Source organism: Bordetella petrii (assembly GCF_000067205.1).
In the GTDB taxonomy this organism is placed as follows: Bacteria; Pseudomonadota; Gammaproteobacteria; order Burkholderiales; family Burkholderiaceae_B; genus Bordetella_A; species Bordetella_A petrii.
Window position 1 is genome coordinate 3,203,430 of the sequence record NC_010170.1, and the last position, 56,885, is coordinate 3,260,314.

50 protein-coding genes, 2 tRNA genes, 3 rRNA genes and 1 pseudogene (2 of these 56 cut by a window edge) are annotated in these 56,885 nt (G+C 65.4%); 29 read left to right on the forward strand and 27 right to left on the reverse strand.

The window, feature by feature from the left end:
* From priB to BPET_RS15510, 8 genes and pseudogenes are all read right to left on the reverse strand, one after another.
* A protein-coding gene (gene priB, locus BPET_RS15475; protein WP_012249961.1) for a primosomal replication protein N crosses the window boundary here: on the reverse strand, positions 1 to 322 show its 5' portion. The gene continues 2 nt to the left of window position 1, outside the view; the window shows 322 of its 324 coding nt (coding positions 1–322); the start codon lies at positions 320 to 322; the stop codon is cut by the window's left edge — 1 of its three bases falls inside, at position 1.
* A gap of 38 nt (positions 323 to 360) precedes the next feature.
* Entirely contained in the window at positions 361 to 738 is a 378-nt protein-coding gene (gene rpsF / locus BPET_RS15480) for a 30S ribosomal protein S6 (protein WP_012249962.1), read from the reverse strand.
* Between the two features lie 365 nt (positions 739 to 1,103).
* A pseudogene (locus BPET_RS15485) lies at positions 1,104 to 1,724 on the reverse strand (DUF817 family protein); the annotation flags it as partial.
* Between the two features lie 8 nt (positions 1,725 to 1,732).
* Entirely contained in the window at positions 1,733 to 2,530 is a 798-nt protein-coding gene (folE2, locus tag BPET_RS15490; protein ID WP_012249964.1) for a GTP cyclohydrolase FolE2, read from the reverse strand.
* Positions 2,531 to 2,666: 136 nt separating this feature from the next.
* The gene (dxs, locus tag BPET_RS15495; protein ID WP_012249965.1) at positions 2,667 to 4,550 is read right to left on the reverse strand and encodes a 1-deoxy-D-xylulose-5-phosphate synthase; all 1,884 of its coding nucleotides are present in this window, start codon (positions 4,548 to 4,550) and stop codon (positions 2,667 to 2,669) included.
* A gap of 8 nt (positions 4,551 to 4,558) precedes the next feature.
* Positions 4,559 to 5,470, reverse strand: a complete 912-nt coding sequence (locus tag BPET_RS15500; RefSeq protein ID WP_012249966.1) for a polyprenyl synthetase family protein — start codon at positions 5,468 to 5,470, stop codon at positions 4,559 to 4,561.
* Between the two features lie 4 nt (positions 5,471 to 5,474).
* The gene (locus BPET_RS15505) at positions 5,475 to 5,741 is read right to left on the reverse strand and encodes an exodeoxyribonuclease VII small subunit (protein ID WP_012249967.1); all 267 of its coding nucleotides are present in this window, start codon (positions 5,739 to 5,741) and stop codon (positions 5,475 to 5,477) included.
* Between the two features lie 95 nt (positions 5,742 to 5,836).
* Positions 5,837 to 6,664, reverse strand: coding sequence for an IclR family transcriptional regulator (locus BPET_RS15510; protein ID WP_012249968.1), 828 nt, complete (start codon positions 6,662 to 6,664; stop codon positions 5,837 to 5,839).
* A 108-nt stretch (positions 6,665 to 6,772) separates the two neighbouring features.
* Between BPET_RS15510 and BPET_RS15515 the strand changes: the two genes are divergently transcribed.
* From BPET_RS15515 to BPET_RS15525, 3 genes are all read left to right on the forward strand, one after another.
* Complete coding sequence (locus tag BPET_RS15515) at positions 6,773 to 7,738, forward strand: Bug family tripartite tricarboxylate transporter substrate binding protein (protein ID WP_012249969.1); 966 nt, start codon at positions 6,773 to 6,775, stop codon at positions 7,736 to 7,738.
* Between the two features lie 122 nt (positions 7,739 to 7,860).
* Positions 7,861 to 8,868 carry an acyltransferase gene (locus BPET_RS15520; RefSeq protein WP_012249970.1) on the forward strand — a complete coding sequence of 336 codons (1,008 nt, stop codon included), beginning with the start codon at positions 7,861 to 7,863 and terminating at the stop codon, positions 8,866 to 8,868.
* 149 nt (positions 8,869 to 9,017) lie between these two features.
* Positions 9,018 to 10,154, forward strand: coding sequence for an aromatic ring-hydroxylating oxygenase subunit alpha (locus tag BPET_RS15525; protein WP_012249971.1), 1,137 nt, complete (start codon positions 9,018 to 9,020; stop codon positions 10,152 to 10,154).
* Positions 10,155 to 10,374: 220 nt separating this feature from the next.
* Here BPET_RS15525 and BPET_RS15530 read toward each other — a convergent pair whose 3' ends face one another.
* Positions 10,375 to 11,229: a sulfurtransferase gene (locus BPET_RS15530; protein WP_012249972.1), complete on the reverse strand. Its 855-nt coding sequence runs from the start codon at positions 11,227 to 11,229 to the stop codon at positions 10,375 to 10,377.
* Positions 11,230 to 11,253: 24 nt separating this feature from the next.
* The gene (locus BPET_RS15535) at positions 11,254 to 12,108 is read right to left on the reverse strand and encodes a DMT family transporter (protein WP_041862968.1); all 855 of its coding nucleotides are present in this window, start codon (positions 12,106 to 12,108) and stop codon (positions 11,254 to 11,256) included.
* Positions 12,109 to 12,258: 150 nt separating this feature from the next.
* Between BPET_RS15535 and htpX the strand changes: the two genes are divergently transcribed.
* Positions 12,259 to 13,140 (forward strand): protease HtpX, encoded by an 882-nt coding sequence (htpX, locus tag BPET_RS15540; protein ID WP_012249974.1) that lies wholly within the window; start codon positions 12,259 to 12,261, stop codon positions 13,138 to 13,140.
* A gap of 75 nt (positions 13,141 to 13,215) precedes the next feature.
* Here htpX and BPET_RS15545 read toward each other — a convergent pair whose 3' ends face one another.
* Both BPET_RS15545 and BPET_RS15550 read right to left on the reverse strand, forming a co-directional pair.
* Positions 13,216 to 14,205, reverse strand: a complete 990-nt coding sequence (locus tag BPET_RS15545) for a quinone oxidoreductase family protein (RefSeq protein WP_012249975.1) — start codon at positions 14,203 to 14,205, stop codon at positions 13,216 to 13,218.
* 72 nt (positions 14,206 to 14,277) lie between these two features.
* Positions 14,278 to 15,231, reverse strand: a complete 954-nt coding sequence (locus tag BPET_RS15550; protein ID WP_012249976.1) for a DMT family transporter — start codon at positions 15,229 to 15,231, stop codon at positions 14,278 to 14,280.
* A gap of 44 nt (positions 15,232 to 15,275) precedes the next feature.
* On the opposite strand from BPET_RS15550, the gene BPET_RS15555 reads away from it, so the two are divergent.
* From BPET_RS15555 to BPET_RS15575, 5 genes are all read left to right on the forward strand, one after another.
* A complete protein-coding gene (locus BPET_RS15555) occupies positions 15,276 to 16,133 on the forward strand; it encodes a DMT family transporter (RefSeq protein ID WP_012249977.1) in 858 nt (285 codons plus the stop codon).
* Positions 16,134 to 16,194: 61 nt separating this feature from the next.
* Positions 16,195 to 16,695: a MarR family winged helix-turn-helix transcriptional regulator gene (locus tag BPET_RS15560; protein WP_012249978.1), complete on the forward strand. Its 501-nt coding sequence runs from the start codon at positions 16,195 to 16,197 to the stop codon at positions 16,693 to 16,695.
* A gap of 117 nt (positions 16,696 to 16,812) precedes the next feature.
* Positions 16,813 to 18,237: an efflux transporter outer membrane subunit gene (locus BPET_RS15565; RefSeq protein ID WP_041864027.1), complete on the forward strand. Its 1,425-nt coding sequence runs from the start codon at positions 16,813 to 16,815 to the stop codon at positions 18,235 to 18,237.
* Positions 18,238 to 18,257: 20 nt separating this feature from the next.
* A complete protein-coding gene (locus BPET_RS15570) occupies positions 18,258 to 19,448 on the forward strand; it encodes an HlyD family secretion protein (RefSeq protein WP_012249980.1) in 1,191 nt (396 codons plus the stop codon).
* Positions 19,445 to 21,034, forward strand: a complete 1,590-nt coding sequence (locus BPET_RS15575) for a DHA2 family efflux MFS transporter permease subunit (RefSeq protein ID WP_012249981.1) — start codon at positions 19,445 to 19,447, stop codon at positions 21,032 to 21,034. Before BPET_RS15570 ends, BPET_RS15575 begins: the two co-directional genes overlap by 4 nt.
* A 155-nt stretch (positions 21,035 to 21,189) precedes the next feature.
* Here BPET_RS15575 and BPET_RS15580 read toward each other — a convergent pair whose 3' ends face one another.
* Both BPET_RS15580 and pdxR read right to left on the reverse strand, forming a co-directional pair.
* Positions 21,190 to 22,260 (reverse strand): tartrate dehydrogenase, encoded by a 1,071-nt coding sequence (locus BPET_RS15580; RefSeq protein ID WP_012249982.1) that lies wholly within the window; start codon positions 22,258 to 22,260, stop codon positions 21,190 to 21,192.
* A gap of 62 nt (positions 22,261 to 22,322) precedes the next feature.
* A complete protein-coding gene (gene pdxR / locus BPET_RS15585) occupies positions 22,323 to 23,873 on the reverse strand; it encodes a MocR-like pyridoxine biosynthesis transcription factor PdxR (RefSeq protein ID WP_012249983.1) in 1,551 nt (516 codons plus the stop codon).
* Between the two features lie 286 nt (positions 23,874 to 24,159).
* Between pdxR and BPET_RS15590 the strand changes: the two genes are divergently transcribed.
* From BPET_RS15590 to BPET_RS15625, 8 genes are all read left to right on the forward strand, one after another.
* Complete coding sequence (locus BPET_RS15590; RefSeq protein WP_012249984.1) at positions 24,160 to 25,734, forward strand: ABC transporter substrate-binding protein; 1,575 nt, start codon at positions 24,160 to 24,162, stop codon at positions 25,732 to 25,734.
* A gap of 96 nt (positions 25,735 to 25,830) precedes the next feature.
* Entirely contained in the window at positions 25,831 to 26,844 is a 1,014-nt protein-coding gene (locus BPET_RS15595; protein WP_041862970.1) for an ABC transporter permease, read from the forward strand.
* A complete protein-coding gene (locus tag BPET_RS15600; protein WP_012249986.1) occupies positions 26,841 to 27,680 on the forward strand; it encodes an ABC transporter permease in 840 nt (279 codons plus the stop codon). The genes BPET_RS15595 and BPET_RS15600 overlap by 4 nt, the downstream gene beginning before the upstream one ends.
* Positions 27,681 to 27,689: 9 nt before the next feature.
* Positions 27,690 to 29,333: an ABC transporter ATP-binding protein gene (locus BPET_RS15605; protein WP_012249987.1), complete on the forward strand. Its 1,644-nt coding sequence runs from the start codon at positions 27,690 to 27,692 to the stop codon at positions 29,331 to 29,333.
* On the forward strand, positions 29,330 to 30,595 hold the full coding sequence (gene gabT, locus BPET_RS15610; protein ID WP_012249988.1) for a 4-aminobutyrate--2-oxoglutarate transaminase: 1,266 nt from the start codon (positions 29,330 to 29,332) through the stop codon (positions 30,593 to 30,595). Before BPET_RS15605 ends, gabT begins: the two co-directional genes overlap by 4 nt.
* A 28-nt stretch (positions 30,596 to 30,623) precedes the next feature.
* Entirely contained in the window at positions 30,624 to 30,914 is a 291-nt protein-coding gene (locus BPET_RS15615; protein WP_012249989.1) for a cupin domain-containing protein, read from the forward strand.
* Between the two features lie 13 nt (positions 30,915 to 30,927).
* Entirely contained in the window at positions 30,928 to 31,995 is a 1,068-nt protein-coding gene (locus tag BPET_RS15620; protein ID WP_012249990.1) for a histone deacetylase family protein, read from the forward strand.
* An 81-nt stretch (positions 31,996 to 32,076) separates the two neighbouring features.
* Positions 32,077 to 33,000: a DMT family transporter gene (locus BPET_RS15625; RefSeq protein ID WP_012249991.1), complete on the forward strand. Its 924-nt coding sequence runs from the start codon at positions 32,077 to 32,079 to the stop codon at positions 32,998 to 33,000.
* Here the strand turns inward: BPET_RS15625 and hemN are convergent.
* Positions 32,997 to 34,385 (reverse strand): oxygen-independent coproporphyrinogen III oxidase, encoded by a 1,389-nt coding sequence (hemN, locus tag BPET_RS15630; RefSeq protein ID WP_050978337.1) that lies wholly within the window; start codon positions 34,383 to 34,385, stop codon positions 32,997 to 32,999. The two genes, BPET_RS15625 and hemN, sit on opposite strands and share 4 nt — an antisense overlap.
* A 175-nt stretch (positions 34,386 to 34,560) precedes the next feature.
* On the opposite strand from hemN, the gene BPET_RS15635 reads away from it, so the two are divergent.
* The 4 genes from BPET_RS15635 to BPET_RS15650 all read left to right on the forward strand — a co-directional run bounded on the left by BPET_RS15635 (position 34,561) and on the right by BPET_RS15650 (position 38,799).
* Positions 34,561 to 36,552, forward strand: a complete 1,992-nt coding sequence (locus tag BPET_RS15635; protein WP_041862972.1) for a ribonucleoside triphosphate reductase — start codon at positions 34,561 to 34,563, stop codon at positions 36,550 to 36,552.
* A 66-nt stretch (positions 36,553 to 36,618) separates the two neighbouring features.
* The gene (gene nrdD, locus BPET_RS15640) at positions 36,619 to 36,801 is read left to right on the forward strand and encodes an anaerobic ribonucleoside-triphosphate reductase (RefSeq protein ID WP_012249994.1); all 183 of its coding nucleotides are present in this window, start codon (positions 36,619 to 36,621) and stop codon (positions 36,799 to 36,801) included.
* Positions 36,764 to 37,525, forward strand: coding sequence for an anaerobic ribonucleoside-triphosphate reductase activating protein (locus BPET_RS15645; protein ID WP_012249995.1), 762 nt, complete (start codon positions 36,764 to 36,766; stop codon positions 37,523 to 37,525). The genes nrdD and BPET_RS15645 overlap by 38 nt, the downstream gene beginning before the upstream one ends.
* Before the next feature lie 80 nt (positions 37,526 to 37,605).
* A complete protein-coding gene (locus tag BPET_RS15650) occupies positions 37,606 to 38,799 on the forward strand; it encodes an NAD(P)H-dependent flavin oxidoreductase (protein ID WP_012249996.1) in 1,194 nt (397 codons plus the stop codon).
* Between the two features lie 58 nt (positions 38,800 to 38,857).
* Here BPET_RS15650 and BPET_RS15655 read toward each other — a convergent pair whose 3' ends face one another.
* The 5 genes from BPET_RS15655 to BPET_RS15675 form a co-directional block, all read right to left on the reverse strand.
* Positions 38,858 to 39,256, reverse strand: coding sequence for a putative zinc-binding protein (locus tag BPET_RS15655; RefSeq protein ID WP_012249997.1), 399 nt, complete (start codon positions 39,254 to 39,256; stop codon positions 38,858 to 38,860).
* Between the two features lie 4 nt (positions 39,257 to 39,260).
* Complete coding sequence (ubiT, locus tag BPET_RS15660) at positions 39,261 to 39,677, reverse strand: ubiquinone anaerobic biosynthesis accessory factor UbiT (protein ID WP_012249998.1); 417 nt, start codon at positions 39,675 to 39,677, stop codon at positions 39,261 to 39,263.
* On the reverse strand, positions 39,674 to 40,558 hold the full coding sequence (locus BPET_RS15665) for a U32 family peptidase (RefSeq protein ID WP_012249999.1): 885 nt from the start codon (positions 40,556 to 40,558) through the stop codon (positions 39,674 to 39,676). The genes ubiT and BPET_RS15665 overlap by 4 nt, the downstream gene beginning before the upstream one ends.
* A 5-nt stretch (positions 40,559 to 40,563) precedes the next feature.
* A complete protein-coding gene (gene ubiU, locus BPET_RS15670; protein ID WP_012250000.1) occupies positions 40,564 to 41,580 on the reverse strand; it encodes a ubiquinone anaerobic biosynthesis protein UbiU in 1,017 nt (338 codons plus the stop codon).
* Positions 41,581 to 41,680: 100 nt separating this feature from the next.
* The gene (locus BPET_RS15675; protein WP_041862973.1) at positions 41,681 to 42,613 is read right to left on the reverse strand and encodes a 2-hydroxyacid dehydrogenase; all 933 of its coding nucleotides are present in this window, start codon (positions 42,611 to 42,613) and stop codon (positions 41,681 to 41,683) included.
* 136 nt (positions 42,614 to 42,749) lie between these two features.
* On the opposite strand from BPET_RS15675, the gene BPET_RS15680 reads away from it, so the two are divergent.
* Entirely contained in the window at positions 42,750 to 44,114 is a 1,365-nt protein-coding gene (locus BPET_RS15680; protein ID WP_041862975.1) for an aspartate aminotransferase family protein, read from the forward strand.
* Positions 44,115 to 44,130: 16 nt separating this feature from the next.
* On the opposite strand, the gene BPET_RS15685 is transcribed toward BPET_RS15680, so the two are convergent.
* On the reverse strand, positions 44,131 to 45,660 hold the full coding sequence (locus BPET_RS15685) for a helicase HerA-like domain-containing protein (RefSeq protein ID WP_012250003.1): 1,530 nt from the start codon (positions 45,658 to 45,660) through the stop codon (positions 44,131 to 44,133).
* Between the two features lie 144 nt (positions 45,661 to 45,804).
* Between BPET_RS15685 and BPET_RS15690 the strand changes: the two genes are divergently transcribed.
* The 7 genes from BPET_RS15690 (at position 45,805) to BPET_RS15720 (ending at position 51,015) form a co-directional block, all read left to right on the forward strand.
* Positions 45,805 to 46,536: a YebC/PmpR family DNA-binding transcriptional regulator gene (locus tag BPET_RS15690; protein ID WP_012250004.1), complete on the forward strand. Its 732-nt coding sequence runs from the start codon at positions 45,805 to 45,807 to the stop codon at positions 46,534 to 46,536.
* A 95-nt stretch (positions 46,537 to 46,631) separates the two neighbouring features.
* Positions 46,632 to 47,933, forward strand: a complete 1,302-nt coding sequence (purD, locus tag BPET_RS15695) for a phosphoribosylamine--glycine ligase (protein ID WP_012250005.1) — start codon at positions 46,632 to 46,634, stop codon at positions 47,931 to 47,933.
* A gap of 16 nt (positions 47,934 to 47,949) precedes the next feature.
* Entirely contained in the window at positions 47,950 to 48,861 is a 912-nt protein-coding gene (gene hemF, locus BPET_RS15700; RefSeq protein ID WP_012250006.1) for an oxygen-dependent coproporphyrinogen oxidase, read from the forward strand.
* Complete coding sequence (gene nadD / locus BPET_RS15705; protein WP_012250007.1) at positions 48,858 to 49,445, forward strand: nicotinate (nicotinamide) nucleotide adenylyltransferase; 588 nt, start codon at positions 48,858 to 48,860, stop codon at positions 49,443 to 49,445. Before hemF ends, nadD begins: the two co-directional genes overlap by 4 nt.
* 55 nt (positions 49,446 to 49,500) lie before the next feature.
* Complete coding sequence (rsfS, locus tag BPET_RS15710; RefSeq protein ID WP_012250008.1) at positions 49,501 to 49,905, forward strand: ribosome silencing factor; 405 nt, start codon at positions 49,501 to 49,503, stop codon at positions 49,903 to 49,905.
* Positions 49,906 to 49,913: 8 nt separating this feature from the next.
* Positions 49,914 to 50,384: a 23S rRNA (pseudouridine(1915)-N(3))-methyltransferase RlmH gene (gene rlmH, locus BPET_RS15715; RefSeq protein WP_012250009.1), complete on the forward strand. Its 471-nt coding sequence runs from the start codon at positions 49,914 to 49,916 to the stop codon at positions 50,382 to 50,384.
* Positions 50,385 to 50,388: 4 nt separating this feature from the next.
* Complete coding sequence (locus BPET_RS15720; protein ID WP_012250010.1) at positions 50,389 to 51,015, forward strand: Maf family protein; 627 nt, start codon at positions 50,389 to 50,391, stop codon at positions 51,013 to 51,015.
* Here the strand turns inward: BPET_RS15720 and BPET_RS15725 are convergent.
* The 6 genes from BPET_RS15725 to BPET_RS15750 all read right to left on the reverse strand — a co-directional run.
* Positions 51,012 to 51,959 (reverse strand): glycosyltransferase family 9 protein, encoded by a 948-nt coding sequence (locus BPET_RS15725; RefSeq protein WP_012250011.1) that lies wholly within the window; start codon positions 51,957 to 51,959, stop codon positions 51,012 to 51,014. The genes BPET_RS15720 and BPET_RS15725 overlap by 4 nt on opposite strands.
* Before the next feature lie 224 nt (positions 51,960 to 52,183).
* Positions 52,184 to 52,297 (reverse strand): 5S ribosomal RNA (gene rrf / locus BPET_RS15730).
* Positions 52,298 to 52,462: 165 nt separating this feature from the next.
* A 23S ribosomal RNA gene (locus BPET_RS15735) occupies positions 52,463 to 55,345 on the reverse strand.
* 291 nt (positions 55,346 to 55,636) lie between these two features.
* Positions 55,637 to 55,712: transfer RNA gene (locus BPET_RS15740), tRNA-Ala, on the reverse strand.
* Positions 55,713 to 55,771: 59 nt separating this feature from the next.
* Positions 55,772 to 55,848 (reverse strand) — tRNA-Ile (locus tag BPET_RS15745).
* Positions 55,849 to 55,988: 140 nt separating this feature from the next.
* Positions 55,989 to 56,885 (reverse strand): 16S ribosomal RNA (locus tag BPET_RS15750) (it continues 634 nt past the right edge of the window).
* Together the 16S, 23S and 5S rRNA genes with 2 tRNA genes alongside form the textbook arrangement of a ribosomal RNA operon.

The following is a 56,885-nucleotide window of genomic DNA, read 5'->3' on the forward strand; positions in this document are numbered from 1 at the left end:
ATCCCACCAGCGGATCGCGCCCTGCGCTGCCGCCGACTCTGCGGGCCAGCTGCATGTGCAGCTTGACCTTCACCGAATCTTTGCGGGCCGCGGCCAGGAAGCCTTGCACCTGCAGTTCGGTCCCCAGAGGGGTGCCGGCCAGCAGTTGAGCCAGATCGCCGAGGGCCACGGCGGTAATCGTGAGTTCGACGCGGCGCGGGTGGCCTGCTTCGACGATTTCCGATTCGTGGGCCAGCAGCATTTCCAGCGCTGGCACGCCGGCGGGAGTGTGGCGCAAAGGCTCGCATTCGAGAACGCGGGCGCTGAGTTCCAAGGTGTTCATCCTGCCGGAGCGTGGTGGTGAAACGTGGCGCTGCCGGGTTACTGGGCCTGGGCCGGCGCCGAAGCTTCCGTGCTGGCCTTGCGGGCCTCTTCGCGTTCGACCGACTTCATCATGATCGAGGGCGAGGTCTGGGCCTTCTTGGTCTTGATGACCAGGTGGCGCAGCACGGCGTCGTTGTAGCGGAACGAATGCTCGAGTTCGTCGAGGGTGGCCTGGCCGCACTCGATGTTCATGCAGACGTAATGCGCCTTGACGAGCTTCTGGATGGGATAGGCCAGCTGGCGGCGACCCCAGTCTTCCAGGCGGTGCACGGCACCGCCCTGACCCGTAACGAGCGTCTGGTAACGCTCGACCATGGCGGGCACCTGCTCGCTTTGGTCCGGGTGGACAATGAACACTACTTCGTAGTGACGCATGGGTAAAACTCCTTGAGGATGTCTCGCTGGCCGGGGCCTAGCCGCCGGTAAGCAAGGGGCAGCCCGCCACCCCAAAAGGGCGATCGAGCAAAGAAAGCCCACGATTATCGCCGATTAGGCGTCATTACGCAAATAGCGGCTTAGTGGGCGGCTGGGACGGCGCGATCTATCCGGGTCTGTCCCGTCTGGCGCGGTGCGGGCCGGCGGGGCGTTGGGCGGCGGGGCAGTCTGCGCAGCAGACCGAGGGCGCGTGGGTGCGCCCGAGCCCGGCGCACGGGCCCCGCCAGCCCGCGCCGCGCCAGACGGGACTGCATCAAACAATATTGCCCTGGGGGCCCTGGCGGGTCACCGACTTCCCGCCACCATGGCTGCGGGGGGGGCACCGCGGCCGGGGGTTGGGGCCGGTTGACTGCGCTGACCATCACGTAGCCTGATGATCATGAGCAGGAACCACGATCCCAGCTTGGCGGGCGACACCCAGTCCCAGCCGTTCTGCTGGTTGGGGTAGCGCCAGGCATGGGCGAAAGTACCGAGCTGCCCACGGCGGCATACATGAAGCCGGTAGACAGCGGCACGCCGCCCAGGCGCAGCACGCTGGCTTCGGGATATATCCAGGAGCCGACCGAGGTCTTGAAAAGCGCCATGGCCGTGCCCACCACATGGAACATCAGGATGACCCGGGCTTCTGCCCAGGTTTCCATGCGCAAGGCCAGCAACAACGCCTGGATGGCCAGGGCCGCGAGCGTCAGAAAATCGTAGCGCGCCAGCGCTGCGCCAGGCGGATACCACCAGAGCGTGTCCAGCAGCAGCGCGCACATCAGGCCGCCGAACAGGCAAGCCCAGGCCTGCTTCACGCCAAAGCGAAAGAACTCGTAGAGGGCCACCGCCGCGCGGCTGCGTCCGGCCAGCCGCAAGGCCAGCCGCGATTCCCAGCCCTCCAGCCGCGCGATCAGCGGCCAATCGCGCGCCGCCGGGGCCGGCGCCATAGCGGCGTTCAGCCCTCGACGACAGCGTAGGCGGAATGGTTGTGGATGGACTCGAAGTTCTCGGCTTCGACGCGGTAGCGCGCCACGCCGGGATGCGCCGCCAGGCGGGCGGCCACGTCGCGCACCAGGTCTTCGACGAACTTGGGGTTGTCGTAGGCGCGTTCAGTGACGAATTTCTCGTCGGGGCGCTTGAGCAGGCCCCACAGCTCGCACGAACCCTCGTCTTCGACCAGGCGAATGATGCGGTCCATGGCGAGGTCGCCATTGAGCACGACCGACACGGTAACGTGCGAGCGCTGGTTGTGCGCGCCGTACTCGGAAATTGCCTTCGAACACGGGCACAGGCTGGTGACCGGCACCTGCACCACCAGTTCGAACTCGACCTGGTCGCCGGCAGCGCGGGCGATCCACTGCACTTCGTAGTCGAGCAGGCTCTGCACGCCCGACACCGGCGCGGACTTGTTGATGAAATACGGGAACGCCGCGGTGATGTCGCCGCGTTCGGCGTGCAGCAGCGGCAGCATGTCGCGCGCCATGGCGGCGAACAAGGCCGGCGTCATGGGCACGCTACGGTACTTTTCGAGCAACGCCACGAAACGCGACATGTGCGTGCCCTTTTCTTCAGCCGGCAGCGCCACCGTCAGGGTCCAGTTGGCCACAGTGGGCTGGGGTGCGCCGTCGGCGCCCGCCACCAGCATGGGATGCCGCACGCCACGGATGCCTACGCGCTGAATCGGGATGTGCCGCGTATCAGCCGAGCTTTGGACATCGGGCATGACCAGGGCGGGATCGATCGGAGAATTCATAGGATTACCTGTCAGGGCGGGTGAAATGAGAATCGCTGAGGCCCTGAAATATGTTAGCGGAGCCATTATTACCGAAAAGCCGGGCCGGCAGTGTGGAAAACCCTCCTACTAGTAGGTTGGTACCCTGCTCCGACCCTTATTTCGTCTGCGCTCCGGACTGAAGGTTTGATTTTTCAAACCGGGCACGAATCGAACGCTCGATGCCGGCGGCATCCAGCCCCAGTCCGGCCAATAGCGCCGCCTGGTCGCCATGATCGATGAAGCGGTCGGGCAGGCCCAGCTGCAGCACCGGCACGACCACGCCTTCGTGGTGCAGCACCTCGATGACCGCGCTGCCGGCGCCGCCCATGATGGCCGCTTCTTCGACGGTGACGATCGCGTCGTGGCCGGCAGCCAGCTGCAGGATCAGTTCGCGGTCGATGGGCTTGACGAAGCGCATGTCGGCCACGGTGGCGTCCAGCGCCTCGGCCGCCGCCAGCGCCGCCTGCGTCAAGGTGCCGAACGCCAGGATGGCGATGCCCCGCCCCTGGCGGCGGACGATACCCTTGCCCATGGGCACGGTGTCCAGGCCGGGCGAGATTTCTGCGCCGCGGCCGGCCCCGCGCGGATAACGCACGGAAGCCGGGCCGGGATACTCATAACAGGTCGACAGCAGCAGCCGCGCTTCGTTTTCATCAGAGGGCGCGGCCACCACCATGTTCGGCACGCAGCGCAGGTAGGCGATGTCGTAATTGCCCGCGTGCGTGGCGCCGTCGGCGCCGACCAGGCCGGCGCGGTCCAGGGCGAAAGTGACGTCCAGGTTCTGCAGGGCCACGTCGTGGATGAGCTGGTCGTAGCCGCGCTGCAGGAATGTGGAATAAATGGCCACCACCGGCTTCTGGCCTTCGCAGGCCAGGCCCGCGGCGAACGTGACGGCATGCTGTTCGGCAATGCCCACGTCGAAGTAGCGGCGCGGGAACCGCCGCTCGAACTCGACCAGGCCGCTGCCTTCGCGCATGGCCGGGGTAATGCCCACCAGCCGCTCGTCGCGCTCGGCCATGTCGCACAACCACTGGCCGAACACCTGGGTGAAGGTCTTGCGCGTGGACGCCTTGCCCTGCTGGATGCCAACGGCCGGATCGAACTTGCCCGGCCCGTGGTACAGCACCGGATCGGCCTCGGCCAGTTTGTAGCCATGCCCCTTGCGCGTGACCACATGCAGGAACTGCAAGCCCTGCAGCGCCTTGAGGTTCTGCAGCGTGGGCACCAGGGCGTCGAGATCGTGGCCGTCGATGGGCCCGACATAGTTGAAGCCGAACTCTTCGAACAGCGTGGCCGGCGTGACCATGCCCTTGGCGTGCTCTTCGAAGCGGCGCGCCAGTTCGAGCACCGGCGGCACATGCTGCAGCATGGCGCGGCCGACGTTCTTGGCTGCGGCATAGAAACGCCCCGACATCAGGCGGGCCAGGTAGCGGTTCAGCGCCCCCACCGGCGGCGAGATCGACATATCGTTGTCGTTCAGCACCACCAACAGGTTGATGTCCGGAGTGACGCCGGCGTTGTTCATGGCCTCGAAGGCCATGCCGGCCGACATGGCGCCGTCGCCGATCACCGCGATGTGCTGGCGCTGTATGCCGGCATTGCGCGAGGCCACGGCCATGCCCAGCGCGGCGGAGATCGAAGTCGAAGAATGGGCCGTGCCGAAAGCGTCGTATTCGGATTCGCTGCGCTTGGGAAAGCCGGAGATGCCGCCTTCCTGGCGCAGGCTGGCCATGCCGGCGCGGCGTCCGGTGAGTATCTTGTGAGGATACGACTGGTGCCCGACATCCCAGACGATGCGGTCGTGCGGAGTATCGAACACGCGGTGCAGGGCCAGGGTGAGTTCGACGGTGCCCAGGTTGGACGACAAGTGGCCGCCTGTCCTGGATACCGACTCCAGCACGAAGCCGCGCAGCTCTTCGGCCAGCGCCTTGAGTTCGCGGCGGTCCAGTTGGCGCACGTCGTCGGGCGAGTGGATGCGGTCCAGCAATTCTGTCGTCATGCTCGGTATCAGCGGTCTCTGAGTACGATGTAGTCTGCCAGGCGGGCCAGCGTCGAGCCGGCATCGCCCAGCGGCGTCAGGGCCGCGTGCGCGGCGCCACGCAGCTCTTCGGCCAGCGCGCGGGCGTCGTCCAGCCCCAACAGCGATACATAGGTGGGCTTGTTGCCGGCGGCGTCTTTGCCGGGCGTCTTGCCCAGGCTGGCGCTATCGGCGGTAACGTCGAGGATGTCGTCCACCACCTGGAAGGCCAGGCCGACGGCCTGCGCGTAATCGTCCAGCGCCTGCCGGGTGCTGGAACTGGCCCCCGAAACAATGCCGCCCAGCGCCACGCTGCATGCCAGCATGGCGCCGGTTTTCATGCTGTGCATGGTCTGCAGTTCGTCGCGCGACAAGGCCTGGCCGACACTGTGCAGGTCGATGGCCTGCCCGCCCGCCATGCCCAGGCTACCGGCCGCGCGGGCCAGGGCCTGCGTGGCCTGCACTACCAGCGCAGGCGCGATGGGCATGTCGGCCAGCAGCTCGAAGGCCAGCGGCTGCAAGGCATCGCCCGCCAGCATCGCGGTGGCTTCATCGAATTGCACGTGCGTGGTGGGCCGGCCGCGGCGCAACGTGTCGTCGTCCATGCAGGGCAGATCGTCGTGGATCAGCGAATACGCGTGGATCAGCTCGACGGCCGCGGCGGCGCGGTCCATCGAGGCCTGAATAGCCACCGCGCTGCCATTGACGGGGCAGGCCTGGCCGGCGGCATACACCAGCGCGGCGCGAATGCGCTTGCCGCCGCCCAGCACCGCGTAGCGCATGGCTTCGTGCAGGCGCGCGGGCAGCGCGTCGGCCGCCGGCAAGCATTCGTCCAGCACGGCTTCGATATGTTGCGCACGGCCCTGCAACCAGTCCGCGAACGCAAGATGTTGTTGCTTCATCCGGTTATTCGTCGTCGAGCGCGCGCGGATCCAGCGGCCGCAGCAGGCCGTCTTCCAGCACTTTGACCTGCTGTTCGGCCTGGGCCAGCCGCTCTTGGCAGACGCGCGTCAGCTCGACGCCGCGCCGGTAGGCGGCCAGCGATTGCTCGAGCGGCAGCGACCCGTCTTCCATGGCGGCGACGAGCGTTTCAAGCTCGGCCAGCGCGGTTTCGAAATCCTGGGGCAAGGGACGGTCGTCGTGCTGCGGATCGGTTTGCGGAGATGTGGCCAAACGAGGCTCCGTGCGCGGGAATGAGTGGTTCGATCCGTGAATTGTACGATGATGCGCGCGCCGGACCGCGGCGCGGCAATGCCCCGCCTGCTGCCCTAGGAAAGATTGCCCGCCAACTGCCGCACCGCCTCGCGCAGCGCCGGCGCCACACGCTCGCGCAGCGCCTCGGCGGGCAGCAGCCCGGCCGGGCCGCCGCAACTCATGACAAACAGGCCTTCGCCGGTTACGGACTGGAACGGCACCGCCACGGCATTGATGTCGGCCCGCCAGGCCCCCAGGGCAAAACAGCAGCCGGCCGATGCCAGATCGGCGCGCGCCTGCGCCACCATGGCGGAATCAGGCGCGGCCTGCCCCAGGCGTTCGAACAGCGCCTCGCGTTGCGCGTCGGGCAGCGCCGCCAGGTAGGCCCGGCCCATGGCGCTGTCCAGGCTGGCGCGGTAGCCCACCGGCAGGCGCAGGTACAGCTCCGACGAGCCATGGATGGCTTCGACATACACCATGGCATCTCCGTCGAACGCGCCCAACGCCACCGCCCCGCCGGTGTCGCGCGCCAGCTGCGCCATCGACGCCTTGGCCAGCTCGCGCACTTCCAACCCGGCCAGCAGGCCGAAGCCCAGCGCCAGCACGCCGTACCCTGGCGAATATTTGCCGCTGTCGGGGTGGTAGCGCAGGTAGCCCAGCTCGGTCAGCGTATAGGTAATGCGGCTGATGGTGGGCTTGGGCAGGCCGGTCAGGCCCGCCAGGTCTTGATTGCCCAGCGCCACGGCGCCGGGGCCGAAGCAGCGCAGCACGTCCAGCCCGCGGGCCAGCGCCACGATGAACTCGGGCACGTCGCGGCCCTGGCTGGCGCCGCGGCGGCGCCGCGCCGGGCCACTGCGGCCGGACTCGGCGCCCGAAGAGGAAGCATCAGAAGGGACTTGCATCTCGGAGCCTTCGTTCTTATAGTTTATTTCGTTGCGCAAAATCAAATTCCATTCTACGAAATTTTAAGACCGCACACCACCAATTTTCATCAACAATCAGGGGAAAACATGTTCAAGCGCATCTCTCTCTTTGCGGCCGCCGCGGCCTTGTCGGCCAGCGCCGGGCTGGCCCATGCCGCCTATCCCGAGCGGCCCATCACCATCGTGTCGCCTTTTCCCGCCGGCGGCGCCACCGACACGCTGACGCGCGTCCTGGCCGAACGCATGGCCAAGGCGCTGGACCAGAGCATCATCGTCGAGAACAAGGCCGGCGCCGGCACCACCATCGGAGCGGCCTACGTGGCCCGCGCGCAACCCGATGGCTATACCCTGCTGATGGCCACCAACTCCACGCTGGTCACCAATCGTTTCTTGTACAAATCGCTGCCGTACGACCCTGATGGCTACGCCCCCATCGGCATGGTCGGCATTGGCCCGCTGATTCTGCTGTCCAACGACAAGCACGGTTTCAAGAGCACCGCCGACGTGGTCGCGGCGGCCAAGCAACGCCCGGGCAACCTGACCTTCGCCACCTTCGGCCCGGGCACCTCGTCGCACCTGGCGGGCGAATTGTTCAAGCAGGAAGCTGGCGTCGATATGCTGCACGTGCCGTTCAAGGGCGCCACGCAGGCCCTGCCGGCGTTGATCAACGGCGACGTCGATGTGTTTTTCGACATGGTGGCCACCGGCATGCCCCAAGTTTCCGCGGGCAAGCTCAAGGTGTTCGGCATTACCAGCAAGACGCGCCTGCCGACGCTGCCCGACGTGCCTACGCTGGCCGAACAGGGCTACCCCGCCTTCGACCTGACAGCATGGTTCAGCTTCGTGGCGCCCAAAGGCACGCCGGCCGATGCGCTGGCTACGCTGCAGAAGGCCCTGGCCGCCACGCTGCAAGATCCGCAGGTGCGCGACAAGATGCTGACTATGGGCATCGAGGCGCGTTCGGGTACCGCACAGGAACTCACGCAGCAGATCCACAACGAACAGCCGGTCATTCAGAAACTGGTGCGCCAGGCCGGCCTTCAGCCGCAATAGTCCCCGACCAGTTGCAACAAAATGCCCCTCATCCGCGCGCGCGGATGGGGGGCATTTGCGTTTGCAAGCTGCGATTAACGCTTCGAAACACTGGCCCGCGCAGGCGCTGCTAAGGTGAAAGCATGCCTGATTCCGCAGACCGCCTGAACCGACTCGACGCCGCGCGCTGGCTGGCCGCGCTGGCAGTGGTATTACTGCACAGCGCGGCGCAGGCCGTGTCCGACGCGGGCGCCTACGGCAGCGGCGACTGGCTGGCGGCCAACCTGTACGACTCGGCGGCGCGCTGGTGCGTGCCGGTGTTCGTCATGGTCAGCGGCGCCCTGCTGCTCGATGCCGGCCGGCCGCAGGATGCGCGCAGCTTCTACCTGCGCCGGGCCGCGCGCATCTGCGCGCCGCTGGTGTTCTGGACGCTGTTTTACCTGAGCTGGCGGACCCTGCTCGACTGGTGGGACGACGGCCGCCTCGACCTCTCGTTCTGGCCTCGCAAGGTGGCCGAAGGCGCCCCCTATTACCACCTGTGGTACCTGTACATGATCGTCGGGCTGTACCTGTTCGCCCCGCTGGTGCGGGGGCTGTATCAGCGCAGCCTGCCGGCCGCGCGCCGGCTGTGGGTGGTGGGCATCCTGGGCATCGCCATTCTCGACGCGCTGTATCGCCAGGCGCTGGGCGCGGGCCAGGGTTTCTTCCTGACCTGGTTCCTGCCCTACCTGGGTTATTTCGTGGCCGGGCGCATGATTTTCGACGGCGAGCTGCGCGTGCCGCGCCCTGCCCTGGTGCTCGCGCTGAGCGTCGCCGCCACGGCCTGGGGAGTATCCACCTTGTCCGAGGCGGGCAGGCTGAATCTGTACTTCTACGATTACTTCAGCCTCACAGTGCCGTTCATGTCGCTGGCGGCGTTCCAGTGGATCATCGACACGCCGCGCGTGCCGGCGCTATCGACGCTGGCCCCGCTGACCTTCGGGGTGTACCTGATCCATCCGCTGTTCCTCGACCTGGCCGATCGCGCCGGCGCCTACGCGGGGCACGGCACAGCCTGGAGCGTGCCGTTGTTGACGGCAGCAGTGTTCGGCCTGTCAGCCGCCAGCAGCTGGCTGTTGCGCCGGCACCCGGTGACACGTCGCCTGGTGTAAGAAACACGTCACGGACGGCCACCCTGGCGCGCGGGTGCCCCATCACAAGGGATAGGGTACAATTCACGGTTTGATCGGCCAGCCCGATTTTTCTTCGCGCCAGAACGGAACTCTGCCGTCCTGGCTTTTTTATCCGAGCGGAGGGAATCATGACCGACGTTGGTCGGATGGCGCATGTCGTGCCGGCTCGCACTCAGCTTCCCGTCAGTGCATATTTTGACGAAGCCCGCTTCAAGCGCGAGCAAGAACTCATCTTCAAGCAATCTTCGCTGTATATCGGCCACCAGAAGCTGGTGCCTGAAGTCGGCGATTGGCGCACCCTGCCCCAAGAAGACGGCGGGCGCGTGCTGGTGCGCAACGCCCAGGGCGTCGAACTGATCTCGAACGTCTGCCGCCACCGCCAGGCCCTGATGCTGGGCGGCCAGGCCGGCAATGTCAGCGGCGCCGGGCACGGCAACCTGAAGGAAACCGGGGGCAATATCGTCTGCCCCCTGCACCGCTGGACCTACAACAACCAGGGCGAACTGCTGGGCGCCCCGCAATTCGACTCCACGCCCTGCATGAACCTGCAGCGTTTCCGCCTGCGCGACTGCCACGGCCTGCTGTTCGAGGGCCCGCGCGATCCGCAAGCCGACCTGGCCCCGCTCTTTGCGCGGCCCGAGTTCGACTTCGGCGACTACGTGCTGGATCACGTCGAGGTGCACCAGTGCAACTACAACTGGAAGACCTTCATCGAGGTCTACCTTGAGGACTACCACGTCGGCCCGTTCCATCCGGGCCTGGGGCGCTTCGTCACCTGCGACGATCTCAGCTGGGAGTTCGCCGAGTGGTACAGCCTGCAACGCGTGGGCGTGCACAAGGCGCTGGCCCAGCCCGGCTCCGAGGTCTACAAGCAGTGGCACGATCGCGTGCTCGACTACCGGGCCGGCGACGCCCCGGATTTCGGCGCGGTGTGGGTCACGTATTTCCCGACCCACATGATCGAGCTGTACCCGCACGTGCTGGTGCTGTCCACGCTATACCCCAAGAGCCCGCAGGAAACGGTCAACGTGGTCGAGTTCTACTACCCCGAAGAAATCGTCGCCTTCGAGCGCGAATTCGTCGAGGCGCAGCGTGCAGCCTACATGGAAACCGCCATCGAAGACGACGAGATCGCCGAACGCATGGACGCGGGCCGCAAAGCCCTGATGCTGCGCGGCGCCGACGAAGCCGGGCCATACCAGTCGCCCATGGAAGACGGCATGCAGCACTTCCATGAGTGGTATCGCCGCATCATGCAAGAATAGCCCGGCGCAAGCACAGTGCTTCAAGTGTCGGGCTCCGCAGGTGCCTGACACCGCTGTGCGCCACGCGTGCCTCGGCCGCACGATGCCTGGCACCTGAGTTTGGCGTCAGGCACCCGCAAAGCCTGGCACCCTGCGGCGGACATCGCGCCTACGGCGGCGAACCCGTCAGCCAGCTAGACAACGCCCGGCCGGCAGCCCGCCGTCGTCGGGTAAGGCGGGCTCAGGCGCCGCGCGCCACCGGCCGGGCCGGGTCGCTGCACCATTCGCTCCACGACCCCGGATACAGGCGCGAGCCCTCCAGCCCGGCGATTTCCATGGCCAGCAGATTGTGGCAGGCCGTGATGCCCGAGCCGCACTGGTGCACCACCGTGCGCGGATCGCGCTCGCCCAGCAGGCCGGCAAACTCGGCGCGCAACTGCGCGGCCGGCTTGAAGCGGCCGTCCGCCTGCAGGTTTTCGCCATTGGGGCGATTCAGCGCGCCGGGAATATGCCCAGCCACCGGATCCATGGGTTCAACCTCGCCACGGTAGCGATTGGCGGCGCGCGCGTCGAGCACGGTGAAGGCCGGCCGGGACAGATTGGCCAGCACCGCATCGGCGTCCACCGTATCGACCAGCGACGGGGCAGCCGGAGCCGCGGCGCCGGCAAGCGGTTCAGCCGCGACCGTGACCGTATCCACCGGATGCCCGGCGGCGAGCCAGCCCTGCCAGCCGCCATCCAGCACCACCACGCGCTCGTGGCCCAGCCAGCGCAGCATCCACCACAGGTGCGCGGCGAACATGCCGCCGCTGGCGTCGTACGCCACCACCAGGCTGTCGGGATGTACGCCATGACCGGCCATCAGGGCCGCCAGATCGGCGCGCGCCGGCAGCGGGTGGCGGCCGTTGCTGCCGGTGCGCGGCGCGGCCAGCTCGGTTTCATGATCAAGGTAGCGTGCGCCGGGAATATGGCCTTGCTCGTAGGCGCGCCGTCCGGCCGCGTGGTCGGCCAGGTCGTGACGCACATCGAAAATGCGCACGCCGGGCGATTGCAGGCGCTCGGCCAGGTCGGCGGCGGAAATCAGCGTCATGGTCATGCAGGCTCCTTGTAGAGGGGTCGCTCAAGCCTCGGACGGCATGCGCATGGTGCGCCATACCGACAGCAGGCCCGCCGCGATGATCAGGCCCATGCCCGCCCAGGCCAGGGCGTCGGGCCGGTCGCCCCAGAAGCCCATGCCCAGCAGGGCGGCGAATATGATCGTGGAATACTGCAGCGCGGCCGTCAACAGGGCCGAGCCTACCCCGAATGCCCGCGTCATGGCCAACTGCCCGAACAGGCCCGCCACGCCGACGCCCACCAGCGCGGCATAGCCCAGCAGGTCGGCATGGCCCCAGCCCTCGATGGCCAGCCCGGCCATGCTGCTCAGGCAGACGCCCAGCGAGAAAAAAAGCACCGTGCGCCATTCGGGCTCGCCAATGCGGCCCAGCTGGCGGATTTGCAGCATGGCCACCGCCGACATCGCACCGGCCCCCAGGCCAAACAGCGCGGCCAGCCACTGGTCATGGTTGATGCTGGGTCGCAGTACCGCGATCACTCCGGCGAAACCCAGGGCCACGGCGGCAATGCGCACGGGATCGCGCTGCGCCCCGCCCCAGCCCAGCATCCAGCAGGCGATGAACAGCGGCGCCGTGTAGTTCAGGCTGGTAGCGGTGGCCAGGGGCAGATGCGAAATGGCGAAAAAACCCAGCCACATCGACGTAACGCCCGCCACGTTGCGCCACAAGTGCAGGCGCCAGCTGGTGGGCATGATCGACTGCCGCCCGGCGCGCGCCCACAGCAGCAGCAAAACGACTGACGGAAAACCGCGAAAGAGCACGATCTGGGGCAATGAAGCGCCGTGCTCGGTGGCCAGCTTCACGAACGACCCCATCATGGCGAACATGGCGGACGCCACCAACATCCAAAGAGCCTGCATTGGGGTCTAGATGATGAGAAAAAGAAGGAAAATAGGGGAAAGCGCTACTATACTCCGGGTCCGGAAAGCCTACTGCGGCCGGGGGGGGAACCGCCCTGCCCCGGCCCGGTCAAAACAGGCGCTCATTGCTCGCAGAGGATCACAAAAAGCATGAAACGCATCTTCCTGTTCATTGTCACCAACCTGGCCGTCATGGTCGTGCTGTCGGCTACGCTGCGCGTGCTCGGCGTCGACCGCTACATCACGGCCCAGGGCATCAACTTCCAGTCGCTGCTGATTCTGTCGGTGGTCATCGGGTTCACCGGCGCCATCATCTCGCTGCTGATCAGCAAGCCCATGGCCAAATGGAGCACCGGCGCCCGGGTCATCGACCCCGCCGCCCCGGGTGGCTCGCGCGAAGCCTGGCTGGTAGAAACCGTGCACCAGCTGGCCGACCGCGCCGGCATCGGCCATCCCGAAGTCGCCATCTACGACGGGTCGCCCAACGCCTTCGCCACCGGCGCGTTCAAGAACGACTCGCTGGTTGCCGTGTCCACCGGACTGCTCGACAGCATGACCGAAGAAGAAGTCGCTGCCGTGCTGGGCCACGAAGTCGCGCACATCGCCAATGGCGACATGATCACGCTCACGCTCATCCAGGGCGTGGTCAATACCTTCGTAGTGTTCCTGGCGCGCGTCGTCGGATATTTCATCGACCGCACCGTGTTCCGCAACGAGCGCGGCGTGGGCGCCGGCTATTTCATTACCGTGCTGGTCTGTGAAATCATCTTCGGCTTGCTTGCCTCGATTATCGTGGCCTGGTTCTCGCGCCAGCGCGAATACCGCGCCGACGCCGGCTCGGCCCAGCTGATGGGCTCGCGCGAACCCATGATGCGCGCCCTGGCGCGTCTGGGCGGCCTGGAACCGGGCGAGCTGCCCAAGTCGTTCGAGGCCTCGGGCATTGCCGGCAAGGGCGGGCTGGGCGCCATCTTTGCCTCGCACCCGCCCATCCAGGCCCGCATCGCTGCCCTGCAGCACATGCGGGTGGTATAAGGCCGCGGCGGCCGCTATCGGGCGGCCCCCGGAAAGCCATCGGGCAGCCCATGCGGCTGCCCTTGTTTTTGCCGGTCAGTCCAGCGTCAGCACGGTCGCGCCGGTGGTCTTGCGAGCCGCCAGCGCGGTCTGGGCCTCGCCGGCCTGCTCCAGGGTGTAGCGCTGGTCGATGCGCACCTTGATCTTCTTCTTCAGCACCAGGTCGAACATCTCGGAGGCAGCCGCATTCAGCTTCTCTTGCGTGTTCACGTGCAGCCCGAGCGACGGGCGTGTCACGTACAGGCAGCCCTTCTGGTTGAGGGTGGCCAGGTTCACGCCCGACACCGGCCCCGACGCATTGCCGAAGCTCACCATCAGCCCGCGCGGCTCAATGCAGTCGAGCGAGGTTTCCCAGGTGTCTTTGCCCACGCCGTCATACACCACGGGTACCTTCTTGCCGCCGGTCAGTTCCAGCACGCGCTCGACCACGTTCTCGCGCGAGTAGTCGATGGTCTGCCAGGCGCCGTTGGCGCGCGCCAGCTCGGCCTTCTCGGGGCTGGACACCGTGCCGATCAGCTTCACGCCCAGCGCCTTGGCCCATTGGCAGGCAATCAGCCCCACGCCGCCCGCGGCTGCGTGGAACAGGATGGTTTCGTGGCCCTGCAGCCGGTACGTCTGGCGGAACAGGTACTGCACGGTCAGGCCCTTGAGCATCAGCGCCGCAGCCTCGTCGAAGGCCACGCCCTTGGGCAGCTTGACGACCTGGGCAGCCGGCACGTTGCGGGCCTGGGCGTAGGCGCCGATAGGGCTTTGCCCATAGGCCACACGGTCGCCCTTCTTGAGGTGGGCCACGTCGGCCCCCACCGCCTCGACCACGCCGGCGGCCTCGAAGCCCAGGCCGTGCGGCAGCGGGTGGGGATACAGGCCGGTGCGGTAGTAGATGTCGATGAAGTTCAGCCCCGCCACATGCTGGCGGATAGTGACTTCATTGGGAGCCGGCGGCGGGACTTCGACGTCGACGATTTTCAGGACTTCGGGCCCGCCATGTTGTTCGATACGGACTGCCTTGACGAGATTGCTGGCCATGCCGGCCTCCTTTGTGTGTTGAATTCTTAGACTGCCATGCGGCGCAGTGCCGCGATAACCCCTGCCCTGGCGTCATCCGCCAGCCCCTACCCGGCTGCGCCCGCCCATGAGCACGAACACGCCCACCAGCACCAGTGCCGTGCCCGCGAGCTGCCAGGTGGTAATGGGCTCGCCCAGCAGCCACGCCGCCAGGAACAGCACCGACACCGGTCCCATCATGCCCAGCAGCGACGCGGTGGGCGCCCCCACCAGGGCCACTGCCCACATCAGCATGAACACGGGCACCACGGTATTGAGCGTGGCGTGGATGAACGAATAGCCATAGACGCCGGCTGGCTGCACCAGCATCGATGGAGGATGAACCAGAAAGAACTGCACGACGCAGGCCAGGCAGGACACCAGCATGGCATAAGCCACCAGCCGCGTAGCCCCCACCCGCTTGACCAATTCGCCCGAGCAGATCAGGTACACAGCATAGCTGAGCGCCGACCCGAAAATAAACAAAGCCCCGAGCGCCACGTGGGAACCCGCGCCCTGCCGCAGGTCTTGCGCGAACACCAGGATCACCCCCAGATAAGACGCCACCATGGCCACCCACTGGCGCGGCGCCACCGGACGCTTCAGCCACCAGGCCGACAGCAGCACTACCAGCGTGGGCGACAGGAACAGGATGAGCCGCTCGAGGCTGGCCGATACGTAGCGCAGACCCAGGAAGTCGAGAAAACTGGAAAAGTAATAGCCCAGCAGGCCCAGCAGGCCCAGCTGCACGCGCTCGCGCCGGCTCAGCACCGGCAATTCGCCGCGCGCCGCCCGTCGCGATTCGCGCCAGGCCACGGCCGCGAAGAATGGCATGGCGAACAGCATGCGGAACGCGATCAGCGTGACCGCGTCGATGCCGTACCGGTAGGTGATTTTGACGACGATAGCCTTGGCCGCGAACAGCACGGCGCCCAGCGTCGCCAGGAAGAAACCGAGAGCACGGGAAGACACGAAGGTGGGCGACCAAGACCTGGCTGGGCGATTCATGCGATGATTTTATATTTTCCGGCGCCCGCCGCCGCATTTTTCGCATGACTCGCCAACGCGCTCTCGTCTACATCCATTTCGCCGCCGTGCTGTTCGGCCTGACCGGCGTGTTCGGCGAACTGATCCAGGCCAGCGCCACGGTCATCACCCTGGGCCGGGCGGCCTTCGCCGTGGTGGCGCTGGCGGGGTTCGCGCGGGCGCAGCGCCGGCCACTGTTCAGCGCCCTGACGCCGGCGCAATTGTTCATCCTTATCGTGGCCGGCTGCCTGCTGGCCGCGCACTGGGTCACCTTCTTCATCTCGGTCAAAACCGGCGGCATCGCCATCGCCACCCTGGGTTTCGCCAGCTTTCCCGCCTTCATCACACTGCTCGAAGGCGTGCTGTTCCGCGAGCGCGTGCGGCTTGCGGAGTGGTCGCTGCTGGGTCTGGTCACGGCCGGCCTGGTGCTGGTGACCCCATCGTTCAACTTCGCCGACCAGGGCACCGTGGGCCTGGCCTGGGGCATTCTGTCGGGCCTGTCGTTCGCCCTGCTGGCCCTCACCAACCGGCGCTCCGCCGCCGGTCTCGACCCGATGCAAGTGGCCTGCTGGCAGAACATCGTAGTGGTGCTGGCGATGCTGCCCTTCGCCACCAGCCAGTTGCCGGCGCTGCCCGCCCTCGACTGGCTGTGGCTGGGATTGCTGGGCGTCTTCTGCACGGGCCTGTCGCACTACTTGTTCGTCTCCAGCCTGACCCGGCTCAATGCCCGCAGCGCGGGCCTGGTCATCGCGCTGGAGCCGGTCTACGCAATTGCGTTCGCCTGGCTGCTGTTCGCCCAGCAGCCGACCTTGCGCATGGCTGCGGGCGCGGCCCTCATCGTGGCCGCCATCGTGTGGTCGGGGCTGCGCAAGGCCACGCACTGAGTCTGCCGCATAGGCGTAGTTTTGCCTTGACAATATTTGCCTAGGCAATAAAATACGGCCTATGAACTCCAACCTCCCGCCCGCCGCTTCCGATACCCCTGTGCACTACCGGGGCACCGCGCGCTGCACCGACGACAACATCGGCTTCATGATCAAGCAGGTGTACAACTCGCTCAACCGCATGCTCGATCTCGAAATGGCGCCGCTGGACCTCACGGCCATGCAGTGGCGGCCCATTGCCATGGTGGCGCGCGGCAGCGCCCATACCCCGGCCGAGCTGGCGCGCCTGCATGGCGTCGATACCGGCGCCATGACCCGCACCCTCGACCGCCTCGAGGCCAAGGGCCTGTTGCGCCGGGTCCGCAGCCACGAAGACCGGCGGGTGGTCGAGATCGAACTCACCGACCTGGGCCAGGAAAAGGCCAAGGCCATTCCCGCCAACATCGCCCGGGTGCTCAATCACCATCTGCGCGGCTTTTCTACCGACGAAGTCGCCCAGTTGCAGCACCTGCTGGGCCGCATGCTGGCCAACGGCTCGCCCTCGGGCACTTCCGAACGCTAACGGCGCCCTGCGGGCAGGCCGACCACGAACCGACGAATCATGTTGTATTCTCGATTGCGCTCTACTAATTGCCTAGGCAAATACAGTTTGATCAACAATTTTCAGCAAAACGTCAGGATGAAAACCCTTATTCCCATGGCGCTGTTGCTGGTCTTGAGCGGTTGCGCCTGGATGGCGCCCACCAGCGAACCGGTGGCCCAGCTCGATGCAGCCCGGCTTGGACTACAAGGCACGTCGGTCACGTGGCCCGACGTCCAATGGTGGCGCCGCTACGGCGACGCTCAGCTCGATACGCTGATGACCGAGGCCTTGGCCAGCAACCCCTCGATGACGGCGGCGCAGGCTCGTCTGGCGCAGGCCAATGCCGCGGTGCGCGGCGCCCGGGCGCCGCTATTCCCGCAGGTCGATGCAAACTACAGCCTGACCCGCCAGCACCTGCCCGAGAATTACATCTACCAGCCGCCGCTGGCCGGCGGGGTCAGCTCCGACAACCGCCTGGCGCTCGACTTCAGCTACGAACTCGATTTCTGGGGCAAGAACCGCTCGCTGCTCGACGCCGCCGTGTCACGGCAGGCCGCGGCCGAGGCCGACGCCCAGGCCGCACGCAACCTGCTGGCGCGCGCGGTGACGCGCAGCTATCTGAACCTGCAAAACGCCTTTGCTCAGCATGACGTATTGCAGCGCATCCTGGCGCAACGCGAAGATGTCCTGAAGCTGACGCAGGGCCGCCAGAACGCCGGGTTGGACACCCTGGTGGAAGTCAAGCAGGCGGAATCGTCGCTGGCCACCGCCAAGGTCGAGCTCACCCAGATCGAAACCACCATCGCGCAACTGCGCAACCAGGTGGCGGCGCTGGCCGGCGCCGGCCCCGCGCGCGGCCAGCAGCTGCAGCCCGTAAAGCTGGCCGCGCCGGCCGGCGTACTGCCCGACAGCGTGCCGCTCGACCTGCTGGGCCATCGCGCCGACGTCACGGCGGCGCGATGGCGCGCGGAAGCGGCGCGACACAATGTCGATGCCGCGCGCGCCCAGTTCTACCCCAACATCAACCTGGTGGCATTCGCCGGCTTCCAAGCCATCGGCACTGCCAACCTGCTCGATGCCGGCAGCCGCACCCTGGGCATCGGCCCCGCCATCACCCTGCCCATTTTCCATGGCGGCGCGCTCAACGCCAACCTGGCCGGCCGGCGCGCCGATGCCGACCTGGCGGTAGCCGACTACAACCAGAACGTGCTCGACGCGGTGCGCCAGGTGGCCGACGCGCTCGATGCGCTGCGCCTGCTCGGCCGCGAAACGGCCCAGCAGCGCCAGGCCCGCACGGCCATCGACGCCGCCTATGACCTCGCCGTGCAGCGCTACCGCGCGGGCATGGGCAACTACCTGACCGTGCTGGTGGCCCAGACCGGCGTGCTGACCCAGGCCCGCCTGGATACCGACCTGCGCTTTCGCGCCTACCAGCTCGACGCCGACCTCGCCTATGCGCTGGGCGGTGGCTACACGCCGCCAGCCGCCGCCGACGGCCAGGCCCCGTCTTCTACTCATTGACCGACCCGGATCACGAAGTCATGAAAGCAACTCCCGTAGCCAACCCCGCCCGCAAACGCCTGCTGCTGATCGCCGCCGGCGTCTTCATCCTGCTGGCGATCCTGTACGCCATCTGGTGGGCATTGTTCGGTTCCCGCGTGGAAAGCACCGACGACGCCTACGTGCACGGCAACCTGGTGCAGATCACACCGCAAGTGCCCGGGACCGTCATCGCCATCGAAGCCGGCGACACTGAACACGTGCGCGCTGGCCAGCCGCTGGTGCGGCTCGATCCGTCCGACGCCGACGTGGCGCTGCAACAGGCCGAGGCCCAGCTGGCGCAAACCGTGCGCCAGGTGCGCACGCTGTATGCGCAGAACGACTCTCTGGCGGCCGACGTGAATGTCCGGCAGGCCGACATCGAACGCGCCCAGGCCGACCTGAGCCGTGCGCAGGCCGACTTGAAGCGCCGCCAGGCGCTGGCCAAATCCGGCGGCGTCAGCGGCGAAGAACTGCTGCACGCCCAGACCGCCCTGAAGTCCGCCCAGTCGGGGCTGGCCCAGGCCAAGGCCGCGCTGGCCGCCGCGCAGGCGCGGCTGGCCACCAACCAGGCCCTGACCGATGGCACCACGGTAGCCGACCATCCCGACGTGAGGCAGGCCGCGGCCAGGCTGCGCGATGCGTGGCTGGCCCGTTCGCGCACGGTGCTGCCCGCGCCGGTCGACGGCCTGATCGCGCGCCGCAGCGTGCAGGTCGGCCAGCGTGTCGCGCCCGGCGCGACGCTGATGAACGTGGTGCCGTTGAACCAGGTGTGGGTAGAGGCCAACTTCAAGGAAGGCCAGCTGCGCCGCATGCACCCCGGCCAGTCCGCCACCCTGGTCGCCGACATGTACGGCAGCTCGGTTACGTATCACGGCACGGTAGTGGGCCTGGACGCGGGCACGGGTAGCGCTTTCGCGCTGCTGCCGGCCCAGAATGCCACCGGCAACTGGATCAAGGTAGTGCAGCGCGTGCCTGTGCGCATTGAACTCGATCCCGAAGAACTGAAGGCGCATCCCCTGCGCGTCGGCCTGTCGATGGAAGTCGAAGTCGACGTCAGCCAGGACGGCGACGAGCTCGCCCCGCTGCCGCAGCGCCACGAGCCGGCTTGGTCCACCGAGGCCTTCGCCGATCCGCAGGCCGAGGCTGACGCGCTGATCGCCAAGATCATCAAGGCCAACCTGGCATCATGAGCACCAAGTCCCGTCCTTCTCCCGCAGGCGCCGCGCCGCCGCCCCCGCTCGAAGGCGCGACCCGCATCATCGGCTCGATCGCCCTGTCGACCGCGGTGTTCATGAACGTGCTGGACACCTCGATCGCCAACGTGTCGCTGCCGACCATCTCGGGTGACCTGGGCGTGAGCACCAGCCAGGGCACCTGGGTCATCACGTCGTTCGCCGTAGCCAACGCCATCACCGTGCCGTTGACAGGCTGGCTGACCCAGCGCTTCGGCCAGGTGCGCCTGTTCCTGACCTCGACGTTGTTGTTCGTACTGGCCTCCTGGCTGTGCGGGTTCTCCCCCTCGCTCGAAGCGCTGCTGGCGTTCCGCGTGCTGCAGGGCGCCGTGGCGGGCCCCATGATTCCGCTGTCGCAGGCACTGATGCTGGCCAGCTTTCCCAAATCGAAGGCAGGCATGGCGCTGGCTGTGTGGTCCATGACCACGCTGGTGGCGCCGGTGGCGGGGCCATTGCTGGGCGGATGGATATCCGACAACTACACCTGGCCGTGGATCTTCTACATCAACGTGCCGGTGGGTCTGCTGGCGGCGTGGATCAGCTGGCGCATCTACCGCGACCGCGAGTCGGCCATCCGTAAACTTCCCATCGACAAAGTCGGGCTGGCTCTGCTGGTCGTGTGGGTGGGCGCGTTGCAGATCATGCTCGACAAGGGCAAGGAACTCGACTGGTTCGCCAGCCCGGTAATCCTGGCCCTGGCCCTGGTCGCGCTCGTCGCCTTCGTGTTCTTCCTGATCTGGGAACTTACCGACGCGCACCCGGTGGTGGACCTGCGCCTCTTCAAAGAACGCAACTTCACGGTGGGCGCGCTGACGCTGGCCGTGGCCTATGGCGTGTTCTTTGGGAACGTGGTGCTGCTGCCGCTCTGGCTGCAAAGCAACATGGGCTACACCGCCACCTATGCCGGCCTGGTAACCGCGCCGGTAGGCGTGCTGGCCATCCTGCTGACGCCCATCGTGGGCAAGGCGCTGGCCACCCAGGACGCGCGCATGCTGGTCACCGGCGCGTTCCTGATCTTCGCGCTGGTCTGCTTCATGCGCGCCGGCTTCAATCCGCAGGTCGACATCCGCACGCTGATGGTCCCCACCATCATCCAAGGGGCCGCCATGGCGGCGTTCTTCGTGCCGCTGACCTCTATCACGCTGTCGGGGCTGGAATCCTGGCGCATTCCGGCCGCATCGGGCCTGTCGAATTTCGCGCGGCTGACCGCCGGGGCGTTCGGCACTTCCATCGCCACCACGGTGTGGGACAACCGCGCGGCGCAGCACCATGCCCGCCTGACCGAAATCGCCTCCCCCGGCCACCAGCCGTTCGACCAGGCGATCGCCACTATGCAGAACAGCCTGGGGGTATCGCACCAGGAGGCCATCACGCGCCTGAACGGCATGATCAACACGCAGGCCTTCACCATGTCGGCGCTGGACGTGTTTTATGCGTCGGGGGTGATCTTCATCCTGCTGACGGGCCTGGTGTGGTTCGCCCACGGCCGCGACAAAACGGCATCGGGCGGCGGCGCGGCTGAAGCGGCCGCCGGCGCGCACTGACCGGGCGCCAGCGTCAGGCATCAGGATCCGCGGGCGCCTGAAATGAAACGCAGGCATCTGAGGCCAGAATGCCTGCGATGGATTTCAGGTGCCTGACACCCTCGGGGTGTCAGGCACCTCCCTTCCAGACACCGCCTGCCGCGCGCCTCCGGCAATCAGCCTGCGGCCACCAATTCAGCAATCGCCTTGCCCACATCCTGCGTGGACGCGGTGCCCTTCATGTCGCGCGTGCGCGGGCCATCGGCCAGCACGGTTTCAATGGCCGCGACCACCGCCTGCGAAGCTTGCGGATAACCCAGGAAATCCAGCATGAGCGCCCCGCTCCAGATCTGCCCGATCGGGTTGGCGATATTCTTGCCATAGATGTCGGGCGCCGAGCCATGCACCGGCTCGAACAGCGACGGGAACTTGCGCTCGGGGTTCAGGTTGGCCGACGGCGCAATGCCGATCGTGCCGGTGCAGGCCGGGCCCAGGTCGGAAAGAATGTCGCCGAACAGGTTCGATGCCACCACCACGTCGAACCAGTCGGGGTGCTGCACAAAATGCGCGCACAGGATGTCGATATGGTATTTATCCCAGCGAACGTCGGGATAATGGCTGGCCACGTCGGCCACGCGCTCGTCCCACCAGGGCATGGAAATGGAAATCCCGTTGGACTTGGTGGCGGCGGTCAGGTGCTTGCCGCGCTTTTGCGCCAGGTCGAACGCAAACTTCAGCACCCGGTCGGCCCCCACGCGCGTGAACACGCTTTCCTGGATGACGACTTCGCGCTCGGTGCCCGCGAACAGCCGGCCGCCGCTGTTCGAGTATTCGCCTTCGGTGTTTTCGCGCACGATGAAAAAATCAATGTCGCCCGGCTTGCGATCGGCCAGGGGCGAGGGTACGCCGGGCATCAAGCGCACGGGGCGCAGGTTGATGTATTGGTCGAAATCGCGGCGAAAGCGAAACAGCGACCCCCACAGGGCCTCGTGGTCGGGAACGGTGGCCGGCCAGCCGATCGAGCCGAAGAAAATAGCCTCGTGACTGCCGATCTGTTCGGCCCAGTCATCGGGCATCATCTGGCCATGCTTGGCGTAGTAGTCGCAGCTCCAGTCGAAGTGATCCCACTGGAAGTCGATGCCGTAGCGGGTGGCCGCGGCATCGAGCACGCGCAGGCCCTCGGGCACCACTTCCTTACCGATCCCGTCGCCGGGAATGACTGCGATCTTGTGTTTTTTTCCTGCCACCGATGTTCTCCAATTGAGGTTCAAGCTTGATCCGGCGCGGCGGGCGGCGGGCACGGATGCCGCTAGGCGCCGCTCCACGCCTCCGCGTTCAGTTTATCGCTGTATACCGGCGGGCGCTGCGACCGTTGTACGTGCTCCAGCGCGGGGGTAATCACCTGCACCAGCCGGTCGAACGACGGGCGGATCTCCGCTTCGGGCACGCAAGCGTACCCCAACAGCACGCCGGGCCGCGCGTCCCGTTCATTGGCATAGTAGCGGGACAGCGGCCGCGCATGCAGGTCCAGCGTGCGGGCGGCGATGGCTATCCCCAGGTCGTCGGCGCCGTCGGGCAAGTGCATCACCAGGTGCAGGCCCGCCTCATGGGTGGAAATCGGCCAGTCGGCGCCGAACCGCGCGGTAATGGCCTCGCGCAGCAGCGCCTGGCGCGCCGAATAGCGCTGCCGCATGCGGCGGATGTGGCTGGCATAGTGCCCGCCCTCGATGAAGTCGGCCAGCACCGCCTGGTCCATCAGGCGCCCCTCGCGATACAGCTCCGACAAGCCGGTGGCCATATGGCTGGCCAGCGGCTTGGGCAACACCATGTAGCCAAGCCGGAAACCCGGGAACAGGGTCTTGGAGAACGTGCCCAGGTACAGCACCCGGTCGTGCTGGTCCAGCCCCTGCAGCGAGGCGATGGGTCGGCCGTCGAAACGGAACTCGCTGTCGTAGTCGTCCTCGACGATCCATGCGCCGCGGCTGTGGGCGTACTCCAGCAGCATGCGCCGCCGCGCCAGGCTCATCACCATGCCCAGCGGGTACTGATGCGACGGAGTCACGAAAATGAAACGCGGCGGATCGCGCAGTTGCTGGGCGCTGGGCGCCATGCCTTCTTCGTCGACCGCCACCGGGATGGGGGTAATGCCGCAGGCCGCCAGGGTCGAGCGCGCCCCCCAGTAGCCCGGGTTCTCCATCCAGGCCGTATTGCCGTGGTCGCCCAACAGCCGCGCCAGCAGGCTCAACGACTGGTGGATGCCGCTGGTCAGCACGATCTGGTCGGCCTCGCATTTCACCGAGCGCGACAGCCGCAGGTGTTCGGCCAGCGCGCGGCGCAACGGCAGGTAGCCGGCCCCATGCGCGTACGTCAGCAGCTCGGGCTGCGACTGCCGCCAGCGCCGGCCCTGCAGGCGCGCCCACACTGCCCGCGGAAACAGCGACACGTCGGGAACCCCAGGCACGAAGGCGCCCCACTGGCGGTCCGAGGCCGAGGCTTCGTGCACCAATTGCGAGCCGCGCCGGGACAGCGCGAACTGCGGCGGCAGCGCCGCGCCCGGCGGGCGATCGGCCTCGGGTGGCTGCTGCACGGCTGGCACAGTATCCGAAACAAAGGTGCCACTCCCGAATGCCGACACCAGGTACCCTTCGGCAAGCAGCTGATCGTAAGCGTGCAGAACGGTATTACGGGATAACCCTGTGTCGGCGGCCAGCGCCCGGGTGGCCGGCAGCTTGGTACCGGCCGGCACGTCCCCGTCCAGGATCAATCCGCGCAGAATGTCGTAGATCTGCCGGGACAGCGGAATGGCGGTGTGGCGTTCCAATCGCTGAAGCAGGCACTCGGACAGAATCAGTTCTTTCAAAGTGGCACCAGAAACAAAAAACGATTTGGACCTATTGAGAGTACCAAATATTCGATACGCTACCTCAGCGCAAGCAGAAAACGTCCACAGAAATGCCAAGGGGAAAACCATGCAGCCGGACTTGCCGCAACTTGCCGCTATTGCGCCCTGGCCTGCCTGAGGCGGCGCCACGCAACGTGCTTTACCTGTTCCACCCGTAGCACCCGAGTTGCGGGATGGCGCGGCTGCCTGCACAGGAGTCCGGCACCGTCCCTCCCGCTTTTTCTTCAATGCCCGGAGGTCCACAGTGAAACTGACAACACGCCTCAAACTGTCCCTAGGCGCGCTCGCCCTGATAGCCGCCGTACCCATGGCCACGGCGCAGGCCCAGACACGCGGCGGCACGCTGCGCATGATCGTCCAGCCCGAGCCACCCATCCTGATTCCCGCGCTTAACCAGCAGGCGCCCACCCAGTTCGTGGCAGGCAAGATCTACGAAAGCCTGCTGACCTACTCTTTCGATCTCAAGCCGCAGCCCGGCCTGGCCAAGTCGTGGGAAGTCGCGCCCGACGGCATGGCGTATACGTTCCACCTGCAAGAAGGCGTGAAGTGGCATGACGGCAAGCCGTTCACCGCCGACGACGTGGTGTTCTCGCTGTCCGAGCTGCTGCCCAAGACGCATGCCCGCGCCCGCGTGATCCTCGGCCGCTACCTGGACAAGGTCGAGAAAGTCGACGACCACACCGTCACCATCCGCCTGAAGACGCCTTTCCCCGCGTTCATGCTGATGTTCGAGCCGGGCTTTGCGCCGATGATGCCCAAGCACATCTATGCCGGCACCGACTACATGAAGAACCCGGCCAACCAAAAGCCGGTGGGCACCGGCCCGTTCATGTTCCAGGAATGGAAGCGCGGCGAGTACATCAAGCTGGTGCGCAACCCCAACTACTGGAAACAAGGCCAGCCCTACCTGGATGAACTGGTGTTCAACGTGATTCCCGACTCGGCTTCCCGTGCGGTGGCCTTCGAGCGCGGCAACGTCGATGTGTTGCGTGGCGGCGATATCGACAACGTCGACGTCAAGCGCCTGCGCTCGCTGCCCAACGTCGAATACACCACCCAGGGCTGGGAAATGTTCTCGCCCCAGGCCTACCTGGTGCTCAACATGCGCACCCCGCCGCTGGACAACGTGAAGGTGCGGCAGGCGATCATGGCGGCGCTCAACCGCAAGCTCATCGTCAACAACATCTTCTTCGGCCTGGGCAAGGTGGCCACCAGCCCGTTCGTGACCACGGAGATGTTCTACGACAAGAACATGCCATCGCTCGACTTCGACATGAAGAAAGCGCGGGCCCTGATCAAGGAGTCGGGCGTCGACCCCAGCGCGTACACCTTGCGCTTCCTGAGCTTGCCATATGGTTCCACGTGGGACCGCCTGGGCGAATACATCAAGCAATCCATGGAGCAGCTCGGCTTCAACATCAACATGGAAGCCACCGATGCGGGCGGCTGGGCCAGCCGCACCGGCAACTGGGACTTTGACCTGACGCTGAACTACACCTACCAGTACGGCGATCCGGCGCTGGGCGTGCAGCGCCTGTACGTGGCGTCCAACATGGTCAAGGGCTCGCCCTTCGCCAACGTGCAGGGCTACAACAACCCCGAGGCCGACAAGCTCTGGACGGCGGCCGCTTCCGAAGTCGATCCGGCCAAGCGCCAGGAACTCTACAGCAAGATCCAGACCATTCTGGTCAACGACGTGGCCAACGGCTTCCTGGTCGACATGGAGTTCCCCACGCTTTACCGCGGCAACATCAAGAACCTGGTGCAGACGGCCATCGGCCTGAACGAATCGTTCTCTGACGTCTACATCCAGAAATAAAGGCGGGCGCGCCTGGCGCGCCCGGCCTGCCGCGGCCTGGCCCGCGGCAGGCCGCCGCAACCCGCGGCCCTGCCGGGCCGCGGTGTTCCGACGGAGATGCACTGCATGAAATTCCTGTCTTTTTTCATCTCGCGCCTGGGCAAGGCCCTGGTGGTGGTGCTGGGCGTGGTCATCATCAATTTCTTCATGATCCGCCTTGCGCCTGGCGACCCTGCCGCAGTGCTGGCAGGCCAGGCAGGCACGGGCGACGCCACCTACGTGGCCAGCCTGCGCGCCCAATTCGGCCTGGATCAGCCGCTGCTCGTGCAGCTATGGCTATACCTGAAGGGCGTGTTCCAGCTCGACCTGGGATTCTCATACCGTAATCATGTGCCGGTGCTCGACCTGATTCTCGAACGCCTGCCCGCCACGTTCCTGCTGATGTCCTGCGCCTTCCTGTTCTCGATCGTGTTCGGCGTGCTGCTGGGCGTGATCGCCGCGCGGGCCCGCTACAACAACAAGCGCCGCTGGATCGACAGCAGCGTCATGACCGGCGCGCTGCTGCTCTACGCCACGCCGCTGTTCTGGCTGTCGCTGATGGGCATCCTGCTGTTCTCCGTACTGCTGGGCTGGTTGCCGGCCTTCGGCATGGAATCCGTTGGCGCGGGCCTGACCGGCTGGGCGCGCGCGCAAGACATCGCCACCCACCTCATCCTGCCCACCGTCACCCTGGGCTGCTTCTTCATGGCCGTCTATGTGCGCTTGACCCGCGCCTCGATGCTGGAAGTGATCGGCATGGATTTCGTCAAGACAGCCCGCGCCAAGGGCGTCAGCCCGAACCGCGTGATCCGCACCCACGTGCTGCGCAACGCCCTGCTGCCGGTGGTCACCTTCGCCGGCATCCAGCTCGGCCAGATGGCTGGCGGCGCCGTGCTGACCGAAACCGTATTCGCGTGGCCCGGCATCGGGCGCTTGATGTTCGACGCACTGCTGCAGCGCGACTACCAGTTGCTGCTGGGCATCTTTCTCGTCACGTCGGTAATGGTGGTGGTGTTCAACCTGCTGACCGACCTGCTCTACCGGATGATCGACCCGCGCATTGCGGCGGGCTCCCAGGAGGCCTCGGCATGAAGGCGTTCCTCAAGCGCTACATGCGCAACTACGGGGCTGTGGCCGGCCTGCTCGTGATGCTGGTGGTGGTCGCGATCGCCCTGGCCGCGCCCCTGCTTTATCCCGAATCGCCCTGGATGATGGTGGCCGAGCCCCTGATCAAGCCGTTCGCCGACCCGGCCTACCCGTTCGGCACCGACATGCTGGGCCGCGACATTACCGCCGGCCTGGTGTGGGGCGCGCGCGTCTCGCTGCTGGTGGGCCTGCTGTCGACCGGCGTGGCCTTGGTGTTCGGCATCGTGGTGGGCGCGGTGGCAGGCTATTGCGGCGGCCGCATCGACGACGCCCTGATGCGCTTCACCGAGTTTTTCCAGACCATTCCGCAGCTGGCCATGGCGGTCGTGCTGGTGGCGGTGCTGAGCCCCTCGGTGTATTCCATCATGGGCGCCATCGCCCTGGTGTCGTGGCCGCCGGCGGCGCGGCTGGTGCGTTCTGAATTCATGACGCTCAAGCAGCGCGAGTTCGTGCAGGCCGCCATCGTCATCGGCCAGACGCCCTCGCGCATCGTTTGCACGCAGATCCTGCCCAACGCCATGTCTCCCATCATCGTGTCGGCCTCGTTCATGGTGGCCACCGCCATCCTTACAGAGTCTTCGCTGTCGTTCCTGGGCCTGGGCGACCGCAACCTGATGAGCTGGGGCTTCATGATCGGCGCGGCTCGCACCATGATCCGCGAGGCGTGGTGGATGAGCGTCTGGCCCGGCGTGGCCATCCTGCTGACCGTGCTGGCCATCAACCTCATCGGCGAAGGCCTCAACGATGCCCTCAACCCCCAGCTGCGCAAGCGCGGCGAATAGGAGGCCACCATGGACGACAACACGCCCCTGCTGTCGGTGCGCAACCTGACCATCGCCCTGCCCGCCGGCGGAGACCGCCGCTATGCGGTACGCGACATTTCGTACGACGTGCGCGCCGGCGAAATTCTGTGCATCGTGGGCGAATCGGGTTCCGGAAAATCGATGAGCGCCAACGCCATCATGGGCCTGCTGCCTGACTACCTGGCGCCGCAGAGCGGCCAGATCCTGCTGCGCGGAGCCGACCTGCTGCAACAGGACGAAGCCCGCCTGCAATCGATGCGCGGCAAGGACATGGCCATGATCTTCCAGGAACCGCTGTCGGCGCTCAATCCGCTGATGACGGTAGGCGAGCAGATCGCCGAGGTCATGCGCGTGCACAACGCCTACCCCGGCGAGGCGCGCAACCGGCGCGTGCTCGAGCTGCTCGAGTTCGTCGGCCTGCCCGACCCTGCCACGCTGTACCACGTATACCCCTTCCGCCTGTCGGGCGGCCAGCGCCAGCGCGTCATGATCGCCATGGCCCTGGCGCTGGAGCCAGCGCTGCTGATCGCCGATGAGCCCACCACCGCACTGGACGTCACCACCCAGGCGCAGATTCTGGCGCTGATTGCCCGCATCCAGAAAGAGAAAGGCATGGGCGTCATGTTCGTCACCCATGACTTCGGCGTGGTGGCCGAGATCGCGCATCGCGTGGCGGTCATGGAGCGCGGCGAACTGGTCGAGCAAGGTCCGGCCGAACAAATACTGAATGCCCCGCAGCATCCGTACACCCGCCGCTTGATCGCCGCCGTGCCCCGGCGGCGCGCCGACGCGGGCAGCGCGTCCGATACGGCGGCGCCGGTGCTCGACGTGCGCAATCTCAGCAAGACCTACGTCACCGGGCGCGGCTGGCTTGGCCACAAGCGCGTGGTACGCGCGGTCGACGACGTCAGCTTCAGCGTGCGGCGTGGCCAGACGCTGGGCATCGTCGGAGAATCCGGTTCGGGCAAGTCCACCATAGGCAAATGCCTGCTCAAGCTCATCGGCATCAATGGCGGCCAGCTTATCTTCGACGGCCGTGACATTGCCGGGCTCAGCGAAAACCAGTTCCGGCCGCTGCGTAAAGATATCCAGATGATCTTCCAGGACCCGTTCGCCTCGCTCAACCCGCGCCACACCGTGGGCCGCATCATCAGCGACGGGCCGGTCGCCAGCGGACAGCCGCGCGCCCAGGCCGAGGCGCGCGCCCGCGAACTGCTGGACCTGGTCGGACTGGACGCCTCCGCGTTCGACCGCTACCCCAACCAGTTCTCGGGCGGCCAGCGCCAGCGCATCGGCATCGCGCGCGCCCTGGCGCTCGAGCCCAAGATACTGGTGGCCGACGAATCCGTTTCGGCGCTCGACGTCTCGGTGCAGGCCCAGGTGTTGCAACTGCTGCACCGGCTGCAGCAACAGCTGCAGATCGCGCTGATCTTCATCACCCACGACCTGCGAGTCGCCGCGCAGATATGCCATTCGGTGCTGGTGATGCACCAAGGCAAAGTGGTCGAGTACGGCAGTCCCGCCCAGATATTCGACCAGCCGCGCCACCCCTATACGCAGAAACTGATAGCGGCCGTGCCGGGGCAGCACTGGAACCCGCCGGCCGACCTGCAGCCGGAGCCCGCCGCATGAACAACGCCGACCTGACCCGCCGCAAAGACGCCGCCACGCCGCGCGGCGTGGGAGTCATGTGCAACTTCTATGCCGACCACGCCGACAACGCCGAATTGTGGGATATCGAGGGGCGCCGCTACATTGACTTCGCCAGCGGCATCGCGGTGCTCAACACCGGCCATCGCCATCCGCGCCTGGTCGACGCCATCGAAGCCCAGTTGCGGCGTTTTACTCACACCGCCTACCAGATCGTGCCGTATGCCAGCTACATCGAGCTGGCCGAGCAGATCAACCGGCTGGTGCCGGGCGACTTTCCCAAGAAAACCGCGCTGTTCACCACCGGCGCCGAGGCGGTCGAGAATGCCGTCAAGATCGCCCGCAGCGCCACCGGGCGTTCAGCGCTGATCGCGTTCAGCGCCGCGTTCCATGGCCGCACGCTGCTGGGCATGGCGCTCACCGGTAAGGTCGTCCCCTACAAGGCAGGTTTCGGGCCGTTTCCGGCGGACGTCTACCACGCGCCGTACCCCGACCCGACGCATGGCGTGTCGGTGGCCGACGCGCTGGCGGGCCTGCAGGCGCTCTTCAAGACCGATGTCGACCCGCGCCGCGTGGCCGCCATCGTCATCGAGCCGGTGCAGGGCGAGGGCGGCTTCAACATCTGCCCGCCCGAGTTCATGCAAACGCTGCGCGCGCTCTGCAACGAACACGGAATCCTGCTGATCGCCGACGAAGTCCAGACCGGCTTCGGGCGCACCGGCAAGATGTTCGCCATGGAGCACTACGGCGTCGCTGCCGACCTCACCGCCATGGCCAAGGGCCTGGCCGGCGGCATGCCCCTGTCGGCCGTATGCGGGCGCACCGAGATCATGGACGCGCCGCCCCCGGGCGGGCTCGGCGGCACCTACGCCGGCAACCCGCTGGCCGTCGCGGCGGCCCTGGAAGTCGTGCAACTGATGCAGGCCGACGACCTGCCCGCGCGGGGCGCGGCCCAAGGCGAACGATTGCAGCGTCACCTGGAAGCCCTGCGTCCGGGCGTGCCCGAACTGGCCGAGGTGCGCGGGCTGGGCGCCATGGTCGCGGCCGAATTCCGCCACCCCCATGACGACTCCCCGCATCCCGATTTCACGCGGCAGTTGCAGGCGCGCGCGCTCGAGAAAAACCTGCTGCTGCTGAGCTGCGGCGTCGACGGCAACGTAATCCGCTTCTTGTTCCCGCTGACCATCGCCGACGACACCATGAGCGAGGCCATGGATATCCTGGCCCAGGTCCTGACCGCTTGATCCCCGCACACGACAAGGAGACAACCCGATGAACCGCCCCGGCGCAGTGCCCACGGTGCAAATCGACAACGAACATGTCAGGGTGACCGAATGGCGGTTCCCGCCCGGCGGCGAAACCGGCTGGCACCGTCACGGCATGCCCTACGTGGTAGTGCCGCAGACCACCGGGCCGCTGCTGCTCGAAACCCCCGACGGCCAGGTGACCAGCGACCTGCGCACCGGCATTTCGTATTTCCGTCCGCTGGGCGTCGAACACAATGTCGTCAACCCGAACGACACCGAATTCGTCTTCGTGGAAATCGAGCTCAAGCAAGCTTAAGCGGAGATACCTCATGAAGGCGTTTTTTTGCGAACAGCAGATGCTGCACCAGCCGCGGCAGTTCATGCGCCTGGGCCGCCTGTGCGCCCCCACCGATACGCCGGCGCGAGCCCAGGCCCTGCAGACGGTGCTGGCCGCCCGCGGCGTGTCGGTGGAAGCGCCGCCCGATTACGGCCGCGGCCCGCTGCACGGCGTGCATAGCCCCGACTACCTCGATTTTCTCGAGCATGCCTATCCGCGTTGGCAGGCCCTGCGCGCCAGCGGCATGGACCCCGGCGACGAGGTGCTGCCCAACCTGGCGCCCTACTACAGCGGCCGGCTCGAACACGCGGAACGCGGCCCCTGCCCGTCCGGTTCGGTGGTGGCGCAGGCGGGCTATTATCTGGGCGACCTGTCATGTCCCATCGGCCCCCACACCTGGCGCTCGGCGCTGCGCTCCACCCACAGCGCCGTGGCCGCCGCCGACTGGGTCGCGCAGAACCAGGGCGTGGCTTACGCGCTGTGCCGGCCTTCGGGCCACCACGCGCACCGCGACCGGGCGGGCGGTTTCTGCTACCTGAACAGCAGCGCCGCCGCGGCCCAGCGCCTGCTGCAAACCTACGGCAAGATCGCCATCCTGGACGTCGACGCCCATCACGGCGACGGCACGCAGCAGATCTTCTATCAGCGCCCCGACGTCATGACCCTGTCGCTGCACGCCGACCCCGTCGGATACTACCCGTTCTACACCGGGCACGCCCACGAGCGCGGCTACGGCAGCGGCCATGGCTACAACCTCAACTTCCCGCTGGCGCACGGCGCGGACGACGAGGCCTTCCTGGACGCCCTGGACAACGCCCTGGTGGCGTTGCGCGACTACCGCCCGCGCGCGTTGGTGCTCCCGCTGGGTTTCGACACCTACAAAGACGACCCCATCAGCGTGCTGGGGCTCGATATCGACGCCTACCGGCATATCGGCGAACGCATCAACGGATTGGGGCTGCCCACCGTGGTCGTGCAGGAAGGCGGCTACCTGGTCGACGCCATCGGCCCGGCGCTGGATGCGTTCCTGCAGGGCATGGCCCAAACGGTGGCGCACTAAGACCTGTTCCTCTCAAAGGACTCGCCCATGAGCCGGCAAACGCATGACTCGCACGGCGCGACGCACGAGCGCGGCGCAGCCATGGCAAGCATTCGCGACGCGGGCGGAAACACGATTGCCGGCGCGGCCGCGATGCCGGCCGGAGTCGGCATCGCGCTGTACCTGGCGGCGCTGGTGCTGTTCGCCAGTTTCGACGCCGCCGTCAAGCACCTGGTAACGGTGTATCCGGCGCCATTCCTGAACGTCATGCGCTACCTGTCGGTGGCCACCATCGCCGTGGGACTGGTGTTGCGCCATGGGCTGCCGCGCCTGTCGGCCACGCCCGCCAAAGGCCTGTTGCTGTTGCGCGGACTGATGCTGGGTACCGTGGGCACCTGCTTCATGACGGCCCTGATCTGGATGCCTCTGTCGGAAGCCACCGCCATTTATTTCACGTCGCCGCTGATTGTCGTCGCCCTCTCGCCCTGGTTGCTGCGCGAGCGCATCGGCGCCCGCCAGTGGTCGGCGGTGGCGCTGGGCTGTGCCGGCATGCTGCTGATCGTGCGGCCGGGCGGCAGCCTGCCCTGGCTGGGCACGGCGCTGATGGCGATTTCGGCAGTCAGCTATGCGCTGTTCCAGGTGCTGACCCGAAAATTGTCGGGCCGCGTGCCCAGCCATGTGCAATACGGCTACACCGCCCTGGTCTGCCTGATCGTCACCGCGCTGCCGGCGCCGTTCTTCCTGCCCGACCCGTGGCCGGACGCTCGCGACTGGGCCGCCATCGTGCTGCTGGGCGTCACCAATGGGCTGGGCCAGATACTGCTGATTGCCGCCTTTCGCCGCGTGCCCGCCTCGACGCTGGCGCCATTCAATTACTGCCAATTGCTGATGGCGGTGGCTTACAGCACCTTCGTGTTCGCCCGTCCGCCCGACATGCTGGCCATGTCGGGCATGGCGCTCATCGTGGCGGCCGGCCTGTCGCTGGCCACCGCCCGCGGGCCGGCGGCGCTTGATGGCGCGCGCTAGACAATGCGTGAATACTGCGCCTGGGTGCGGCGTTCGCGCAGGTGCCGGTCAAAGACCATGGCGACCGCGCGCACGAAATACCAGCCCAGGTCGCTGACCTGCAGCCCGTTGGGCCGGCAGTGCACCAGCCCCATGCCGGCCAGGCTTTGCAAAGCCTGCAGCTCTTCGGCGAAATAGCTTTCGAACGCAATGCCGTGCGCCTGTTCGATGGCGCGAAAATCCAGCCCGCCCTGGCACATGATGGCCATGATGACGTCGCGGCGCAGCAGGTCGTCGGCGCTCATGGCCAGGCCGCGCTCGACCGCGAACTCGCCCTGCTCGATACACGCGTAATAGTCGTCCAGCGTCTTGGCGTTCTGGCTGTAGGTGGCGCCCACGCGCCCGATGGCCGACACGCCCAGCGCGATCAGGTCGCGGTCGGGCTGGGTGCTGTAGCCCTGGAAATTGCGATGCAGCCGCCCCGCCCGCTTGGCCTGCGCCAGCGCATCGTCGTGCAGCGCGAAGTGGTCCATGCCGATGTAGTCGTAGCCGGCTTCCAGGAAGCGCGCGATGGCCGAGCCCAGCAGGGCCACGCGCGTCTCGCCGTCGGGCAGCTCGGCAGGCAGAATGCGCCGCTGCGCCTTGAAGCGTTCGGGCAGATGCGCATATCCGTACAGGGCGATGCGGTCGGGCCGCAGGCCGCATACCTGTTCCAGCGTGCGCGCGAATGACTCGGCGGTTTGCAGGGGCAGGCCGTAGATCAGGTCCATGTTGACCGACGCGTAGCCCAATTCCCGCGCGCTGTGCATCAGGTCGCGCACGCTTTCATACGACTGTATGCGATGCACGGCGCGCTGCACGGCGGGGTCGAAATCCTGTACACCCAGGCTCAGGCGGTTGAAACCCAGGCCGGCCAGATGCGCCAGGCGCTCGGCCGTGGCGGTGCGCGGATCGACTTCGACCGAAATTTCGGCGTCGGGCAGCAGGTGGAAATGGCTGCGCAGGGCCGCCATCAGGCCGTCGAGCTCGGCATCGGACAGAAACGTGGGCGTGCCCCCGCCAAAGTGCAGTTGCGATACCGGCTGGCCACGGCCCACCAGTTCGCTGTGCAGAGCCATTTCGCGCTGCAGGGCATCCAGGTAGCGCGCCGCGCGCTCGTGATGGCGCGTGATGACCTTGTTACAAGCGCAGTAGTAGCACAGCGACTCGCAGAAAGGGATGTGCACGTACAACGACAGCGCGCCGCGCGCGTCCGCCTCTTGCGCGCGACAGGACAGCGCCTGCCGATACTGGTCGGGCCCGAAACAGGTGTCGTAGCGGTCTGCGGTGGGATAGGAGGTATAGCGAGGGCCGTTCTTGTCGAGCCGGGCCAGGATGTCGCGCGAGAATGAAGGCGGGGATTGCATGAATCGATTATGCAAAGCCGGCCCGGCCAGCATGTTGATTATTCGCAAATAAACCGCAGATGAGCCGAGCGATTGCGCTGTATCAAGCAGCCGGCATTGGGGGTGGCGATCGGCTTTCTACCCACAGCATGTAGTAGTAGCCTACCCGGACCAACACTACATGAAGTATCCACCCATGATGCCCGAACAAATCCTCAAGCGCGACGGCCGGGTCGTCGCCTTCGACGGCGCCAAGATCGTCCATGCCATTGCCGCCGCCGGCCAGGCCACCGGCGAAGTCGACGCCGCAGCCGCCGAAATACTGGGCGCGCGCGTGGTCGCGCGCCTTGCCGGGCACCTTTGCCCAGGCATCGAAACCATCCAGAACCTGGTCGAAGAAGCCCTGGTCGAAGCCGGCTGCTGGCACACGGCGCGCGCCTATATCGTGTACCGCGAACGCCACGCCCGCCTGCGCTCGTTGCAGCATACGCTGGTCGACGTCGAAAGCTCCATGGAAGAATACCTCGACCAGCGCGACTGGCGCGTCAACGCCAACGCCAACCAGGGCTACAGCCTGGGCGGCCTGATCCTGAACGTGGCCGGCAAGGTCACCGCCAACTACTGGCTGTCGCACGTCTATAGCCCTGCCGCGGGCAAGGCGCACCGCGACGGCGACATCCACATCCACGATCTCGACATGCTCAGCGGCTACTGCGCCGGCTGGTCGCTGCGTCAATTGCTCACCGAGGGCTTCAACGGCATCCCGGGCAAGGTCGAAGCCACGCCGCCGCGCCATATGTCCGCCGCCATCGGCCAGATCGTCAACTTCCTGGGCACCCTGCAAAACGAATGGGCCGGCGCCCAGGCGTTCAGCTCGTTCGACACCTACATGGCGCCGTTCGTGCGTTGCGACAATATGTCGTACGCCGAGGTCAAGCAGGCCATGCAGGAACTCATCTACAACCTCAACGTGCCCAGCCGCTGGGGCACGCAGACGCCCTTCACCAATCTCACGTTCGACCTCACCTGCCCGGCCGACCTGCGCGAGCAGATTCCTTATATCGGCGGCCGCGAAATGCCGTTCAGCTACGGCGAGCTGCAGGCCGAAATGGACATGATCAACCGCGCCTACATCGAAGTCATGATGGCGGGCGATGCCAAGGGCCGGGTGTTCACGTTCCCCATTCCCACCTACAACATCACGGCCGACTTCGACTGGAATCACCCCAACACCGAACTGCTGTTCGACATGACCGCCAAGTACGGCCTGCCGTACTTCCAGAACTTCCTGAACTCCGATCTCGAGCCTCACATGGTGCGCTCGATGTGCTGCCGGCTGCAGCTCGACCTGCGCGAACTGCTCAAGCGCGGCAACGGTCTGTTCGGCTCGGCCGAACAGACCGGCTCCGTGGGCGTGGTCACGGTCAACTGCGCGCGCCTGGGCTACCAGCATGCCGGCAACGAAGCCGCGCTGTTCCAGCGCCTGGACTCCCTGTTGGAACTGGGCCGCGACGTCCTCGAGGTCAAGCGCAAGGTCGTTCAGCGCTACATCGACCAGGGCCTGTACCCCTACACCCGGCGCTATCTGGGCACGCTGCGCAATCACTTCAGCACGCTGGGCGTGAACGGCATCAACGAAATGGTGCGCAACTTCAGCGGCGACGCCTACGACATCACCGCGCCCCAGGGGCACGCCCTGGCCGTGCGCCTGCTCGACCACGTGCGGTCGCGCATGACCGAATTCCAGGAAACCACCGGGCACCTTTACAACCTCGAAGCCACGCCGGCCGAAGGCACCACGTACCGCTTCGCCCGTGAAGACCGCAAACGCTGGCCCGACATCCTGCAGGCAGGCACCGAGGCCCAGCCCTACTACACCAATTCCAGCCAACTGCCGGTGGGCCACACCGACGACCCCTTCCTGGCCCTGGCCATGCAGGAAACCCTGCAAAGCAAGTACACCGGCGGCACGGTGCTGCACCTGTACATGAACGAGGCCATCACCTCGGCCACCGCCTGCCGCCAGCTGGTGCGCCGCGCGCTCGAAAACTTCCGGTTGCCCTATATCACGGTCACCCCGACGTTCTCCATCTGCCCCACGCACGGATACCTGTCCGGCCGGCACGAGTTCTGCCCCAAATGCGATGCCGAGCTGCTCTCCCGACAGCAGGCATGCAACCACGGCTAGGCGCTTGCGCGCCGGCACCCAGGGCCAGGCATCGCCCGGCCCGCTTCCTTTCACCCAGGAGCACTCATGCAAACCCTGACTTCAGCCTCTACCTCCCAAGCCACCCCGGTCCTCGACGACAGCCAGCGCGTGCGTTGCGAAATCTGGACGCGCGTCATGGGCTATCACCGGCCGGTTACCTCATTCAATATCGGCAAGCAGGGCGAATTCAATGAACGCCGCTTCTTCTCCGAGCAGCGCGTTGCCTGACGCCCACGAAACGGCCCTGCAATGGGTCACGGCGCCGGCGGCCCTGTCGTCGGTGCCGCGCGGCGAGCCGTCCATAGGCGGCATCGTGCCCTATTCCAGCGTCGACTGGCCCGGCATGCTGGCCTGCGTGGTCTTCATCGCCGGCTGCCCCTGGCGCTGCAGCTACTGCCACAATCCGCATCTGCAAGTGCGCGGCGGCCACTACGATTGGAAAGCCGTGCTCGAATTCCTGAACGGCCGCCAGGGCCTGCTCGACGCGGTCGTCTTCTCGGGCGGCGAGCCGCTCAGCGAACCCCGGCTGCCGCAAATGGTGCGAGCCGTGCGGACCCTTGGCTTCCGTGTCGCGCTGCATACGGCAGGCATCTACCCGTCGCGCTTGCAAGACCTGCTGCCCAGCCTGGACTGGGTCGGCTTCGACGTCAAGGCCGACGCCGCGGCCCACGACGCCCTTACCGGCCGCGCCGGTACCTACGCGGCTACCCAGGCCTGCCTCGACTCGCTGCTGGCCAGCCACATCGAGTTCGAATGCCGCACCACCTGGAGCCCCCGCTGGTTGGCCGAACCCGCCCTGCTCGACCTGGCGCGCGATCTCGCCCGTCGCGGCGTGCGCCACTACGCGGTGCAGAATCACCGCGCCTCGCCCGGCGCCGCGCCATCCGCCACGCTCAGCGCGGGGGCCCTGGACGAACTCCGGGCGCTTTTTCCCCACTTCGCCTATCGCTAAATGCATTGATATCGCGCAATACACAGCAAGGCCTCTTAGCCTACCGTTGCGTTATTGCCCAAACTAGGGATTCTGTATCCATGTGGTTCAAAACACTGACTCTCGCCGGCCGTGAGCTGCTACCCATCGTCCAAGGCGGCATGGGGGTGGGCGTCTCGGCGCACCGCTTGGCCGGCGCAGTCGCAAACGAGAACGCCATCGGCACCATCGCCAGCGTCGACCTGCGCCACCACCACCCCGACCTGGTCGAAAAAACCATCAAATGCCGTGACCGGGCGGCCATCGACCAGGCCAACTGCGTGGCGCTCGACCGCGAAATCCAGGCCGCTCGCCAGTTGTCCAACGGCCGCGGCCTGATCGCCGTCAACGTCATGAAAGCCGTGCGCGATCACGCCGCGCTGGTGAAACAGGCCTGCGAAAGCGGCGCCGATGCCATCGTCATGGGCGCCGGCCTGCCGCTCGACCTCCCCGACATGACCGCCGAACACGACAAGGTCGCGCTCATTCCCATTCTGTCCGAAGCCCGCGGGGTCGCGGTCGTGCTCAAGAAGTGGCTCAAAAAGGGCCGGCTGGCCTCGGCCGTGGTCATCGAACACCCGGCTCACGCCGGCGGCCACCTGGGCGCCACCAAATTGTCCGAACTGCGCGACGAGCGCTTCAGCTTCGGCCGGGTGCTGGCCGAATGCCGCGCCCTGTTCGACGAACTCGGCCTGAACCGCGACGCGCCCAAGCTCATTGTGGCCGGCGGCGTGGGCAGCCACGAAAAGGTCAAGCACTGGCTCACCCATGGAGCCGACGCCGTGCAAGTGGGCACCGCCTTTGCCGTCACCGAAGAAGGCGACGCGCATCGCAATTTCAAGCAGGTCCTCATCGACGCCGATCCTGCCCAGCTCAAGGAATTCATCAGCGTGGCTGGCCTGCCCGCGCGTGCAGTGGCCACCCCCTGGCTCGTGCGCTACCTTCGCCAGGAAAAACGCCTGCAGGATAACGCCCGCCCCGATCCGCGCCGCTGCACCCAGCGCATGGACTGCCTTTCCCAATGCGGATTGCGCGACGGCCTGGCTCGTTTCGGGCAGTTCTGCATCGACCTGAAACTGGCTGCCGCAGTGCGTGGCGAGGTCGACAAGGGCCTGTTCTTCCGTGGCGCCTCGAAACTTCCGTTCGGCGACGCTATTCGCCCTGTGCGCGAACTCATCGACTACCTGCTTAACGGCGTCATGCCAGCCAGCGAACAAGAAGCGCCTGCCGGGCACTCTGCCGCCGCGCTTATCTGAAGCCCATCTGAAATATTGATGCAAACTCGCCGCCGCCCTGTCTGGCGGCGGCCGCAAGCTAGCTTTGTGCGTCGAGGTCGGCCTCGGCGGCCAACTGCACCGCAACGGTGGACACAACCTCCCAGGCCGCCGCCCGCTCGGCTTCGGTGCTGTCTTGGTGGTAACGCTTGGTGGCGCCATACTGGTTCAACACCATATGGCGGGTTGGCTCCACGCCGGCCTTGGCCAGGCACGCACGGGTGCACGCCAGCACGCAGCCGTCCAGCGCCAGTATGGGCCGGCCGCTGCGGGCTCGCTTCACCAGCATGGGCACGCCACCGCCCACGCCGCTGATGCACGACATCTCTGCCTTGCCTTCATGATCCAACCGTACGGCCAGATAATTGGCCAGTTGCGCCACGCTGGAACAACCCGAGCACGAATAAACCAGCGGCAAGGTAGGGTCAGGGGTTCCCATGGCGTCAGGCCGCCCCGCCCACGCGCCGCAGCCAGCCGGGCCGCTCGGTGGCATCCAGCCAGTTCTTTACGATAAGCCCCAGTTCGGTGTCTCCGGCAATGCGCAGGCGGCGCTGGAAGAACAAGGTGTCGGCGTCTGAGGTGCCTCTCGCCAGCGCGGCGAAATCGCCCAGCGAAGCGCCCAGTTCAAGATCGACCTCGGAAGCCCACAAGGGCCGGAAGCGGCCTTGCCGGCAGGTGAAGCAACTGCGCAGGCCCAGGTCTTCGATCTTGATGGCGAAGCGCTTACCCTCGATTTCCGCGGGGGGCTGCAGCCATTTGAAATGGCGGGCGATTTCCAGGCCCAGCGCGAAATGCGCCGACACCAGGGGCGCCGGCAACAGGCGGTCGAGACGCGAGAGCATGGCGGTAAGGCGGTTCATGAGAGATTTTCCAGGTAATCGATGCCGGCGCGGCCGTGCCAATAACCGTTACAGCGGTCTATGCCCTCGGGCGGCGCGACAGGTTGCAACGGCAGGCCCCGGCGTATTTGGTCCAGTGCGGCCACGGCCTGCAGGGTGTTCTGCGATTGCGGGCTGACACGCAGCACCTCGACGCCCATGGCCGCCAGTTCGCCGGCCTGGTCAAGAAGATCCAGGCATGCGGCCGATTGGGTCTGGATACCGTTGAAGGCCAGGAACGGCTGGCCTTCGCGTGTCTGCACCGGCAGGCCGTCGGGATACTCGATACAGCGGAACTCGCAGGCGTCTTTTTTCAAGCGGAAATGACGCGCGGTGAAACAGCGCGCTGAAAATGCCAGCGGCAAGCGGCCCCATACCATGACCTCGGCCTGCAGGCCGGTGGGCCGTTCCTGTAGCAGGGCGCGCAGTGTGTCGCGGTCCAACTCGACCGGCACCACGACACGCATGGCGCCTTGCGTTGCCAGCCAGGCCAGGGTGTCGCCGTGGTAGGCGTTGATGTGCGGACCCGCGACGAACTGGCGCCCCTTCAGATGGCGCAACGCGCCGATTTCGCCGGCTTCGAGCAGGAAGTCGTCGTTGTCGCACAGGCGCCGCAACGCGTGCGCGTCGGCGCTGGTTTCGATGAGAGTCTGGCTGGACAGCACGACCGTCTTGCCGGCATCGCGCAAGGCGCGGGCGAGATCCAGCCAATCCGCGGCGCGCATTTCATGGCGGCGGCTGCAAACGGTTTCACCGATGTAAACAATATCGACCGGGCTGTCGATGGCCGCGGCGTAGAAGTCCAGCACTGTGCGCCGGGGCCAGTAGTACAGCAGCGGGCCCAGTGAAATCTGATAAGGCATGGGAATTATTTCCAGGGACGATCAAAAGCGCCTTGCGTGACTTGGGCCCCTTCGGCGTGGCGCGCCAGCGCGGTCAGCCAGTCGGGCTTGACGGAATAGCGCGCCGCGTCGGCCTGCACGGCATCCAGCGCGGCGCGCAACGTGGCGACCACCTGGCCGACGTATGCAGGGCTGCGCTGGCGCCCTTCGATCTTGATGGCCGACACGCCCATGGCATGGATGGCGGGCAGCAGCCCCAGAGCGTTGAGGCTGGCGGGCTCTTCGATGGCGTAGTCGGCCTGGCCTTCGACGTCGAAGCGGCCTTTGCACAAAGTGGGATATGCAGCCGGCTCGCCCTCGGCATAGCGATCGATGAGAATGCCGTTCAGGCGGGCATCCAGGCCGCTGTCGGTCTCGTACCAACGCACCGCATGAGCCGGCGAGCACACGCCCTTGTTGTTGGGCGAATCGCCCGTGGCATATGACGACAGCAGGCAACGGCCTTCTGCCATGACGCACAGGCTGCCGAAACCGAAGACTTCGATTTCGACCGAAGTCTGCCCACAGATCTTGCCGATTTCGGTCATGGTGAGCACCCGCGGCAGCACCACGCGGCTGATGCCGAATTGCTCGCGCATCAGTTCGATGGCGTCGGCGTGCGTGGCCGAACCTTGCACCGACATGTGCAGGCGCAGGTCCGGGTAGCGGTCGCGGGTATAGGCCATGAGGCCGGGGTCGGCCATGATGACGGCGTCGGCCTGCAGGGCGTGGGCCGCGTCGACGGCGGCGCGCCATTCCTGGGTGCGGCCCGCCTGTGGGAAAGTATTGATGGCGAACAGCACGCGCCGTCCCATGGAGTGGGCCAGGTCGACGCCGGCGCGGACATCGGCTTCGGTGAAATTCAGGCCGGCGAAATTGCGTGCGTTCGTGGCATTTTTCAGGCCCAGGTACACGGCATCGGCGCCGGCGTTCAAGGCAGCTTTCAGGGCGGCCAGGCTACCGGCCGGAGCCACCAAATCTAGAGCAGAGGTGCGCGTTTCCATGCGGCAGTGTAGGAGTCAGTCCTACACTTTCGCCTTGTCTCAGATCAAGGCCGGCCGGCCGCTCCTGCTGCATGAGCAGCAGGCCGAAACACCCTGGGTCCTAGTAGCCGCGGTCGCGCGCGACCATGCCCGTGAGCGGCTCGCCGCGCATGAAGCGGCTGATCTTGTCCGCCACCTGCGCGATCGTCTCGCGCCGCAGGCTGAGCGCCGCCACATGGGGCGTGACGGTAATCCGCGGATGGTTCCAGAACGGGTGCCCGGCTGCCAGCGGCTCCTGGCGGAACACATCCAGGGTAGCGCCGTGCATATGGCCGGATTCGAGCAGGGCCAGGAGGTCTTCCTCGACCAGGTGCTCGCCACGCCCCATGTTTATCAGATAAGACTGCGGCAGCAATTGTTGCAGAGTATCGTGGCGCAGGATGTCGCGGGTTTCGTCAGTCAGCGGCAAGGTATTGATCAGCACGCGGGTGCGCGCCAGAAACGCGGGCAGTCGCTCGAGCCCGGCGTAGCCCTGCACGCCCGCCGGCACCTTGCCGCTGCGCGACCACCCTGCCACGGGGTAATCGAGCCCCGCCAGCGTCTGCGCCACCCGGGTGCCCATTACACCAGTGCCCAGGACGCCGATGGGCCACTGGGTGCGATCGAGCTCCGGCAGGGGTTGCCAGACCCCCGCCCGCTGCTGCGCCGCATAGTCGTCCAGTTGCCGGCTGGCGCGCACCACGGCCCACACGGCGTATTCGGCCATCTGCACGGCCATGCCGGCATCTTCCAGCCGCACAATGGGCAGGCCGGCAGGCAGCGTGGGCAGCTTGAACAAGGCGTCCACGCCAGCGCCCAGGTTGAACACCGCGCGCAACTTGCGCTCGCGCTCGAACAACTCGGCCGGAGGCCCCCATACCACCGCGATGTCGGCGTCCAGCACGGGCAGGTCGGGCCGCCACAAGACGACCTCGGCGCCAGGCAACGCCGCCGCGAGCGGGTCGATCCATTCGTGAGGCGTGATTTCGTGGCTGGAGGCAAAGACGATTTTCATGGCGGATGCGGTCGGGTCTGGAGAAATGAATGCGGCGGGGCAGCAAGGGAGCAGCCGCCTGCCGCGCCCTGATGATGATATAACAAGCTGATCCAGCGGCCGGCGCATTGCCCAGCCCACTTTCCAGACCATGCTCATGACCACACTGAACGACACCCAGCTGCGCGACGTGCAGTACCAATTGCACCCTTATACCAATGCCGTCGTGCACCAGCGCACCGGCCCCATCGTGATCGAACGCGGCGAAGGCGTGTACGTATATGACGACCAGGGCCGCCGGTACCTGGAAGGCATGGCCGGCCTGTGGAGCGTGGCGGTCGGCTTCGGCGAGCAGCGGCTGGTCGAGGCGGCCACGCGACAGTTGCAGAAGCTGCCGTACTACCACACGTTCACGCACAAGTCGCATGCCCCGGCCATCGAGCTGGCCGAGCGCCTGATCGGCTACACCGAAGGACGCATGGCCAAAGCCTTTTTCACCAATTCCGGCTCGGAAGCCAACGACACCGTCATCAAGCTGGTGTGGTACTACAACAATGCGCTGGGCCGCCCCGACAAGAAAAAGATCATCGCGCGCCAGCGCGGCTATCACGGCGTGACCGTGGCGTCGGCCAGCCTGACCGGTCTGGCCGGCAACCACAAAGATTTCGACCTGCCGCTGCCACGCATGTTGCACACGGCGTGCCCGCACCACTATCGCAATGCCCCGCCGGGCGAATCCGAAGAAGACTACGCCACGCGCCTGGCCGCAGAGCTCGAAGCCCTAATCCTGCGCGAGGGACCGGATACCATCGCCGCCTTCATTGGCGAGCCGGTAATGGGCGCTGGCGGCGTGATCGTGCCGCCGCGTACCTATTGGCAGAAGATCCAGGCGGTATGCCGCAAATACGACGTGCTGGTCATTGCCGACGAGGTCATCACCGGTTTCGGGCGCCTGGGCCAGCGCTTTGGCAGCGACGTGCTCGGCATCGAGCCCGACATCATGGTGCTGTCCAAGCAGATCACCTCATCGTACCAACCGCTGGGCGCGGTGCTGATGAACGCCAAGGTGACCGACGCCGTTGCAGCCCACAGCGGACAACTGGGCACCTTCGGGCACGGCTATACCGCCAGCGGCCATCCGGTGGCCACTGCCGTGGCGCTGGAGAACCTGAACATCATCGACGAGCGCGGCCTGATCGAACATGCCGCCGAAATGGGCGAATTGCTGCAGCAGGAGCTGCGCGCCCTGGCCGACCACCCGCTGGTAGGCGAAGTGCGTGGCCTGGGCCTGATCGCCGGCGTCGAACTGGTGGCCGACAAGGCCAGCCGCCGTCCGTTCGACCCGCTGGGCAAGGCCGGCGCGCATGCGTACGAACGGGCGCACGCGCACGGCCTGATCGTGCGCGGCATCCAGGACACGGTGGCCTTCTGCCCGCCGCTCATCATCGAGGCCGCGCAGGTGCGCGACATGGTGCAGCGCTTCGCAGCCACGCTGGAGGACGTCAGCGCCTTTGTGGCTTGACGCTAGCCACGCGCGGCTAGCGCCGCCGCGAACCCAGCAGCGAGCCGAGCACGCCCCGCACCAGTTGGCGCGCCAGCGTGCGGGCCGTGCTCTTGACCACCGACTGCACTACCCCGTCGCGCCGGCCGCCACGAGGCCCGGTGGAGCCGAACAGCACATCGTTCAGCCCGTCCATCAGGCCGCCTGCATCGCCGGCGCCGGCTTTGCCCCGGGACGGGCCGGCCGGGTCTTGCGGGTGTCCGGCCGGCGCCCCGGCAGCCGACGCCTCCGCACTGGCGCGGGCATTCAGCACCTCGTAGGCCGACTCGCGGTCCACTGTCTGGGCATATTTGGCCACCATGGCGGCATCCTGCAGCGCCTTGCGCTCGGCGTCGGTGGCGGGGCCGATGCGGCTGCCCGGCGGCATGATCCACGCCCGTTCGGTGGGCGACGGCCGGCCCTTGGCGTCCAGCAGCGACACCAGCGCCTCGCCCACCCCCAGTTCAGTGATGGCGGCCTCGATGTCAAGGCCGGGATTGGGCCGCATGGTCTGCGCGGCCGTCTTCACGGCCTTCTGGTCGCGTGGCGTGAATGCCCGCAGCGCGTGCTGGACACGGTTGCCCAGCTGGCCCAGCACCGAGTCGGGAATATCCAGGGGGTTCTGGGTCACGAAATACACCCCGACCCCCTTGGAGCGCACCAACCGGACCACCTGCTCGATCTTGTCCAGCAAGGCCTTGGGCGCATCGTCGAACAACAGGTGCGCCTCATCGAAGAAAAACACCAGCTTGGGCTGGTCGCGGTCGCCGACTTCGGGCAGTTTTTCGTACAGATCCGCCAGTAGCCACAGCAGGAACACCCCATACAGCCGCGGCGACTGCATCAGCTTGTCGGCCGCCAGGATGTTGACGATGCCCCTGCCCTGCGCATCGGTACGCATCAGGTCGTTGACATCGAGCATCGGCTCGCCAAAGAACTGCTGGGCGCCCTGCGACTCCAGGGTCAGCAGGCTGCGCTGGATGGCGCCGACGGACGCCGACGACACATTGCCGTAGCGGGTCTTGAGCTCGGCGGCGCGGTCGGCCACGTTCTGCAACATGGCGCGCAGGTCTTTCAGGTCGAGCAGCAGTTGGCCTTCATCGTCGGCCACGCGGAACACCAGCGTCAACACCCCTTCCTGGGTGTCGTTGAGTTCGAGCATGCGCGACAGTAGCAAGGGCCCCATGTCGGACACGGTGGCCCGCACGGACAGCCCCAGCTCGCCAAATACATCCCACAGCACGGCCGGGCTGGCGCCCCACGCCGGCTCGGGCAGGCCCAGCGCCTTCAGCCGCTCTTGCAGCTTGGGCGTGGCGGCCCCAGCCTGGGAAATACCGGTAAGGTCGCCCTTGACGTCCGCCATGAATACGGGGGTACCAATGCGCGAGAACGCCTCGGCCAGCACTTGTAACGTAACGGTTTTGCCCGTGCCGGTCGCGCCGGTGATGCAGCCGTGGCGGTTGGCCAGCGCCGGCAGCAGGGCCAGCTGGACCTTGGCGTTCTGGGCAACGATGATGGGATCGGGCATGGCAGCTCTCCGGGCGGCGCAAAATTGGTGCCACAAGTGTATTGCGTGAGCCGCCGATTGTGGGCCTCGATTGCCACAATCGCCAACCCGGCCCGCCATCCACGGTAAAATGCCGCTTTTGCCTATATCACCTTCTGGGACATCATGGCCGGACACAGCAAATGGGCCAATATCCAGCACCGCAAGGGTCGTCAGGACGCCAAGCGGGGCAAGCTCTGGACCAAAATCATTCGTGAGATCACCGTCGCGGCGCGGGCCGGCGGCCCCGACCCGGACAGCAATCCGCGGTTGCGCATGGCCTGGGATAAGGCCACCGACGCCAACATGCCGAAAGACAACATCCAGCGCGCCATCCAGCGCGGCGCGGGCGGGGCTGATGGCGCCAACTATGAAGAAGTCCGCTACGAAGGCTACGGCATCGGCGGCGCCGCGGTCATTGTCGATTGCATGACCGACAATCGTACCCGCACGGTGGCCGAGGTACGGCATGCATTCGCCAAGAACGGCGGCAACCTGGGGCAGGAAGGCTCGGTGGCCTTCATGTTCAAGCACTGCGGCCAATTCGTGTTCGCGCCCGGCACCGCCGAAGACGTCGTCATGGAAGCCGCGCTGGAAGCCGGCGCCGAAGACGTCACCACCGACGACGAAGGCGTCATCGAAGTCATCTGCGCGCCCGCCGACTACGCCGCGGTACGCCAGGCATTCGAAGCGGCCGGCCTGAAGGCCGAGGTCGAGGGCATCATCATGAAGCCCCAGAACGAAACCGAACTCACTGGCGAAGACGCCGTGAAAATGCAGAAACTGCTCGACGCCCTCGAAGGCCTGGACGACGTGCAGGAAGTCTATACCACCGTCGTCTTCGACGAAGCGCAATGATCCCCACGGCACGGCGATTTCGCCGTGCCGGCCCCTCGTGCCTTGCCTGCCGCGGCGCCCTGCCATGGCTACTTTAAGAAGCAACTGAACCGAACATGAAACTCCTGGTAATCGGCTCCGGCGGCCGCGAACACGCCCTGGCCTGGCGCCTGGCCCGCTCCCCCCGCGTCCACAAAGTCTATGTGGCGCCGGGCAACGGCGGCACCGAAGAAGGCGATCTGCTGCAAAACGTGCCGCTCACCAGCGCTGAAGAACTGGCCGATTTCGTCGTGCGCGAGGGCGTGTCTCTTACCGTCGTGGGCCCCGAGGCGCCCCTGGCCGCCGGCGTGGTTGATGTGTTCCGCGCGCGCGGCCTGAAAATCTTCGGCCCCACCCGGGCGGCCGCACAGCTCGAGAGCTCGAAAGACTACGCCAAGGCCTTCATGGTGCGCCACGGCATCCCGACCGCGCGCTACGAAACCTTCACCGACCCGACCAAGGCGCATGCCTACATCGACGAGCAGGGCGCGCCCATCGTCATCAAGGCCGATGGCCTGGCCGCCGGCAAGGGCGTCGTGGTAGCCGCCGACCTCGAACAGGCGCACGCCGCCGTCGACGCCATGCTGGGCGATGGCAGCCTGGGGCAGGCCGGCGCGCGCGTCGTCATCGAAGAATGCCTGGTAGGCGAAGAAGCCAGCTTCATCGTCATGGTCGACGGCCGCAACGTGCTGGCGCTGGCCACCAGCCAAGACCACAAGCGCCTGCTCGATGGCGACGCCGGCCCCAACACCGGGGGCATGGGCGCCTATTCGCCTGCGCCGATCATCACGCCCGAACTCCACCACCGCATCATGCGCGAGATCATCCTGCCCACCGTGCAGGGCATGGCGCGCGATGGCATTCCGTATACGGGTTTCTTGTATGCCGGCCTCATGATCGCGCCTGGCGACGATCCCGACCGCGCCATCAAGACGCTGGAATTCAACTGCCGCATGGGCGACCCTGAAACCCAGCCCATCATGATGCGGGTCAAGAGCGATCTCCTCGACGCCCTGGAACACGCCGTCGAAGGCACGCTCGACCAGGCCGACATTGTCTGGGACCGCCGCACGGCGCTGGGCGTGGTGCTGGCCGCGCACAACTACCCGGGTACTCCCCGCAGCGGCGACGTCATTGCCCCGCTGCCGGCCGACACCGAAGACTGCGCCATTTTCCATGCCGGCACCCGGCTCGAAGACGGGCAGCTCAAGACCTCCGGCGGCCGCGTGCTGTGCGTCACGGCCCTGGGCGACTCCGTGCGCATGGCGCGCGAACGCGCCTATACGGCGGTCGACGCGGTCCAGTTCGACGGACGGCAATACCGTACCGACATCGGCTGGCGCGCGCTCAGGCCCTCGCAACAGAAAACCAAGCCGTGATTCCACAGGCAGCAAGATGAGCGCAGTTCCGGTTTCCGACGTCCACGCCTACCTCACCGGTTTGCAGGACAATATCGTCCAAGCGCTGGAGCAAGCCGGCGGCGAGAGCTTCCGTACCGATACCTGGCAGCGTCCCGAAGGCGGAGGCGGCGTATCCCGCCTGATCGAGGGCGGCCAGTTGCTCGAACGCGCTGGCGTGCTGTTCAGCCATGTGCACGGCACGCGGCTGCCGCCTTCGGCCAGCGCTCATCGGCCAGAGCTGGCGGGCCGCTCGTGGCAGGCCATGGGGGTATCGCTGGTGCTGCATCCGCGCAACCCTTACGTCCCCACCACGCACATGAACGTGCGCATGTTCGTGGCGGCGGCGCGTCCGGGCCACGACGAAAATGACGTCTTCTGGTTCGGCGGTGGGCTCGACCTCACCCCCTATTACGCTTTCGAAGACGACGCCCGACACTTTCACCAGGTGTGCCGCGCGGCGCTCGATCCCCACGGCGCGGCGTATTACCCACAGTACAAGCGCTGGTGCGACGAGTACTTTTATTTGAAACACCGGCAAGAAATGCGCGGCGTCGGCGGCGTTTTCTTCGACGACCTCAACGAACCTGGTTTCGATGCCTCGTTCGCCTTGCTGCGCTCGGTGGGCGACGCCTTCCTGCCGGCCTACCTGCCCATCGTGCAGCGCCGCCGCGACACTCCCTACACCCAGGCACAGCGCGATTTCCAGGCCTATCGTCGCGGCCGTTACGTCGAATTCAACCTGGTCTTCGACCGCGGCACCTTGTTCGGCCTGCAGTCTGGCGGGCGCACTGAATCCATTCTTCTGTCGATGCCGCCCATGGCGCAGTGGCGCTACGACTGGCAGCCCGCGGCCGGCTCACCCGAAGCCGCCCTGGCCGGCTTCCTGCAACCGCGGGACTGGGCGTGAAGCGCATCGGCCTGCTGGGTGGCAGCTTCGATCCGGTGCATCTGGCGCACCTGGCCCTGGCCCGCGCGGCGGCGGCCGAACTGCGGCTCGATTCCGTGCAGCTCATTCCCGCGGCCAATCCGTGGCAGCGCGCACCGCTGCGCGCGTCCGCCGGGCACCGCCTGCGCATGATAGAACTGGCCATCGACGGCGAGCCGCAATTGGCGGTCAACCCCGTCGAACTCGAGCGCGGCGGCCCCACCTACACCATCGACACCGTGCGCGCCCTGCCCGCCGATGCCCACTATGTATGGCTGCTGGGCACCGACCAGCTGGCCAATTTCTGCACCTGGCGTCAATGGCAGGCCATTGCCGGACATGTAGACCTGGCGGTGGCGGCTCGCCCAGGTGCTCCGCTGGCTGCGCCAGCCGAACTGGCCAGCTGGCTCGCCGCGCATCGCCGCCGCCTGATCCGACTGCCGTTCTCGCCCATGGCGATATCCGCCTCCGACATCCGTGGCCGGCTGGCACGTGGCGCATCCACCGCTGGCCTGCTGCCGGCGACGGTAGCCCGCTACATCGCCCGGCACGGCCTGTACCGCTAGCCTTCCGCCCTCCGGGCCTCAAAACCGCCTTCGCTGGCGGGTTATATTTGTGAACATGGATATACAGAAACTACAACGTGCCGTCATCGACGCCCTGGAAGACGTGAAGGCACAGGACATCAAGGTCTTCAACACGACCCATCTCACCAGCCTGTTCGACCGCGTGGTCATCGCCAGCGCCACCTCGAACCGGCAGACCCGCGCCCTGGCCGCCAGCGTGGCCGACCGCGGCCGCGCGCTCAAGCTGAGCGGCATCACCGTCGAAGGCGAAGATACCGGCGAATGGGTGGTCGTCGACTTGGGCGATATCGTGGTCCACATCATGCAGCCTGCCATCCGGCAGTACTACAACCTGGAAGAGATCTGGGGCGACAAACCCGTGCGCGTCAAGCTGCTCCCGGGTTCCGGTACGGCGCCCGCCGCGGGTTCGCTGGCCGATTTCGACGACTCCGACGACTGACCGCCCTCGTGAAGCTCATCGTCATCGCCGTCGGCAATCGCATGCCCGCCTGGGTGGAGACCGCCTGGGATGACTATGCCAAGCGCCTGCCCCCCGATTGCGCGCTCGAGCTACGGGAAATCAAACCCGAGCCACGCACTACCGGAAAAACGCCGGCACAGATGATGGCCGCCGAAGCACGCCGAATCGAAGCGGCCATTCCCGGCGGCGCTCTCCGGCTGGCCCTGGATGAACGCGGCCGCGACCTGACCACCATGGCGTTGTCTCAACGGCTGGAACAATGGCGAGCGGGCGGGCGCGACGTCGTCTTCCTGGTAGGCGGCCCCGACGGCCTGGACGATGCCCTGAAAAGCGCCTGCGATGGCCAGATCCGCCTGTCTTCGTTGACGCTGCCTCACCCCATGGTGCGGGTAGTGCTGGCGGAACAGCTGTACCGGGCCTGGGCCATCCTGGCCAACCATCCCTATCACCGCGCCTGAAACCATGGCATCCAGTCCAGACTCCGACTCCGGCACGCCCCGCCTGTACCTGGCCTCGGCCAGCCCCCGTCGCCGCGAACTGTTGGACCAGATCGGCCTGGCGCACACGGTGCTGCGGGTGCCTGCTCCCCCCGGAGAAGACGAACCACAACACGAGGGTGAAACGGCGGCCGACTACGTACGGCGCACCGCCCGCGACAAAGCCGAACGCGGCCGCCTATGGATGGCCGCCCAGCAACTGCCCGTGCTGCCCGTGCTGGCTGCGGACACCACTGTCGTACTGCAAGGCCAGGTGCTGGGCAAGCCGGCCGATCGCGCCGACGCCGCACGCATGCTGGCCCGCCTGTCGGGCAGCCTGCACCAGGTGCATACAGCCGTCGCGCTGTGGCATGCCGGGCAATTGCAAGAAGCCGTGTCGGTCTCCGAAGTCCGCATGCGCGAACTCACCGAGGCCGACATTGCGCGCTACTGCGACAGCGGCGAGCCCTATGGCAAAGCAGGGGCATACGGCATCCAGGGCCTGGCGGGCACTTTCATCGCTCACCTGGCGGGCAGCTACAGCGGGGTCATGGGGCTGCCGTTGTACGAAACCGCCGGCCTGCTGCGCCGCGTGGGCATCCTGCTGCCCTAGCGCGCGGCGGGCGCCGCCTGCAAAACCTTGAAGCACGCCTGGGCAACGTCGCGCGGCAGCACGGCCTGGATATCGATGCACCCCGGTGCCGGGCAAACGTTCGCAGAATACGGGCGGTCCCAGAACCATTCCGGGTTGGATTCGTTGAACACTCCCACATAGGGCACGCATGCTCCTTGCCCGATATGCGAAGGGCCGCAGTCGTTCGCCACGATCAGGCGCGCGCCCAGCATCAATGCCGCCAATTCAGGAATCGAACGTCCGCTGACAAGTTCGAAATCGGGGCGCGCCAGGGCCTGCAACTGTACCAATTCGGCGGATTCAGCCGGCCCCAGCACGAAGGTGAAGCGCGTATGGGTTCCCAAACGGGCTTTCAACAGATCTGCCAGGGCAACGAAGTTCTTGATACCCCATCGTTTGAAATCGCCGTCTCCCCCACCGGGAATCAGGACGATGTCGGCCTGGGGTGGCGCTCCGGGGGCCAACGCTGCGATTTCCTCGAAACAACGCCGTATCGTGGGCTCGGCTTGCACGGGCTGGTAAGTATTGAGCAAATACAGATTAGCCAGCCCGATGTACTCGTTGACGTCCTTTCGCCACGAGTGAGTCCAGGCAAAATCGAGCAGGCGATTATTGCGGAACCCCAGCCTGGCCCGAGGTTGGCGTAATAGGCCGACCAGGCCGTAGCGCTCACTGCTGTGATGCAGGCAAACCATCATATCGGCCCGCCGAGGCGTGGCCCGCAATGCCGCTGAAAGGCTCTGCGCGGTGATGCAGTCGTCCACCCAGGGCAGCAGCCGGTAATAGCCAGACACCTCATGCTGAGCCACCACCCGTAGCCGGGCTTGCGGCCACCATTGCTTCAGTTGATAGAGCGTAGGGAAGGAAACGATCTGGTCACCGAATTTGGGCCGGCTGCGGATGTGAACGACGATATCTTGCATAGGCGCGGGCCTGTCCCCATTGGGGCAGTCAGAACGAGGGCAATTCTAGCCGCGCGCGGTGTTGAATATTCGTGGAAAATGAACAAATGGTTAGATTTCTGCGCTAGGACAAACTGGCACGATCAAACATGCGCCGGTCGCGACGCTGCCGTTCGTCAACCGGAGCGGGTAGCCACAAAGACAAAACCCCAGCACGAAGGGTGCTGGGGTTTTGGGGGATAAGAGCCTGACGATGACCTACTTTCACAGACGGGAAGTCCACTATCATCGGCGCGAAGGCGTTTCACTGTCCTGTTCGGGATGGGAAGGAGTGGGTCCACCTTGCTATGGTCGTCAAGCGTAGCTGGTTGGGGCGTTGCGGTCAGGCGCAACGCCACCGAATTGGGAAGAAGCACAGCGACCTGGGCAAGGTTGAAGTTGCGCAGGGGTTGTGAAGAAAGTTGTTGGAACGGCACTTGTATCGCTACGCGCTCATACCAGGTCTACAAAACCCGCAGAGTTATAGGATCAAGCCGCACGGGCAATTAGTATCGGTTAGCTCAACGCATTACTGCGCTTCCACACCCGACCTATCAACGTTCTGGTCTCGAACGACCCTTCAGGGGGGTCTAGCCCCCGGGATACCTAATCTTCAGACGAGTTTCCCGCTTAGATGCCTTCAGCGGTTATCTCTTCCGTACTTAGCTACCCGGCAATGCCATTGGCATGACAACCGGTACACCAGAGGTACGTCCACTCCGGTCCTCTCGTACTAGGAGCAGGCTCCGTCAAGTATCCAACGCCCACGGCAGATAGGGACCAAACTGTCTCACGACGTTTTAAACCCAGCTCACGTACCTCTTTAAATGGCGAACAGCCATACCCTTGGGACCGGCTACAGCCCCAGGATGAGATGAGCCGACATCGAGGTGCCAAACACCGCCGTCGATATGAACTCTTGGGCGGTATCAGCCTGTTATCCCCAGAGTACCTTTTATCCGTTGAGCGATGGCCCTTCCATTCAGAACCACCGGATCACTATGTCCTGCTTTCGCACCTGTTCGACTTGTCAGTCTCACAGTCAAGCACGCTTATGCCATTGCACTATCAGCACGATTTCCGACCGTACCTAGCGTACCTTCGAACTCCTCCGTTACGCTTTGGGAGGAGACCGCCCCAGTCAAACTGCCTACCATGCACTGTCCCCAATCCGGATAACGGACCAAGGTTAGAACCGCAAACAAACCAGGGTGGTATTTCAAGGTCGGCTCCACCGAATCTGGCGACTCGGTTTCTGCGCCTCCCACCTATCCTACACAGGCCGGTTCACAGTCCAATGCAAAGCTACAGTAAAGGTTCATGGGGTCTTTCCGTCTAGCCGCGGGTAGATTGCATCATCACAAACACTTCAACTTCGCTGAGTCTCAGGAGGAGACAGTGTGGCCATCGTTACGCCATTCGTGCAGGTCGGAACTTACCCGACAAGGAATTTCGCTACCTTAGGACCGTTATAGTTACGGCCGCCGTTTACCGGGGCTTCGATCAAGAGCTTGCACCCCATCACTTAACCTTCCGGCACCGGGCAGGCGTCACACCCTATACGTCGACTTTCGTCTTGGCAGAGTGCTGTGTTTTTAATAAACAGTCGCAGCCACCGATTCTCTGCGGCCCCTTCAAGCTCTGCGCGCAGGCGCATCACCCTACCGGGGCATACCTTCTCCCGAAGTTACGGTATCAATTTGCCGAGTTCCTTCTCCTGAGTTCTCTCAAGCGCCTTGGAATATTCATCCCGTCCACCTGTGTCGGTTTGCGGTACGGTCTCGTACAGCTGAAGCTTAGAGGCTTTTCTTGGAACCACTTCCAATCACTTCGCGAGACTTGCTCGCTCGTGCCACACCCTTGAATTTCGCGCCCGGATTTGCCTAAAGCGCCTTCTCCAATGCAGCAACAGGGACATCCAACACCCTGATGACCTTCCGCGATCCGTCCCCCCATCGCACTGTACGACGGTGCTGGAATATTAACCAGCTTCCCATCAGCTACGCATCTCTGCCTCGCCTTAGGGGCCGACTCACCCTGCGCCGATGAACGTTGCGCAGGAAACCTTGGACTTACGGCGAGGGGGCTTTTCACCCCCTTTATCGCTACTCATGTCAGCATTCGCACTTCTGATACCTCCAGCAGCCTTTACAAGCCACCTTCGCAGGCTTACAGAACGCTCTCCTACCGCGTGTACAAAGTACACACCCGCAGCTTCGGTTTATCGCTTGAGCCCCGTTACATCTTCCGCGCAGGACGACTCGATCAGTGAGCTATTACGCTTTCTTTAAAGGATGGCTGCTTCTAAGCCAACCTCCTGACTGTCTATGCCTTCCCACTTCGTTTCCCACTTAGCGATAATTCGGGACCTTAGCTGGCGGTCTGGGTTGTTTCCCTCTTGAGTCCGGACGTTAGCACCCGGTGCTCTGTCTCCCAAGCTGGACTTGCGGGTATTCGGAGTTTGCCATGGTTTGGTAAGTCGCCATGACCCCCTAGCCATAACAGTGCTCTACCCCCCGCAGTCATACTTGAGGCACTACCTAAATAGTTTTCGGAGAGAACCAGCTATTTCCAGATTTGTTTAGCCTTTCACCCCTATCCACAGCTCATCCCCTAGTTTTTCAACACTAGTGGGTTCGGTCCTCCAGCACGTGTTACCGTGCCTTCAACCTGGCCATGGGTAGATCATCTGGTTTCGGGTCTACACCCAGCGACTGATTCGCCCTATTCGGACTCGCTTTCGCTACGCCTTCCCTATTCGGTTAAGCTCGCCACTGAATGTAAGTCGCTGACCCATTATACAAAAGGTACGCCGTCACCCCATAAAGAGGCTCCGACTGTTTGTATGCATACGGTTTCAGGATCTATTTCACTCCCCTTCCGGGGTTCTTTTCGCCTTTCCCTCACGGTACTGGTTCACTATCGGTCGATCACGAGTATTTAGCCTTGGAGGATGGTCCCCCCATCTTCAGACAGGATTTCACGTGTCCCGCCCTACTTCTCTTACGCCTAGTTCCACCAGCCAGATTTCGTCTACAGGGCTATCACCTGCTACGGCCGGGCTTTCCATCCCGTTCGACTACCTGATTGGCTAAATCGTAAAGGCTACTCCGATTTCGCTCGCCACTACTTTCGGAATCTCGGTTGATGTCTTTTCCTCGAGCTACTGAGATGTTTCAGTTCACCCGGTTCGCCTCCACTGGCCTATGTATTCAGCCAGGGATACTGCTTGCGCAGTGGGTTTCCCCATTCGGACATCTGCGGATCAAAGCTTGTTTGCCAGCTCCCCGCAGCTTTTCGCAGGCTACCACGTCCTTCTTCGCCTGTGATCGCCAAGGCATCCACCATATGCACTTAGTCGCTTGATCCTATAACACTACCGTCTTATAGGACGCTGATATGTTTCGCGTTTGTGCCGTTCATAAGTTTCAAAGCAGCTCTGACAATACTGCCGCCAGACCTTGAGACTTGGAACTAAATCTATGCAATCACAACCCGTGCTCATTTTTCATCGGCTCGCGCCAATTACTACATGAACACACTTTCGTTGTGCTTCTTCCACTTTGTTAAAGAACTATGTATAGCCTTCCATCGGGTCCTAAAACCCAACGCCCAGCACTGACTCGCAGCACTCGCCGTTGGACTCTCGCAAACGTCGTTGGTGGAGGTGAACGGGATCGAACCGATGACATCCTGCTTGCAAAGCAGGCGCTCTCCCAGCTGAGCTACACCCCCATACCCGCCGCAATCACGACAGCAACCTTGCGGCCACCACCACCTCCTGCGCAGATACCTGGTGGGTCTGGTTGGATTCGAACCAACGACCCCCGCCTTATCAAGACGGTGCTCTAACCGACTGAGCTACAGACCCAAAACCCTCTTCGGATCAGCAGTCAGGATCGCAGCACGGCAGAGGATCTCTCCCGCACCCCACGCTCACAACCGATCCCTCGCTACACATTTCAACAACCGATAAGCGTGGACGCTTCAAGCCATGCCGCCTTCGCTCTTAAAGGAGGTGATCCAGCCGCACCTTCCGATACGGCTACCTTGTTACGACTTCACCCCAGTCATGAATCCTACCGTGGTAATCGCCCCCCTTGCGGTTAGGCTAACTACTTCTGGTAAAACCCACTCCCATGGTGTGACGGGCGGTGTGTACAAGACCCGGGAACGTATTCACCGCGACATGCTGATCCGCGATTACTAGCGATTCCGACTTCACGCAGTCGAGTTGCAGACTGCGATCCGGACTACGATCGGGTTTCTGGGATTGGCTCCCCCTTGCGGGTTGGCAGCCCTCTGTCCCGACCATTGTATGACGTGTGAAGCCCTACCCATAAGGGCCATGAGGACTTGACGTCATCCCCACCTTCCTCCGGTTTGTCACCGGCAGTCTCATTAGAGTGCCCTTTCGTAGCAACTAATGACAAGGGTTGCGCTCGTTGCGGGACTTAACCCAACATCTCACGACACGAGCTGACGACAGCCATGCAGCACCTGTGTTCCGGTTCTCTTGCGAGCACTGCCAAATCTCTTCGGCATTCCAGACATGTCAAGGGTAGGTAAGGTTTTTCGCGTTGCATCGAATTAATCCACATCATCCACCGCTTGTGCGGGTCCCCGTCAATTCCTTTGAGTTTTAATCTTGCGACCGTACTCCCCAGGCGGTCAACTTCACGCGTTAGCTGCGCTACCAAGGACCGAAGTCCCCAACAGCTAGTTGACATCGTTTAGGGCGTGGACTACCAGGGTATCTAATCCTGTTTGCTCCCCACGCTTTCGTGCATGAGCGTCAGTGTTATCCCAGGAGGCTGCCTTCGCCATCGGTGTTCCTCCGCATCTCTACGCATTTCACTGCTACACGCGGAATTCCACCTCCCTCTGACACACTCTAGCCCGGTAGTT

Excerpts from the sequence above, each read along its gene's own strand:
- rpsF (WP_012249962.1), bottom strand. The coding sequence starts at position 738 with ATGCGTCACTACGAAGTAGTGTTCATTGTCCACCCGGACCAAAGCGAG.
- folE2 (WP_012249964.1), bottom strand. The coding sequence starts at position 2,530 with ATGAATTCTCCGATCGATCCCGCCCTGGTCATGCCCGATGTCCAAAGC.
- dxs (WP_012249965.1), bottom strand. The coding sequence starts at position 4,550 with ATGACGACAGAATTGCTGGACCGCATCCACTCGCCCGACGACGTGCGC.
- BPET_RS15500 (WP_012249966.1), bottom strand. The coding sequence starts at position 5,470 with ATGAAGCAACAACATCTTGCGTTCGCGGACTGGTTGCAGGGCCGTGCG.
- BPET_RS15510 (WP_012249968.1), bottom strand. The coding sequence starts at position 6,664 with ATGCAAGTCCCTTCTGATGCTTCCTCTTCGGGCGCCGAGTCCGGCCGC.
- BPET_RS15515 (WP_012249969.1), top strand. The coding sequence starts at position 6,773 with ATGTTCAAGCGCATCTCTCTCTTTGCGGCCGCCGCGGCCTTGTCGGCC.
- BPET_RS15520 (WP_012249970.1), top strand. The coding sequence starts at position 7,861 with ATGCCTGATTCCGCAGACCGCCTGAACCGACTCGACGCCGCGCGCTGG.
- BPET_RS15525 (WP_012249971.1), top strand. The coding sequence starts at position 9,018 with ATGACCGACGTTGGTCGGATGGCGCATGTCGTGCCGGCTCGCACTCAG.
- BPET_RS15530 (WP_012249972.1), bottom strand. The coding sequence starts at position 11,229 with ATGACCATGACGCTGATTTCCGCCGCCGACCTGGCCGAGCGCCTGCAA.
- BPET_RS15535 (WP_041862968.1), bottom strand. The coding sequence starts at position 12,108 with ATGCAGGCTCTTTGGATGTTGGTGGCGTCCGCCATGTTCGCCATGATG.
- htpX (WP_012249974.1), top strand. The coding sequence starts at position 12,259 with ATGAAACGCATCTTCCTGTTCATTGTCACCAACCTGGCCGTCATGGTC.
- BPET_RS15545 (WP_012249975.1), bottom strand. The coding sequence starts at position 14,205 with ATGGCCAGCAATCTCGTCAAGGCAGTCCGTATCGAACAACATGGCGGG.
- BPET_RS15550 (WP_012249976.1), bottom strand. The coding sequence starts at position 15,231 with ATGAATCGCCCAGCCAGGTCTTGGTCGCCCACCTTCGTGTCTTCCCGT.
- BPET_RS15555 (WP_012249977.1), top strand. The coding sequence starts at position 15,276 with ATGACTCGCCAACGCGCTCTCGTCTACATCCATTTCGCCGCCGTGCTG.
- BPET_RS15560 (WP_012249978.1), top strand. The coding sequence starts at position 16,195 with ATGAACTCCAACCTCCCGCCCGCCGCTTCCGATACCCCTGTGCACTAC.
- BPET_RS15565 (WP_041864027.1), top strand. The coding sequence starts at position 16,813 with ATGAAAACCCTTATTCCCATGGCGCTGTTGCTGGTCTTGAGCGGTTGC.
- BPET_RS15570 (WP_012249980.1), top strand. The coding sequence starts at position 18,258 with ATGAAAGCAACTCCCGTAGCCAACCCCGCCCGCAAACGCCTGCTGCTG.
- BPET_RS15575 (WP_012249981.1), top strand. The coding sequence starts at position 19,445 with ATGAGCACCAAGTCCCGTCCTTCTCCCGCAGGCGCCGCGCCGCCGCCC.
- BPET_RS15595 (WP_041862970.1), top strand. The coding sequence starts at position 25,831 with ATGCACTGCATGAAATTCCTGTCTTTTTTCATCTCGCGCCTGGGCAAG.
- BPET_RS15600 (WP_012249986.1), top strand. The coding sequence starts at position 26,841 with ATGAAGGCGTTCCTCAAGCGCTACATGCGCAACTACGGGGCTGTGGCC.
- BPET_RS15605 (WP_012249987.1), top strand. The coding sequence starts at position 27,690 with ATGGACGACAACACGCCCCTGCTGTCGGTGCGCAACCTGACCATCGCC.
- gabT (WP_012249988.1), top strand. The coding sequence starts at position 29,330 with ATGAACAACGCCGACCTGACCCGCCGCAAAGACGCCGCCACGCCGCGC.
- BPET_RS15615 (WP_012249989.1), top strand. The coding sequence starts at position 30,624 with ATGAACCGCCCCGGCGCAGTGCCCACGGTGCAAATCGACAACGAACAT.
- BPET_RS15620 (WP_012249990.1), top strand. The coding sequence starts at position 30,928 with ATGAAGGCGTTTTTTTGCGAACAGCAGATGCTGCACCAGCCGCGGCAG.
- BPET_RS15625 (WP_012249991.1), top strand. The coding sequence starts at position 32,077 with ATGGCAAGCATTCGCGACGCGGGCGGAAACACGATTGCCGGCGCGGCC.
- hemN (WP_050978337.1), bottom strand. The coding sequence starts at position 34,385 with ATGCAATCCCCGCCTTCATTCTCGCGCGACATCCTGGCCCGGCTCGAC.
- BPET_RS15635 (WP_041862972.1), top strand. The coding sequence starts at position 34,561 with ATGATGCCCGAACAAATCCTCAAGCGCGACGGCCGGGTCGTCGCCTTC.
- nrdD (WP_012249994.1), top strand. The coding sequence starts at position 36,619 with ATGCAAACCCTGACTTCAGCCTCTACCTCCCAAGCCACCCCGGTCCTC.
- BPET_RS15645 (WP_012249995.1), top strand. The coding sequence starts at position 36,764 with ATGAACGCCGCTTCTTCTCCGAGCAGCGCGTTGCCTGACGCCCACGAA.
- BPET_RS15650 (WP_012249996.1), top strand. The coding sequence starts at position 37,606 with ATGTGGTTCAAAACACTGACTCTCGCCGGCCGTGAGCTGCTACCCATC.
- BPET_RS15655 (WP_012249997.1), bottom strand. The coding sequence starts at position 39,256 with ATGGGAACCCCTGACCCTACCTTGCCGCTGGTTTATTCGTGCTCGGGT.
- ubiT (WP_012249998.1), bottom strand. The coding sequence starts at position 39,677 with ATGAACCGCCTTACCGCCATGCTCTCGCGTCTCGACCGCCTGTTGCCG.
- BPET_RS15665 (WP_012249999.1), bottom strand. The coding sequence starts at position 40,558 with ATGCCTTATCAGATTTCACTGGGCCCGCTGCTGTACTACTGGCCCCGG.
- ubiU (WP_012250000.1), bottom strand. The coding sequence starts at position 41,580 with ATGGAAACGCGCACCTCTGCTCTAGATTTGGTGGCTCCGGCCGGTAGC.
- BPET_RS15675 (WP_041862973.1), bottom strand. The coding sequence starts at position 42,613 with ATGAAAATCGTCTTTGCCTCCAGCCACGAAATCACGCCTCACGAATGG.
- BPET_RS15680 (WP_041862975.1), top strand. The coding sequence starts at position 42,750 with ATGACCACACTGAACGACACCCAGCTGCGCGACGTGCAGTACCAATTG.
- BPET_RS15685 (WP_012250003.1), bottom strand. The coding sequence starts at position 45,660 with ATGCCCGATCCCATCATCGTTGCCCAGAACGCCAAGGTCCAGCTGGCC.
- BPET_RS15690 (WP_012250004.1), top strand. The coding sequence starts at position 45,805 with ATGGCCGGACACAGCAAATGGGCCAATATCCAGCACCGCAAGGGTCGT.
- purD (WP_012250005.1), top strand. The coding sequence starts at position 46,632 with ATGAAACTCCTGGTAATCGGCTCCGGCGGCCGCGAACACGCCCTGGCC.
- hemF (WP_012250006.1), top strand. The coding sequence starts at position 47,950 with ATGAGCGCAGTTCCGGTTTCCGACGTCCACGCCTACCTCACCGGTTTG.
- rsfS (WP_012250008.1), top strand. The coding sequence starts at position 49,501 with ATGGATATACAGAAACTACAACGTGCCGTCATCGACGCCCTGGAAGAC.
- BPET_RS15720 (WP_012250010.1), top strand. The coding sequence starts at position 50,389 with ATGGCATCCAGTCCAGACTCCGACTCCGGCACGCCCCGCCTGTACCTG.
- BPET_RS15725 (WP_012250011.1), bottom strand. The coding sequence starts at position 51,959 with ATGCAAGATATCGTCGTTCACATCCGCAGCCGGCCCAAATTCGGTGAC.